The organism is Planococcus sp. ANT_H30, from assembly GCF_008369335.1.
Classification (GTDB): domain Bacteria; phylum Bacillota; class Bacilli; order Bacillales_A; family Planococcaceae; genus Planococcus; species Planococcus kocurii.
Map to the genome: position 1 here is coordinate 115344 of NZ_VOBJ01000002.1, position 56158 is coordinate 171501.

Annotated in this window: 74 protein-coding genes and 1 riboswitch (2 of these 75 only partly in view); of the genes, 7 read left to right on the forward strand and 67 right to left on the reverse strand. The window is 36.3% G+C overall.

Going from position 1 to position 56158, the window contains the following annotated elements; genetic code table 11:
* Together FQ085_RS06410 and FQ085_RS06415 are read left to right on the forward strand one after the other, a co-directional pair.
* On the forward strand, positions 1-242 hold the 3' portion of the coding sequence (locus FQ085_RS06410; RefSeq protein ID WP_058385509.1) for a rhodanese-like domain-containing protein. 142 nt of this gene lie to the left of the window's left edge; 242 of the gene's 384 nt are visible here — the last part of the coding sequence; its start codon lies off the left edge, out of view; the stop codon is at positions 240-242.
* Positions 243-446: 204 nt separating this feature from the next.
* Positions 447-629, forward strand: coding sequence for a hypothetical protein (locus tag FQ085_RS06415; RefSeq protein ID WP_262499763.1), 183 nt, complete (start codon positions 447-449; stop codon positions 627-629).
* A gap of 251 nt (positions 630-880) precedes the next feature.
* Here FQ085_RS06415 and gcvPB read toward each other — a convergent pair whose 3' ends face one another.
* The 53 genes from gcvPB to comGA all read right to left on the reverse strand — a co-directional run bounded on the left by gcvPB (position 881) and on the right by comGA (position 39399).
* Positions 881-2344: an aminomethyl-transferring glycine dehydrogenase subunit GcvPB gene (gene gcvPB / locus FQ085_RS06420; protein WP_149456210.1), complete on the reverse strand. Its 1464-nt coding sequence runs from the start codon at positions 2342-2344 to the stop codon at positions 881-883.
* Positions 2337-3704: an aminomethyl-transferring glycine dehydrogenase subunit GcvPA gene (gcvPA, locus tag FQ085_RS06425; RefSeq protein ID WP_058385511.1), complete on the reverse strand. Its 1368-nt coding sequence runs from the start codon at positions 3702-3704 to the stop codon at positions 2337-2339. Before gcvPA ends, gcvPB begins: the two co-directional genes overlap by 8 nt.
* A 28-nt stretch (positions 3705-3732) precedes the next feature.
* Positions 3733-4833, reverse strand: a complete 1101-nt coding sequence (gene gcvT / locus FQ085_RS06430; RefSeq protein WP_149456211.1) for a glycine cleavage system aminomethyltransferase GcvT — start codon at positions 4831-4833, stop codon at positions 3733-3735.
* 170 nt (positions 4834-5003) lie between these two features.
* Positions 5004-5095: riboswitch (glycine riboswitch) on the reverse strand.
* Between the two features lie 142 nt (positions 5096-5237).
* The gene (locus FQ085_RS06435) at positions 5238-5750 is read right to left on the reverse strand and encodes a shikimate kinase (RefSeq protein ID WP_058385513.1); all 513 of its coding nucleotides are present in this window, start codon (positions 5748-5750) and stop codon (positions 5238-5240) included.
* 22 nt (positions 5751-5772) lie between these two features.
* Positions 5773-5976 (reverse strand): hypothetical protein, encoded by a 204-nt coding sequence (locus tag FQ085_RS06440; protein WP_058385514.1) that lies wholly within the window; start codon positions 5974-5976, stop codon positions 5773-5775.
* On the reverse strand, positions 5951-6394 hold the full coding sequence (gene comGF / locus FQ085_RS06445; RefSeq protein ID WP_149456212.1) for a competence type IV pilus minor pilin ComGF: 444 nt from the start codon (positions 6392-6394) through the stop codon (positions 5951-5953). The genes FQ085_RS06440 and comGF overlap by 26 nt, the downstream gene beginning before the upstream one ends.
* A complete protein-coding gene (locus FQ085_RS06450; protein ID WP_149456380.1) occupies positions 6382-6642 on the reverse strand; it encodes a hypothetical protein in 261 nt (86 codons plus the stop codon). The genes comGF and FQ085_RS06450 overlap by 13 nt, the downstream gene beginning before the upstream one ends.
* Before the next feature lie 25 nt (positions 6643-6667).
* On the reverse strand, positions 6668-7105 hold the full coding sequence (gene comGD / locus FQ085_RS06455) for a competence type IV pilus minor pilin ComGD (protein WP_262499777.1): 438 nt from the start codon (positions 7103-7105) through the stop codon (positions 6668-6670).
* Positions 7092-7226, reverse strand: coding sequence for a hypothetical protein (locus FQ085_RS18265; protein ID WP_262499764.1), 135 nt, complete (start codon positions 7224-7226; stop codon positions 7092-7094). Before FQ085_RS18265 ends, comGD begins: the two co-directional genes overlap by 14 nt.
* Before the next feature lie 107 nt (positions 7227-7333).
* Positions 7334-9010 (reverse strand): recombinase family protein, encoded by a 1677-nt coding sequence (locus FQ085_RS06465; protein WP_149456213.1) that lies wholly within the window; start codon positions 9008-9010, stop codon positions 7334-7336.
* An 85-nt stretch (positions 9011-9095) separates the two neighbouring features.
* On the reverse strand, positions 9096-9305 hold the full coding sequence (locus FQ085_RS06470; RefSeq protein WP_149456214.1) for a hypothetical protein: 210 nt from the start codon (positions 9303-9305) through the stop codon (positions 9096-9098).
* A 179-nt stretch (positions 9306-9484) separates the two neighbouring features.
* Positions 9485-10249, reverse strand: a complete 765-nt coding sequence (locus FQ085_RS06475) for a distal tail protein Dit (protein ID WP_149456215.1) — start codon at positions 10247-10249, stop codon at positions 9485-9487.
* Positions 10249-12825 (reverse strand): phage tail protein, encoded by a 2577-nt coding sequence (locus FQ085_RS06480; protein WP_149456216.1) that lies wholly within the window; start codon positions 12823-12825, stop codon positions 10249-10251. The genes FQ085_RS06475 and FQ085_RS06480 overlap by 1 nt, the downstream gene beginning before the upstream one ends.
* Positions 12826-12888: 63 nt before the next feature.
* Positions 12889-13161 carry a hypothetical protein gene (locus FQ085_RS06485; RefSeq protein ID WP_149456217.1) on the reverse strand — a complete coding sequence of 91 codons (273 nt, stop codon included), beginning with the start codon at positions 13159-13161 and terminating at the stop codon, positions 12889-12891.
* Between the two features lie 52 nt (positions 13162-13213).
* The gene (locus FQ085_RS06490; protein WP_149456218.1) at positions 13214-13522 is read right to left on the reverse strand and encodes a hypothetical protein; all 309 of its coding nucleotides are present in this window, start codon (positions 13520-13522) and stop codon (positions 13214-13216) included.
* Between the two features lie 97 nt (positions 13523-13619).
* On the reverse strand, positions 13620-14051 hold the full coding sequence (locus tag FQ085_RS06495; RefSeq protein WP_149456219.1) for a phage major tail protein, TP901-1 family: 432 nt from the start codon (positions 14049-14051) through the stop codon (positions 13620-13622).
* A 32-nt stretch (positions 14052-14083) separates the two neighbouring features.
* Entirely contained in the window at positions 14084-14476 is a 393-nt protein-coding gene (locus FQ085_RS06500) for a DUF3168 domain-containing protein (protein ID WP_188074723.1), read from the reverse strand.
* Positions 14473-14820 carry an HK97-gp10 family putative phage morphogenesis protein gene (locus tag FQ085_RS06505; RefSeq protein WP_149456221.1) on the reverse strand — a complete coding sequence of 116 codons (348 nt, stop codon included), beginning with the start codon at positions 14818-14820 and terminating at the stop codon, positions 14473-14475. The genes FQ085_RS06500 and FQ085_RS06505 overlap by 4 nt, the downstream gene beginning before the upstream one ends.
* Before the next feature lies 1 nt (position 14821).
* Positions 14822-15130 (reverse strand): hypothetical protein, encoded by a 309-nt coding sequence (locus FQ085_RS06510; protein ID WP_149456222.1) that lies wholly within the window; start codon positions 15128-15130, stop codon positions 14822-14824.
* Positions 15127-15462 (reverse strand): phage head-tail connector protein, encoded by a 336-nt coding sequence (locus tag FQ085_RS06515; RefSeq protein ID WP_149456223.1) that lies wholly within the window; start codon positions 15460-15462, stop codon positions 15127-15129. Before FQ085_RS06515 ends, FQ085_RS06510 begins: the two co-directional genes overlap by 4 nt.
* Before the next feature lie 12 nt (positions 15463-15474).
* Positions 15475-15633 (reverse strand): hypothetical protein, encoded by a 159-nt coding sequence (locus FQ085_RS18010; RefSeq protein WP_188074724.1) that lies wholly within the window; start codon positions 15631-15633, stop codon positions 15475-15477.
* A 99-nt stretch (positions 15634-15732) separates the two neighbouring features.
* Positions 15733-16485 (reverse strand): phage major capsid protein, encoded by a 753-nt coding sequence (locus tag FQ085_RS06520; RefSeq protein WP_149456224.1) that lies wholly within the window; start codon positions 16483-16485, stop codon positions 15733-15735.
* A gap of 52 nt (positions 16486-16537) precedes the next feature.
* Entirely contained in the window at positions 16538-17176 is a 639-nt protein-coding gene (locus FQ085_RS06525; RefSeq protein ID WP_149456225.1) for a DUF4355 domain-containing protein, read from the reverse strand.
* A 155-nt stretch (positions 17177-17331) separates the two neighbouring features.
* Positions 17332-18264 carry a minor capsid protein gene (locus FQ085_RS06530; RefSeq protein ID WP_149456226.1) on the reverse strand — a complete coding sequence of 311 codons (933 nt, stop codon included), beginning with the start codon at positions 18262-18264 and terminating at the stop codon, positions 17332-17334.
* A 172-nt stretch (positions 18265-18436) separates the two neighbouring features.
* Positions 18437-19735, reverse strand: a complete 1299-nt coding sequence (locus FQ085_RS06535) for a phage portal protein (protein ID WP_188074725.1) — start codon at positions 19733-19735, stop codon at positions 18437-18439.
* A 90-nt stretch (positions 19736-19825) separates the two neighbouring features.
* Positions 19826-20545 (reverse strand): hypothetical protein, encoded by a 720-nt coding sequence (locus FQ085_RS06540; protein WP_149456228.1) that lies wholly within the window; start codon positions 20543-20545, stop codon positions 19826-19828.
* Positions 20538-21074: a hypothetical protein gene (locus tag FQ085_RS06545; RefSeq protein ID WP_149456229.1), complete on the reverse strand. Its 537-nt coding sequence runs from the start codon at positions 21072-21074 to the stop codon at positions 20538-20540. Before FQ085_RS06545 ends, FQ085_RS06540 begins: the two co-directional genes overlap by 8 nt.
* Before the next feature lie 78 nt (positions 21075-21152).
* Complete coding sequence (locus tag FQ085_RS06550) at positions 21153-22397, reverse strand: PBSX family phage terminase large subunit (RefSeq protein ID WP_149456230.1); 1245 nt, start codon at positions 22395-22397, stop codon at positions 21153-21155.
* A gap of 86 nt (positions 22398-22483) precedes the next feature.
* Positions 22484-22870 (reverse strand): PH domain-containing protein, encoded by a 387-nt coding sequence (locus tag FQ085_RS06555; protein ID WP_149456231.1) that lies wholly within the window; start codon positions 22868-22870, stop codon positions 22484-22486.
* Positions 22871-22894: 24 nt separating this feature from the next.
* On the reverse strand, positions 22895-23122 hold the full coding sequence (locus tag FQ085_RS06560; RefSeq protein ID WP_149456232.1) for a hypothetical protein: 228 nt from the start codon (positions 23120-23122) through the stop codon (positions 22895-22897).
* Positions 23123-23293: 171 nt separating this feature from the next.
* Positions 23294-24238, reverse strand: coding sequence for a helix-turn-helix domain-containing protein (locus FQ085_RS06565; protein ID WP_188074726.1), 945 nt, complete (start codon positions 24236-24238; stop codon positions 23294-23296).
* 91 nt (positions 24239-24329) lie between these two features.
* Positions 24330-24920 carry a GIY-YIG nuclease family protein gene (locus tag FQ085_RS06570; protein ID WP_188074727.1) on the reverse strand — a complete coding sequence of 197 codons (591 nt, stop codon included), beginning with the start codon at positions 24918-24920 and terminating at the stop codon, positions 24330-24332.
* 97 nt (positions 24921-25017) lie between these two features.
* The gene (locus tag FQ085_RS06575; protein ID WP_149456235.1) at positions 25018-25605 is read right to left on the reverse strand and encodes a recombinase family protein; all 588 of its coding nucleotides are present in this window, start codon (positions 25603-25605) and stop codon (positions 25018-25020) included.
* 104 nt (positions 25606-25709) lie between these two features.
* On the reverse strand, positions 25710-26252 hold the full coding sequence (locus FQ085_RS06580) for a terminase small subunit (RefSeq protein ID WP_149456236.1): 543 nt from the start codon (positions 26250-26252) through the stop codon (positions 25710-25712).
* A gap of 101 nt (positions 26253-26353) precedes the next feature.
* Positions 26354-26743, reverse strand: a complete 390-nt coding sequence (locus FQ085_RS06585; RefSeq protein WP_149456237.1) for a hypothetical protein — start codon at positions 26741-26743, stop codon at positions 26354-26356.
* A gap of 110 nt (positions 26744-26853) precedes the next feature.
* Positions 26854-27126 (reverse strand): hypothetical protein, encoded by a 273-nt coding sequence (locus tag FQ085_RS06590; protein ID WP_149456238.1) that lies wholly within the window; start codon positions 27124-27126, stop codon positions 26854-26856.
* 125 nt (positions 27127-27251) lie between these two features.
* Positions 27252-27491: a hypothetical protein gene (locus tag FQ085_RS06595; protein ID WP_149456239.1), complete on the reverse strand. Its 240-nt coding sequence runs from the start codon at positions 27489-27491 to the stop codon at positions 27252-27254.
* A gap of 76 nt (positions 27492-27567) precedes the next feature.
* Positions 27568-27768, reverse strand: coding sequence for a transmembrane Fragile-X-F protein (locus tag FQ085_RS06600; RefSeq protein ID WP_149456240.1), 201 nt, complete (start codon positions 27766-27768; stop codon positions 27568-27570).
* Positions 27768-27905, reverse strand: a complete 138-nt coding sequence (locus tag FQ085_RS18015) for a hypothetical protein (RefSeq protein ID WP_188074728.1) — start codon at positions 27903-27905, stop codon at positions 27768-27770. Before FQ085_RS18015 ends, FQ085_RS06600 begins: the two co-directional genes overlap by 1 nt.
* Positions 27906-27936: 31 nt before the next feature.
* Positions 27937-28407, reverse strand: a complete 471-nt coding sequence (locus tag FQ085_RS06605) for a hypothetical protein (protein WP_149456241.1) — start codon at positions 28405-28407, stop codon at positions 27937-27939.
* A 109-nt stretch (positions 28408-28516) separates the two neighbouring features.
* Positions 28517-29221 (reverse strand): hypothetical protein, encoded by a 705-nt coding sequence (locus FQ085_RS06610; protein ID WP_149456242.1) that lies wholly within the window; start codon positions 29219-29221, stop codon positions 28517-28519.
* Positions 29208-29360, reverse strand: coding sequence for a hypothetical protein (locus tag FQ085_RS18020; protein ID WP_188074729.1), 153 nt, complete (start codon positions 29358-29360; stop codon positions 29208-29210). The genes FQ085_RS06610 and FQ085_RS18020 overlap by 14 nt, the downstream gene beginning before the upstream one ends.
* 126 nt (positions 29361-29486) lie before the next feature.
* Complete coding sequence (locus FQ085_RS06615; protein ID WP_149456243.1) at positions 29487-30908, reverse strand: hypothetical protein; 1422 nt, start codon at positions 30906-30908, stop codon at positions 29487-29489.
* Positions 30909-30956: 48 nt separating this feature from the next.
* On the reverse strand, positions 30957-31148 hold the full coding sequence (locus tag FQ085_RS06620; RefSeq protein WP_149456244.1) for a hypothetical protein: 192 nt from the start codon (positions 31146-31148) through the stop codon (positions 30957-30959).
* A 546-nt stretch (positions 31149-31694) separates the two neighbouring features.
* Positions 31695-33173, reverse strand: a complete 1479-nt coding sequence (locus tag FQ085_RS06625) for a DEAD/DEAH box helicase family protein (RefSeq protein WP_149456245.1) — start codon at positions 33171-33173, stop codon at positions 31695-31697.
* An 862-nt stretch (positions 33174-34035) separates the two neighbouring features.
* On the reverse strand, positions 34036-34923 hold the full coding sequence (locus tag FQ085_RS06630) for a hypothetical protein (protein ID WP_149456246.1): 888 nt from the start codon (positions 34921-34923) through the stop codon (positions 34036-34038).
* Between the two features lie 276 nt (positions 34924-35199).
* Positions 35200-35616: a hypothetical protein gene (locus tag FQ085_RS06635; RefSeq protein ID WP_149456247.1), complete on the reverse strand. Its 417-nt coding sequence runs from the start codon at positions 35614-35616 to the stop codon at positions 35200-35202.
* Positions 35617-35649: 33 nt separating this feature from the next.
* A complete protein-coding gene (locus tag FQ085_RS06640) occupies positions 35650-35853 on the reverse strand; it encodes a hypothetical protein (RefSeq protein WP_149456248.1) in 204 nt (67 codons plus the stop codon).
* Positions 35854-35872: 19 nt separating this feature from the next.
* On the reverse strand, positions 35873-36130 hold the full coding sequence (locus FQ085_RS06645) for a hypothetical protein (RefSeq protein WP_149456249.1): 258 nt from the start codon (positions 36128-36130) through the stop codon (positions 35873-35875).
* 84 nt (positions 36131-36214) lie between these two features.
* Positions 36215-36394 carry a hypothetical protein gene (locus FQ085_RS06650; protein WP_149456250.1) on the reverse strand — a complete coding sequence of 60 codons (180 nt, stop codon included), beginning with the start codon at positions 36392-36394 and terminating at the stop codon, positions 36215-36217.
* 332 nt (positions 36395-36726) lie between these two features.
* On the reverse strand, positions 36727-37347 hold the full coding sequence (locus tag FQ085_RS18270; protein ID WP_262499765.1) for a prepilin-type N-terminal cleavage/methylation domain-containing protein: 621 nt from the start codon (positions 37345-37347) through the stop codon (positions 36727-36729).
* 11 nt (positions 37348-37358) lie between these two features.
* Positions 37359-38402: a competence type IV pilus assembly protein ComGB gene (comGB, locus tag FQ085_RS06660; protein ID WP_058385519.1), complete on the reverse strand. Its 1044-nt coding sequence runs from the start codon at positions 38400-38402 to the stop codon at positions 37359-37361.
* Positions 38356-39399: a competence type IV pilus ATPase ComGA gene (gene comGA, locus FQ085_RS06665; RefSeq protein WP_058385520.1), complete on the reverse strand. Its 1044-nt coding sequence runs from the start codon at positions 39397-39399 to the stop codon at positions 38356-38358. Before comGA ends, comGB begins: the two co-directional genes overlap by 47 nt.
* 311 nt (positions 39400-39710) lie before the next feature.
* Here comGA and FQ085_RS06670 point away from each other — a divergent pair, with 311 nt between their 5' ends.
* Positions 39711-39953, forward strand: coding sequence for a DUF2626 domain-containing protein (locus FQ085_RS06670; RefSeq protein ID WP_058385521.1), 243 nt, complete (start codon positions 39711-39713; stop codon positions 39951-39953).
* An 86-nt stretch (positions 39954-40039) separates the two neighbouring features.
* Here FQ085_RS06670 and FQ085_RS06675 read toward each other — a convergent pair whose 3' ends face one another.
* Entirely contained in the window at positions 40040-40678 is a 639-nt protein-coding gene (locus FQ085_RS06675) for an MBL fold metallo-hydrolase (RefSeq protein ID WP_149456251.1), read from the reverse strand.
* Positions 40679-40828: 150 nt separating this feature from the next.
* Here FQ085_RS06675 and FQ085_RS06680 point away from each other — a divergent pair, with 150 nt between their 5' ends.
* Positions 40829-41011 carry a DUF2759 domain-containing protein gene (locus tag FQ085_RS06680; RefSeq protein WP_058385523.1) on the forward strand — a complete coding sequence of 61 codons (183 nt, stop codon included), beginning with the start codon at positions 40829-40831 and terminating at the stop codon, positions 41009-41011.
* 83 nt (positions 41012-41094) lie between these two features.
* Here FQ085_RS06680 and FQ085_RS06685 read toward each other — a convergent pair whose 3' ends face one another.
* The 13 genes from FQ085_RS06685 to FQ085_RS06745 all read right to left on the reverse strand — a co-directional run bounded on the left by FQ085_RS06685 (position 41095) and on the right by FQ085_RS06745 (position 54130).
* Positions 41095-42999, reverse strand: coding sequence for an LTA synthase family protein (locus tag FQ085_RS06685; RefSeq protein WP_058385524.1), 1905 nt, complete (start codon positions 42997-42999; stop codon positions 41095-41097).
* Between the two features lie 136 nt (positions 43000-43135).
* Positions 43136-43333 (reverse strand): YqgQ family protein, encoded by a 198-nt coding sequence (locus FQ085_RS06690; RefSeq protein ID WP_058385525.1) that lies wholly within the window; start codon positions 43331-43333, stop codon positions 43136-43138.
* Positions 43330-43905, reverse strand: a complete 576-nt coding sequence (locus FQ085_RS06695) for a 5-formyltetrahydrofolate cyclo-ligase (protein WP_058385526.1) — start codon at positions 43903-43905, stop codon at positions 43330-43332. Before FQ085_RS06695 ends, FQ085_RS06690 begins: the two co-directional genes overlap by 4 nt.
* Positions 43906-43970: 65 nt before the next feature.
* Positions 43971-44120 carry a 50S ribosomal protein L33 gene (gene rpmG / locus FQ085_RS06700; RefSeq protein WP_006830468.1) on the reverse strand — a complete coding sequence of 50 codons (150 nt, stop codon included), beginning with the start codon at positions 44118-44120 and terminating at the stop codon, positions 43971-43973.
* Between the two features lie 188 nt (positions 44121-44308).
* Positions 44309-44968: a phosphate signaling complex protein PhoU gene (gene phoU, locus FQ085_RS06705; protein WP_058385527.1), complete on the reverse strand. Its 660-nt coding sequence runs from the start codon at positions 44966-44968 to the stop codon at positions 44309-44311.
* Positions 44969-44985: 17 nt separating this feature from the next.
* Positions 44986-45798 (reverse strand): phosphate ABC transporter ATP-binding protein PstB, encoded by an 813-nt coding sequence (gene pstB, locus FQ085_RS06710; protein ID WP_058385528.1) that lies wholly within the window; start codon positions 45796-45798, stop codon positions 44986-44988.
* Between the two features lie 27 nt (positions 45799-45825).
* Positions 45826-46704, reverse strand: coding sequence for a phosphate ABC transporter permease PstA (pstA, locus tag FQ085_RS06715; protein WP_149456252.1), 879 nt, complete (start codon positions 46702-46704; stop codon positions 45826-45828).
* 1 nt (position 46705) lies between these two features.
* Positions 46706-47632, reverse strand: a complete 927-nt coding sequence (pstC, locus tag FQ085_RS06720) for a phosphate ABC transporter permease subunit PstC (protein WP_058385530.1) — start codon at positions 47630-47632, stop codon at positions 46706-46708.
* A gap of 111 nt (positions 47633-47743) precedes the next feature.
* Positions 47744-48703: a PstS family phosphate ABC transporter substrate-binding protein gene (locus FQ085_RS06725; protein ID WP_149456253.1), complete on the reverse strand. Its 960-nt coding sequence runs from the start codon at positions 48701-48703 to the stop codon at positions 47744-47746.
* A 170-nt stretch (positions 48704-48873) separates the two neighbouring features.
* Positions 48874-51051, reverse strand: coding sequence for a peptidoglycan D,D-transpeptidase FtsI family protein (locus FQ085_RS06730; RefSeq protein WP_058385532.1), 2178 nt, complete (start codon positions 51049-51051; stop codon positions 48874-48876).
* 110 nt (positions 51052-51161) lie between these two features.
* Positions 51162-51770, reverse strand: coding sequence for a superoxide dismutase (locus FQ085_RS06735; RefSeq protein ID WP_058385533.1), 609 nt, complete (start codon positions 51768-51770; stop codon positions 51162-51164).
* A gap of 128 nt (positions 51771-51898) precedes the next feature.
* Positions 51899-52378, reverse strand: coding sequence for a DUF456 domain-containing protein (locus FQ085_RS06740; RefSeq protein ID WP_058385534.1), 480 nt, complete (start codon positions 52376-52378; stop codon positions 51899-51901).
* 120 nt (positions 52379-52498) lie between these two features.
* Positions 52499-54130 (reverse strand): Na/Pi cotransporter family protein, encoded by a 1632-nt coding sequence (locus FQ085_RS06745; protein ID WP_058385535.1) that lies wholly within the window; start codon positions 54128-54130, stop codon positions 52499-52501.
* A gap of 167 nt (positions 54131-54297) precedes the next feature.
* On the opposite strand from FQ085_RS06745, the gene FQ085_RS06750 reads away from it, so the two are divergent.
* The 3 genes from FQ085_RS06750 to FQ085_RS06760 all read left to right on the forward strand — a co-directional run.
* The gene (locus FQ085_RS06750) at positions 54298-54822 is read left to right on the forward strand and encodes a DUF1189 family protein (RefSeq protein ID WP_149456254.1); all 525 of its coding nucleotides are present in this window, start codon (positions 54298-54300) and stop codon (positions 54820-54822) included.
* 175 nt (positions 54823-54997) lie between these two features.
* Positions 54998-56125, forward strand: a complete 1128-nt coding sequence (gene ispG / locus FQ085_RS06755) for a flavodoxin-dependent (E)-4-hydroxy-3-methylbut-2-enyl-diphosphate synthase (protein ID WP_058385537.1) — start codon at positions 54998-55000, stop codon at positions 56123-56125.
* Between the two features lie 12 nt (positions 56126-56137).
* A protein-coding gene (locus tag FQ085_RS06760) for a hypothetical protein (RefSeq protein WP_058385538.1) crosses the window boundary here: on the forward strand, positions 56138-56158 show its start. Its footprint extends 570 nt past the window's final position; 21 of the gene's 591 nt are visible here — the first part of the coding sequence; its start codon is at positions 56138-56140; its stop codon lies off the right edge, out of view.

Here is a 56158-nt window from a genome sequence, read left to right on the forward strand (position 1 = left end):
ACGTGCGCGAGCCAAAAGATTTTGCAGCAGGTCATATCCTTGGAGCTCGCAATATTCCGCAATCACAATTGCGCCAGCGTTATAAGGAAATTCGCGAAGACAAGCCGGTCTACTTATACGACCAGAACGGAGCTCGCAGCGGACGGGTCGCCATTTTCCTAAAGAAAAAAGGCTATAACCAATTGTTCCAATTGCAAGGCGGATTCAAACAATGGACTGGCAAAATAAAAGCCAAAGTCTAATCATTAAAAAGGCCTTCCACGTCGCTGGAAGGCCTTTTTATATTTATTACAGGTATTGACGAGGATATGCTGTGAAAGCAGCTCACCCATCGGCCAGGCAATTATTTAAGGGATTGTACCTTATATAGTCAGAAGCAAAGAAAGGGATGACTCCTAAGTCTCTGCCGGTTTTTAAAATCACCTTCGGATATGATGAGTATTACGGTGCTAATTGCGACCGCTATTCCAAACGTTACGAAACAATCATCAGCAGTAGATGAAAAAGGGTGCGAAGCATTTGTGCAGATGGTTCAAGGGCAAGTTGAATCCTATCAACTGGACTTAAAGGTGATTTCGACTTTGCTGGATTTTTTAGATGAGATCTCCAGAATTGACGATTGCTTTTGATAGGACCGAAGGCACTTTCTACGTTGATTTTACATTTGTCATCAATCTATCTGAAAGTGCTACTTTTTCTTCCATTTTATAGAAATGAACGCTTTTTTTCTTTTTAGAGTCAACATGGCTAATGACAATGCAAACGGTTCGACTGGGTGAGACAACAAACGGCTGACACACTGTTCTTCAGCAGGAAAAAGGGGGTGTACTCAAAAAGTCGTTTTTCATGACCTTTTAAGACACCCCCTTCTTTTTAAAATTTACTCGACTTTCGTGTAGCGAAGCACAGGATGACGTGCTGCTTTTGTCTCGTCCAAACGATTGATCACCGTCGTATGTGGTGCATTTTGAACGATTTCTGGATTTTCTTCTACTTCTTTCGCAATTTGAATCATCGCGTCTATAAAAGCATCCAATGTTTCTTTCGATTCTGTTTCGGTTGGTTCGATCATCATGCCTTCTTCAACATTTAACGGGAAGTAGATTGTTGGTGGGTGATAGCCAAAGTCAAGTAAGCGTTTCGCCATATCCAATGTGCGAACACCCAGTTTCTTTTGACGACGACCACTTAAAACAAATTCATGCTTGCAATGACGGTCGTATGGCAAATCAAAATGCGGCTGCAATCTGCGCATCATGTAGTTGGCATTTAATACCGCGTATTCTGTTACAGCCTTCAGGCCGTCTGGTCCCATAGAACGAATATACGTATAAGCACGCACATTGATTCCGAAATTTCCGTAGAACGGCTTAACACGGCCGATTGAATCTGGACGGTCATAATCGAACGTATAAGCGTCGTCTTTTTTCACTAATACTGGTTTTGGTAAGTATGGCAACAAGTCATTTTTCACACCAACTGGGCCAGATCCAGGTCCACCACCACCGTGGGGTCCTGTGAAGGTTTTGTGTAAATTCAAGTGAACCACGTCAAAGCCCATGTCTCCTGGACGTGCTTTTGACATAACTGCATTCAAGTTAGCGCCGTCATAATAAAGCTTACCGCCGACTTCGTGAATAATAGCTGCCATTTCCAAAATCTGTTCTTCAAACAAGCCAAGCGTATTCGGATTTGTCAGCATCAATGCCGCTGTGTCATCTCCAACAACGCGCTTCAAGTCTTCCAAATCTACGAGACCTTTATCACTAGATTTTACCGTTACGGTTTCGAATCCGGCAACAGTTGCTGACGCCGGGTTTGTGCCGTGCGCTGAATCTGGAACAATAACTTTTGTGCGTTTAAAATCCCCACGTGCTTCGTGATAAGCCCGAATCATCATTAATCCTGTCCACTCACCATGCGCACCTGCAGCAGGCTGCAAAGTAACTTCATCCATACCCGTAATTTCTTTTAGATGCTCTTGAAGATCAAACATCAACGCAAGAGCACCTTGAACAGTTTTCTCATCTTGTAATGGATGAATATTAGCAAATCCTGGGTAACGAGCGACAGTTTCGTTGATTTTCGGATTGTATTTCATTGTGCAAGATCCTAGTGGATAAAATCCAGAATCCACCCCGTGGTTACGGTTCGATAGCGCTGTATAGTGACGCATAATATCCAGTTCTGACACTTCCGGTAGTTCTGCTGCTTGTGTCCGAATTAAATCGTTCGGTAATAATTCGCTCAAGTCAATTTCAGGTACATCAAGTGTTGGCAAGCTATAACCAACGCGGCCTTCTTTAGTCAGTTCAAAAATTAACGCCTGGTTATCTTTATGCATGAGTAGCCCCCGCTTCCTTCACTTTTGCAGCAATTTCCTGTACGAATGCATCAATCTCTTCTTTAGTTCGTTGTTCCGTAACCGCAACTAGCATATGATCTTGAAATTCATCAAAGCTGAGCCCAAGGTCATAGCCTCCGATCATGCCTTTTTCAAATAAGCGGTCATTTAACTGCTTAACAGGTTCTTCAGTTTTAACAACGACTTCGTTAAAGTGTGCGCCTTCAAATGCAATTTCAAGACCTGCTTTTTTCAATTGTTGTTTCATATAATGTGTCTTTGTGATATTTTGTTTTGCAATTTCTTGCGTCCCCACTTTGCCAAGTGCGGTCATAGCAACAGAAGCCGCTAATGCGTTTAACGCTTGGTTTGAACAAATATTTGATGTCGCTTTATCACGACGAATATGCTGTTCACGTGCCTGCAATGTTAAAACAAAGCCACGACGACCTTCTTCGTCTGTTGTTTCACCGACCAAACGGCCTGGAACTTTACGCATTAATTTTTTTGTTACAGCAAAATAGCCACAATGAGGTCCACCGTATGCTTCAGGAATACCAAAAGGCTGTGCGTCTCCTACTGTGATATCTGCCCCAAGTTGACCTGGTGAAGTTAATGCACCAAGCGCTAATGGATTTGAAGAAACCGCTAGTAATGCGCCTGATGCGTGAACAATCGGCTCAATTTCTTTCAAGTTTTCAACCTGTCCGAAAAAGTTCGGGTATTGAATCATCACTGTTGCAACGTTTTCATCCATCATTTCTTGTAATGCGTCTAAATCTGTATGACCATCTTTTAATGGAATCTCAATAACTTCAATCGACTGACCAAGAGCATACGTACGGACAACGTCACGTGATTCCGGATGAACTGCACGTGACACAAGGATTTTCTTGCGCTTTGTGTGTCCTGCAGCAAGCATACCCGCTTCGGCAAGCGCTGTACCGCCGTCATACATAGACGAATTAGCAATATCCATGCCCGTCAATTCACTAATCATTGTTTGGAACTCAAAAATAGCTTGTAATTCCCCTTGTGAGATTTCTGGCTGATACGGTGTATATGCTGTATAAAACTCAGAGCGCGAAATGACGTGATCCACAATAATTGGCTTGTAATGGTCATATACGCCTGCACCTAAAAACGACGCATAGCGGTTCGTATCAGCATTTTGAGCAGCAAGCTGTGCCAATTCTTTCGTTAACGAAGATTCTGATTTGGCGGCCTTAATGTTGTATTCACCTTTAAAGCGCACGTTTTCCGGAATGTCCGAGAATAATTCATCGATTGAGTTGATGCCGATCGTTTCCAGCATTTCTTTTTCGTCTTGAGCCGTCATTGGTAAATAGCGATGTTTCATTGAGCGCTGTCCCCTTTTCAAGTTAAATTTAGTTGGATCGTTTATAAAATGGCGTTTGTACTGTTGTTGCTTTTAGTCGTTTGCCGCGAATTTCAACTTCTAATTCAATTCCGAGTTCAGCATAGTCACTTGAAACTAGCGCTAACCCGATATTCTTCTTAAGTGTTGGCGATTGAGTACCAGTTGTCACTTCGCCAATTTTTTGATCTCCTGCATATACCGTATAGCCATGACGCGGAATGCCTTTGTCAATCATTTCAATACCTACTAATTTACGTGGCACTCCTGCTTCTTTTTGAACAGTCAATGCTTTTTTACCAATAAAATCTTGCTCTTTTTTCAATTTCACAACAAAATTAATACCGGCTTCTAGTGGCGTTATGTCTTTAGTCAATTCTTGGCCGTATAAAGCAAGGCAGGCTTCAAAGCGCAATGTATCACGTGCACCAAGACCTACAGGCACAATACCTTCTGGTTCACCTTCAGACAAAATTTCATCCCAAAGAACAAGTAGAGATTCGGGAGCTGCGTATAGTTCAAAACCATTTTCGCCCGTGTAACCAGTGCGCGACAAAATCACTTGTTGTCCCGCAACTTCAATATCTTGTTTAAAGCGGAAAGGTTTAATGGCTGAAAGATCTTCTTCTGTTAAACGCTGAAGTACCTTTTCAGCTAAAGGACCTTGCAGAGCCAATAAACCATAGCTTTCAGAGGCATTATCCAATATAACGTCACCCGTTTTCACTTTTTCCATCCATTCAAAATCCTTCTCTATATTAGAGGCATTCACAACCAATAAATAATGTTGATCTGCTAACTTATAAATTAGCAAGTCATCTACTGTGCCACCGTCTTCGTAACACATTGCTGTATATTGCGCTTGCCCATCTTGAATTTTAGAGACATCATTTGTGACAAGGTGTTGAAGATAGTCTAAACTATCTGCTCCTGTGACAAAAATTTCACCCATATGTGACACATCAAAAAGACCTGCTTTTGTTCTAACTGCTTCATGTTCTTCTTTAATGCTCGAAAATTGCACGGGCAGTTCCCAACCGCCAAAATCAATTGTTTTGCCACCATATTTCGAATACGTTTCAAACAGAGGTGTACGCTTTAACTGTGCCAATGATTTTCCTCCTTATTTCTCAACTTCCTATCGGCCAGTTCCAAGAGACATCTGGGCACGAAAAAAGGACAGAGATTTCCCTCTAGAGGGAAATCTCTGTCCTGGAACCTGAAAGTTTACCGTAATGGCTTTCCTCGTTGGTAGCTGACATGCAGCATTCTCCAGAGATGCGTCCTGTCCGAGTCTTTTTGCCTGAGAGATTCATAACTTCTGTTATTTGCTCCTTCGGCGACGCTTCCGCGTTCTCTCCTCGTACAATCATCCGCCCAAATCAAAATTGATTGGTCCAAACCGTTATACAGAATAGTATAACTTTGAATATATCCTAACATTGATCGTCAGAAAGCGCAATCTTTTTTCTTTAATAGGACAAAAGGCGAATGATTTGATTTTAATTAATCAAATCATTCGCCTTTTAAACGTTTTACTTGAAAAGCAGCATATTGTGTAATTTGTCGTAACGTTCGAAATTCGGTACGAATCGTGATATGCGCCGTCTGCTTATAATCACGATAGCGGGCTTTATGCAATTCCTCAATTTCTTCGCGAGTCGATTGGCGGACAATCGGACGGTTCGGATCCCTATGAATACGCCGCCAAATTTCCCGAAACGGGGCATCTAAAAACAACACCAAGCCTGTGTTTCTCATGATTTTTTGATTAGCTTTTCGCATGGTGACGCCACCACCTGTAGAGATGATGCAATGATCATTTTTAAAATTTTGCAAAAATTTCGTTTCTAGTTCCCGAAAATATTCTTCGCCATGCTCTTCAAAGATTTCCGGAATCGTTTTGCCTGTCTGACGAACAATTTCCTTGTCCATGTCATAGAAGGGCAGTTTTAACAGAAAGCTTAGCCTTCTGCCGACCGCGCTTTTTCCGCAGCCCATAAATCCAATCATATATATTCTGTTCATCCTACCCACCCGATACTTACCTCTACTCAGGTATTTTATTTTGCTCAAATTCCTTTAGTAGTTGTATCGTAGCATGTCTATGCGCATTTTCCAAACCATCATACGTTTTATATTGGATGGAATAGAGCGCTAAGGTATGAGATAACAGCAGCAAAGCAAACATGAAAAAGACGATTGCAATTGGATAAACAGCCCCTTTTTCATTTTTTAGGCTGCGTAAAAACATATTCGGCCTCTTCCGTGTTTCCGCTCAAGAATTCGGTCTGAACCTTCAGCTTGTTACCGACCAGCGAAAAATGACTCTGACGAACACGAGTTAACATCACCTCATGACCTTTTCTATTTTTTTGTTTGCGAATCATATCCGTGTAGAGTTCAATGTCAAATTCCTCCCCCATTTGGGCAATACGAATCCCACTGCCTCCATTGATAATTTCAATCGTGTCACTATGATTTAAATAACTTTGTAAATCAATCGCGAAAAGCTGCCATTCTGCTCTATGAGGATCCAAGTCTTTCGCAAAACCAATAGCGAAGCCGAAAAACAACACAATTAGCGGCAGCATCAACAGCAATACCAGCAAATCAAAAATAGCTGTCAAAAATGAAAATCCTTTTTCATCTAGCCGAACTACTCGATGCATAGTTGTTCACGTTCTCCTTTATAATCTGCATAATCAACACATAACTGATCGGTCATTTGCCAACTATAGACAATGCCATTAACGACGCGCTGCCCTTGAATTGCACCCGTCGAAATTTCTCTTGCTGCTTCATGTAAGGTTTCATAAGCGCTAACGCGTTCTTTTTTTACTTGGAGACTTTGCTGAACTCCTATCATCACTGGAAGTAAACTACCGAAAATGATGAATACGATGGATAGGCTAACCATAGTTTCTGCCCAAGAAACTCCTCTATCATTCAGAAAACACCACTCTCCCTCTTCCAAGATGAACCACCAATGCCTTTTCTCCGCGACTCGTCGCAAAACGGAACGTTCCAGACTGAACGACTGAGCCATTTGAATTGAAATAAATTTCAGTAAGGTTACTCGTTTTCTTCAAAGACACCGACACTGGCATCTTTCTGGACACAACGACCATTTGAAGATCTGTAAATATTTCGTACGTCCCTTTCTCTTCCCTAAAAATAATTTTTGCCGTTTTCCCTAAAGAATAGCTTTGACTTTGGGCAAAATAGATATCTTGTTGAAGAATATTAAAAAATTGTTGTTCTTCTTTTTGAGTAGTGAAAGCTTGGTAGCTTGGAATCAGAATAGAAACAATCGTCATTAAGACAGTAAGCACCAGCAACATTTCGAGTAAAGTAAACCCGCATTCTTTAAGGTTTGGCAGACGTCACCACCCCATCAACTGCAATACTTATCACGTCGCCATTTGGACAATCGGTTTCTCCAGTTTTTAAATAACCTGCTGATACAAGCTGCGGCAAAGTCGGAATTACCTTTAAGTCCATTCGATAGGATTCAACTTGGCCTTGAACCATCTGTAAAAAAGAAGGCAATTGCAAGTATTAAGCAAAAAAAGAATTTTCCTAATGTAATGGAAGTCCTAACAACGGTATTACTTTAATTCTTCATATGCTGTTTCCCAGTGTTCTCTAGCAGCCTTATGATCTCTTCTGAAGCTTTCTGTAAACGGTCTAAAAGGAATGGCTAAATTAATTGGATTTATTGGAAAAAGCTTATTATATAAATCTACTTCTTCCTCAAATGAAGGAATTGCAAATTGAAAACTTAATTCATAGTCACCGATTTCAATTCTATGAAGCAACTTTAATTTATCTTCCACTATTAGAGACTTTGAAACTGAAAGAAAATCAATCATGCTTTTTTTATCTTCCACTTTGTCTAAAATATATTCTATGGATTCTATGTTGAGTTTTTCAAATTGCTGATTAAGTTCAGTAATTTGATTTTCTCTATCGTCAACCTTCTTAACTAGCCTTGCTTTCATTTTGTCTGTTTCATTAAGGAAAGCAAACTGATCTGATATTTTATCAATTTCTTCCTCTAATGAGTCTATTTGCTTCTGTATGTCTAGCTTAGTTTGAGCCAATTGCAATTTCTGTTTAGCTAAAAGATTGAGTAATTCTTTATAATAGAATGAATCTCCCATGGCATTAGATAAATACTTTAATTCTACCTCTGCTAAACTTCTATTAAGATTCTGGATTGATATTCCTCTAACCCCACAACCCAACCGCTTCCGTCGTTTCTGACACATGTAATTTATTTTGCCGCCATTTCCTGTATGCCTAATAAACCGAGAACCGCATGAACAAAACAGCTTTTCGTTATATATGTCATTTCTAGCTGGCTTTCTACCAATTTTCTTATTCTTGTTTATCCGCTTTTCTCTAGTTAAATTGGCTTCTTCATACTGCTCAATAGTTACAATTGGCTTTACAGCATTAGGAATTTCAATATATTGATCTATATTATTTTTGCTTCTCTGTGTATCCGTTACATTCTTTTTATAGCTTTTCCCTACTATGGCTGTCCCAGTGTAGATCCGGTTATGAATTACACGGGTTACTTTGTCATTTGTCCAGCGTTTACCTGTCTGACTTAATACACCTTTTTCATTTAATTCTTGAGAGATGAGAGAGCCACCTGCTTCTTTATAACGCTCAAAGATGTGTTTTACTATTTCTGCTTGTTCCTCATGAATAACAATTTCATTGTTTTCATTTCTAGTATATCCATAGGCAATTCTTGCGGGGCTATATTTTCCTTTACTGGCATTGTGCTGCTTTGCGAATTTAATCCGTTTACTCATATTTGCTGATTCATTTTGAGCAATTTGAAAAAGAATACCTAAGTTAAATTCATATCCTTCGTCAAATGTAGACATTCCTGAGTTTTCAAAGATAATATCTACCCCTTTGTCTTTTAGGAGTTTAACAACCATCTGACCTTGTACTGAGCCACGCATGAAGCGGCTAACATCCTTACAAACTATTACATCAAATTTAGGTTTTGTATTTTTAGCAGGAGTAAAAAAATCATAGCCTAAATCATTTCTGGTATAACTTAACCCTGCATCTAAAAGCATCTCTTTGAATTTTACTCGTCTAACATTTGTCCCTGTTAGTCCTTCATCAGCATAGATTTCAGCTAATTCGTACCCCATAGTTTTACAATACTCAGTATATCTTTCTTCTTGATTAACTAGGCTCTTCTGCTGTTCCAGCTTATTAGTTGAAATCCTCGTATACAAAACCGCTTTTTTCTTCAAGTGTCTTCCTCCTTATTTACCACTTAAAACGCTTTACATCTAATGTAGACAAAAAAGAAGCAACCATTTTTGATTGCTCCTCTTTCTACTTATCTTCTAATTCATCTAATAAATTCTTTACAGCTCTATTAAAAAACAAGCTTTTAAACCCTCTTTTACCGTCTGCTAGTTTATTTAATCTATCTGCCAATTCTCTATCTAATAGGAAAGTAGTTCTTGCATGAGAATCTTCAATGTTTACTTTAGGCTTTGAAAGCATTTCTTTCAGTTCATCGACTTCTTTTTCTTTTGCCATGTTAAACGCCCCTTTCATAACACTTACTTATATGTAGTCTAAGTATAGATGAGGACATATATAAAGTAAACATAGAATATGTTTAACTGTATGCTAATAGTTGTACTTATTCAAAAGTAGACAAAAAAAGGGCTGCTTCATGGCAAGAGGATTAGCCACAAAACAGCCCTTAAGCAAAACTAGTCTGCTAAGTAAATACTTTGATATTCAATTGTAATTTTAAAATCACCCTGCGTAAGAAGCGTATTCTCATCTACTGAAAAAGTTAGCCATTCACCATTATGATTTGAATAACGATAAACTCCTAAATTTTCGAGATTAGAAATAAGCTCTTCGTGTTCATTATCTACAAACACTTCTTCATTGAGAGCTAAATTTGATAGCGTAAAAGTTTGATCTGACTCTACCATTGTAAGAGAAATATCTCCCTGTGATACAGTTTTTGTAATCCACATCTTAGGTTTTATTTCCATATCTCCACTATTGAGAACACTAAAAGATGAGTTGCCTGATTCAATATCTTCTATAATAAGCGGATGGGAATAACTATAAGGTGAATCACATCTTATAGTTAATTTTACATACCCTTCTTTTCTTCCATTATGAAGTAAAGAGGAATTACCGTGAACAATAGCGTAGAAAATTCTATCAGGATTAGATTCAAAAGTTAATGGCTTATAAAAGTCTTTGAATAGCCACTTTGCCACCTGCCTAATATTATTTCTATCTTCCCATTGTTCAATGAAGAAACTTAATTCAAATTCTAAAGGCTCTGATTCTACCCTTTGAAAGTAAGGCTTGTTTCTATTTGCTGATTTCGTTTCAATAATTGATCTATTAGGAAGAAAGCTTTCTTCAAACAATCCCCCACCTTCATTAACAATATAAACACCCATATCTTCTGAGGCTATATTATCAAAAGAAAAATTAATTGATTCTCTCATTATTTAATCCCCTTATTTCTTCTAAGACTGTTTTGAATTTTTGAAGCAAATGAATCTACTTCAGCATTACTATTTGTATTCATATTTTCAACGTTAAAATTAAAGTTATAAGTTTCTCCACCAGAATCAATCACAGTTGCAGAATTAGACTTAGGGTTTTGCATAGTGGATGCAATACCACGCCCAATACTTCCAAGCACTTGAGCAGTTAAAGGAAGAATTGCTTCACTTCCAGCCTCTCCTACACCTTGCAAACCTTGAGAGCTATTCAAAATAGTAGGCTTGTTGAAAATACCGCCTTTTGCATTCCATGAAATTCCCACTTTAGGAACTGAAGGAGGCATTAAGCTAAATTTACCCGTGAGACTAAACTTAGGCATTTTAGGCATTGAAATTTTAGGGAACGTTAATTTCAATCCGCTAAAGAATCCCTTGATTTTACTTATAGCATTGCCTATAGCTGTTTTAGCTGCTTCTACTGGATTTGTCATAGCTGATTTAATACTGCTGAAAATACTTGAAGCTGAACTCTTAACAGAATTAAACTTAGCAACAATTGAAGATTTTAGAGTTTCAACCGTATTTACAATAGTTGATTTAATACTATTCCATACAGAGCTAGCTGTAGATTTAATAGAGTTAAATACTGACACAATACTACTTTTAACACTGTTCCAGATACTTGTAACAGTAGACTTTATAGAATTCATGATTGTAGTAATAGTTGATTTAATAGCATTCCAAGCACTTGAAGAAACTGATTTAATGGAATTAAACGTAGTAGTTAAAAATGACTTAATTGCATTCCATACACTTGTAACAGTTGATTTAATAGCGTTGAATATAGTTGTTAAAGTTGATTTCAAAGAACTAAACACTGATGAGGCTAATGACTTAATGCCGTTCCATATAGTGCTTAAGAATGATTTAATGCCATTCCAAACCGTCATAATAAGGGTTTTATATACATTAAAAACAGTTGTAAAATACGCTTTTAATGCATTAAATACCGTTGATGCTAATGCCTTAATTCCATTCCACAAACTACTCAAAAACGACTTAATACCATTCCAGACTGAACTTGCTACTGATTTAATGCCATTCCAAACTGAAGAAACTGCATCTCTCAATGCACCAAAGATAGCTACAGCACTTTGCTTTATAGCATTCCATGTTGCGCTAAAGAAGACTTTCAATCCTCCCCAAACGGATGAAGCGACTGATTTAATAGTTTCCCATGCTGTTTTAAGAAAGGCTACCACTGTATCCCAGTTTTTATAAAGCAATATTCCAATAGCTACTAATGCCGCTATCGCTAAAACGACAATAGCAATTGGATTAGCTGCTAATACTAAATTAAAGGCTGTTTGCACTGCCGCTGCTGCTGTTGTTACTGCTGTCCACGCCCCAACAGCAATAGTCCAAGCGGCTTGAGCTGCTGCAATAGCTTTAAACGTTAGCACTCCTGCTGCAATTCCCAAAATCAGAAAATCAAATTTATCAATAAACCAGCCGATTCCTTCAGTAATACTTACAATTACATCTCCAAAACCTTGAATAGCTGTCTTTACAGTATCAAAACCTGAAGTCATTGATCCTGAATCAAACGATAGACTACCAAATAGCTCAGTAAAATTATCCTTTATAGCTGTAATAATTGGTGAAAAGACTGATCCAACATATGAACCAAATGCTTTAAATCCACTCAATACCGCTTGAGGATCAATTTTACCAATCCACTCAGCCAACCCTTTAATACCAGCAATAGCTACCGCTAAAATAGGCTGTCCTAATTGTCCTTTTAAATCTGTCCAAATTTGTTTTAAGTTACCTAACTGATTCTGATAACTTCCTGATTCTCGGCTTGCTTGTCCCATTGCTCCTGCTGATTCTTGCATAGATTCCGCAAAACTTAATCTGACAAGTTGTTTGCCAGCTTCATCGAGACTTTTATAGTCTTGTCCCAATGTATCAGAAGCATATGAAGCCATTTGTGCCTCATTGGCGAAAAGTCCGATTGATTCCCCAGCTTCCCAGTTACCTTTCATAAATGAAGTTAAGGCACTTGAAGCATCTTCCATTGAAACATCATAAAAGGCTGCTGCATCGGCTGAAGCTGTCATAGCTCGGCTTGCACCGTCCATAGCGTCCTCACTGTCTAAGCCTAAGCCTTTGAATAAAGAAGTCATTTGAGTAAATGCTGGCTTAATCCGACTAGAAACCATGCCGAATTCTTGACCCATACCATCAATAGCCTTAGTTGCCTCTCCTTGCAACCCTCCGAAAACTTGCTCAAATTGCGCTGTCATAGCTTGGCTATCTGCTGCTGATTCTACTAAACTAATACCAAAATCCTTAATTTTATCTATCGCAAATGCACCGGCAATAATTCCAGCTACTCCACCTAATGCTGATTTAATACGCCCGACTCCTCCAGATGTAGAGTTTTCTGCTCCACCCATAGAATCGCTAATAGTATCCCCTGCTGCTCTAACTGAATCAGTTATCTGATTCATGGCATTTCTAAACTCCGTAATATCTGCGCTAATTCTTACTGATAAATCTTGCATACTCATTTATATTGCTCACCTCTCTTTTTAAATACAAAAAAAGGGTAAAGCTGCGATAGCCCTACCCTTTTACAATGTATTCGAGAAAGTATTTTTGAAATGTTCTTTATTTCGTTTGATTTCGTCAATTTTAATCTCGTTTAATTGATTGACTTCTTTTGGCTTCTCGAATATCTTGATTAATTTTGCATTTTTAGATTTTGCAGAAGCATAGCCATACATAACCGCAATTTCCATTAGTTCTGTTTGCTCTCTTTGCTCTTCACTATATTGATCTAGCAATAGGAATAAATCATTAAAAGAGTAATGTTCCATGAAATGCTCATAATCATTCAAAGACATTTTTAACTTTCCAACAATCCATTGAAATAGCTTTTCTCCACTTATAAACCCATTACTTTTTACTGGGTACGGCTTTCTTGCCGAAAGTTGCAGTAAATGCTTCCATAACAAGCTCAATAACAGCCGCAAAAGTTTCATAATGTTCAATTGCTGCATCCATTAAATCGCCAATATCATCAAAATTCAGTTTTTTATCTTCCCATTTCAAACCATAAAAAGTAATTTTCATAAGATTTTCCATGCTCATTTCATCTTGCATTTCAGCAATTGACATTCCTAAATCTTTTTCAAGTTTTACTACTGCATTCATACCAAATTTTAAATTACGTTCTTTATCCATTTTGATTTGTACAATTTTCATTAAGTAAACATCCTCTTTGTATAAGTATTTTTATTGATTTTTTTAAAAAACAAACAGCCGAACAATATTTCTATTGCTCAAGCTGTTTTAAGTGTGATTAAACTACTACTGTATCTTCTGTTTTAGTCAATGCTCCAGCACCAGTTAGAGAGATGGAATAAGTAACTACGTCTTCATGTCCTGCTTCAAATTCCAATGAATTTACCAAAGCCATACCTGTATAGCCCCAACCTGAGGGCTTTTTGAATGAAACTTTTACTTTACGTCCTTCAAAGAAAGCTGATTCTAAGTCTTCAAAACCTGCATCATCAATCACTACAATTCCATCTGTAGAAGATTCCCAAGATTTAAAACCGCTGATACTGTCCATCCAGCCTCCAGTATCTTTAGAAGTAATGTCCATGCCCTCGGCTGACATAGAAAGTGTAGCTCCACGCCCACCGCCTACTAATGTGTACACTTCAGGTTCTCCTGGGAATTGTTCTTTCATTGCGTAAATACCGATGTCTAAACCTTTAATTTGTGTCATAAATAATTAATCCTCCATATTTCTAATTTGTTTTATTTTTCTCTGATTGTGATATCAAACTGAATGATTCCATGATGAATTGCTCCATCGGTTTCTTCTTCTTTTGTCGTCATCATCATTGAGAGTTTATTTAAATCAACATAAAAACCACTTAGCTCTAAGTCATTTAATAGCGACTCTTTAACTAAATGGTTCATAGTTTTTGATTCAAGGCTTTTAGTTGATTGGCTAAAAGTATGAATCGTTAAATTGTGAGTAGTCCTCTTGTCGCCCTTAGTCAAATTATCTACAGTGACATCTTCACCAATAAGAATATAAGGAAATTGAGCGTTTGGAGGTCTAAGATCGTAAGTAGTATAATGAGCTGAAAGCTTCTGATATACAGCTTTTTGAAGCTCAACAGTAGGAATAAGATTAGTCGTCAAATGCTCAACCTCCTTAATGCGGCTTTCATATCTTCTATATACTTTGTTTTACTTCGTGCATGTGCTGGAGTCATATAAGGCTTTGCTGCTTGTCTGGAAGTACCAAACTCAACCGCTAAGGCATATTCAACATTAGTTGAAACCATCGCACTCATTCCACCAGATTCAAGAGAAGTAGCAATAGAACGTCTTAAATGACCTGTATCAACAGGAACTAGCCTTTTAGCATCAGATTCTAACTGGAGGGCAGTCTGAGAAACAACTTGCTTTACGCTACTCTCCAAGCTGTCTGAGATGCTTTGCATGGTTCTTATAAAGCGATCTAATCCCTCAATTTCAACCAAATTAGATCACCTCCAGAAGAAAGATAATATAAGGAGTAGAAGCGAATCCTAATGATTCAATGACTCTATATTTTTCATTTGTCTTCACATTTTTAAGCTTGAGAGATTCATTAGGATTGATTACATCCTTTGTAATTAATCTAAGTCCTTTTGTTGTAAGAAAACCCTGTTCTTTTAGAATAGTTTCAGCTTTAACAGGAGTTGAATGAGCTTTAAAAGCTGTTCCCTGAATCTCGGTTAAATCATATCCACCCATTCCATCTGATACTTTTTCATCTTCAATAAAAACAAAATCTTTATTAAACATCATAAGAATCTAATCCGATTTGTTTGATTAATAAGTTTCATATTAGCTTTATAGGCTTCAATGAATTGTCTATTAGAAGAAAAATGATCTTCATTAAATGTATGTGAAACAATATCAACAGATTCAGATTTCAAACCTTCTGAGCCTCTTCTGTTCCATCTTGAAACAACAGCTTCAATCAGAATAAATTCTAACGATGCAGGAATAGTTGATTCATTAATTTCTAAAATCAGAGCATTTGAATACATATCAATGAATTGCTCTAATAAAAAATCATCACTTGAAGTTTCTGCTACAAGAGATAAGCCTAAAATGCGTTTAACTCTATCTAACATTTAAACGCCTCCTTAAACCTTTGATTTTCTACGTGTATTTGTTCTTGGAGTCTTCTTTTCAACAGGCTTTTCATCAGTGGCAACCGATTTAGTAACCTGCTGTTTTTGTTCTTCTTTTTGTTTTGCTTCTTTCTCTTTTCTGAGTTTTTGAAGCGTATGATGAAGTAACAAATTTGCCACCTTCTTTCATTTTCTATCAAAAAAAATAGGCAGCCATCCATTTGAATGAACCGCCCATTTATATTCTGAATACTATTCAGTTAAATATGTTTATGCTAGAGTAATTTTGACAACTTTAGAAGCATCACGTAAATGAGTAGCAAAATGAGCATCAGCTGAAAGAACAGTTGCTTTAGTCAAAATGTTACGATCATCTTCTACGTCTACATCTTTAGACATGTAAAGACCTACAGCACCCGGCTTAACTACATAAGCAGTTCCAGCTGGAACTTTAGCAGATACTACAATATCCAAGTCAAAAATCTTACCGTCTGCATAGTTTTCATCTTTACGAACTGAACCAAAGTTTGAAGGGTTAACTACAAGAGTTTTCTCTCCATCTTGATTTTCACCATAAAGAGCAACTGCATCAATTACTACGTCACCAGTTAAAGCACCAGTAGCTGGATGAGACAAAGTAGCTGTAGCAAGTGCTGCAAACATTTTGTTTTCAATTCCTGCTGTGATTGATGCAGTAAGCTGATCTTCTGCTTCTCCGACTGGATCACCAAATGAACCTTTAGCCGCTTCATCTGTGATTTCAACAGCCTTAGCAACTTTTTCAATTGCCAATGGTACTGAGTTAGCAGTTAGCAAAGTAGGATCAATAGCTACGCCTTCAGCAACTACATCAGCATCACCGATATATTCATATTGAGGAACTGAAATAGAGCCTGATTGCTCGTTTTCAAAGTTTTGTACAAATGCTAGTGGATATAGTTTAAGATTCCCAGGAATTTTCGAAGTTACTGCATCAGCAAAAACCTCTACGTTTACTAAGTTTGCTTTTTTCGTTTGTGTCATAATATTTATTTCTCCATTCTAATTTGAGTTTTATTTTGTACCCTGAAAATTATTAGCCTTTTAATTGGGCATAAAGTTGAGGATCAGTTTCTTTTACATTTAATTTTTGTGAGTAATTCATTTGACGGAATTCATCTTTTGTTACATTAAGTAGACTTGATTGTTTATTGCTACTTTGTGGAGTTTTACCTTGAACACGCTCATTAACAGCTTTTTCAAGAGCTATAGTAAAAGCCTTATCCCATTCAGCTTTAAAAGTTGTAATGTTTTGATGAACCTCTTCAGCTGTTTCACCATTTACAAAATCAGCAAATTCAATTGGCAAATTCTGAGTAGATAGCTCTTTAATCGTTTGATTCTCAAGCTTTTCTTTTAAGAATGATTTTCTTTCATTCTCAAACTCTTCTTTTTGTCGATTTAATTCAGCTTGGAAACGTTCACCCTCAGTCATTTTTGCAAGTTTTTCAGCTTCAGACTTTTCTGATTCAAGTTGAGTTTTAAAATCTTCTTGCCATTTAGATTTAGCAGTTTCCAGTGCTTTAGAAACTTTCCGATCTGTTTCGGCCTGAATCAATTTTTCTACTTCTTCTTCAGAAAAAGTTTTTACTGTTTCTTCTTGCGTTTGCTGAGTTTGTTCATCTTCCTGCTTAATTTCTGTTACCTCTTCTTGCTGTTTGTTCAATTCGTCCATGTTTAACTCTCCTTATGTCCTGCCCGTTGCAGTGCCCCGACCAGTCCAATTTTTTTAGTAGTTGATGCAAAAAAATAGAGACACCTTTTAAAGTGTCTCTTGATGTAGCGATATGAAGCCCTATAGTATAAATGTGATTAAGTTGCAGTTTTCTATTACTTCAAATATTTAGATGCCCATTCTTCATAATTCATATTAGGAACAATGAAAGAATTCCCCTGTACATCCCTAGCTCTACGCTCTCTTAATTCGATATCAGGGAAATATGGAGAAATAGCTGATCTACAATTAGGATGCATAGGAGGACAATTAACGCCTACTTGCTTATCTTTAAGCTTAAAAATTTTGCCATCTAATGACTGACAAGTTTTAGAAGTCTTGCTATCTAATGTGCCTAAGAATACAAATGAATCTAACTCTAGCTTTTCATATCCTTGAGCTGTTGCCTCTGTGACTACGTACGCTGTCTCTGTTCTGATAAGTCTCAGAGAATCCTTATAGCTGCTATCCATGTTACCGCTCAGCTGTCTGCTCATCCTCTGAACGCTTGAGCCTTTGATGAGTCCATTTGTTATAGTCGATTTCATCTCTTTTGTAAGCTTAACTTTGTTATCCCAAATCAAATCGCTAAACATTGCTCCACTCCACGGATATTTAATTGCTAACTCAACCGCTGAATGATCGATTTTAGCAAACGATACGCCAACACCTGTCCCGATTGCCATAGTATAAGCAGTTGAATATAAAGTATTCTCAAATGTTTCACTCAGTATTTCCTCCATTGTTAATTGCTGTGAGTAGCCTAATAGCAATACCTTTGCATCTATTTCAGAAAGTAAAGCATTGAATCTATTCACTGATGCTGATTGATACAGCCGTTGCATTTCAGCGATAACAAAAGGATTGTTAGTAGCTACCGCTCGCCTTTTTAATGTTTCCATTCTTGAGCCATAACTTGCAAAATCAAATGCGTTTAATTGCTTCTGCGCTTCTGCATAAGTCACATTCTTGTCTGTAGCATATTTAGTATAGAAAGCAGATAGCGTTTCCTGAATCTCATCAAATGCTTTTAGATATTCTTTCTGCATAAGCTTTTCAGATACTTTTAACTTCTTAAATGCCTCATCTTGAGTTTCTTTACTTCTCTCAATCCAATAATCCTGATTGTTTAAACCTGCGTATTGTTCACTGGCTATAACTGTTCACCTCTTTCAAATTAAAAAAGAGATAACCAAAATGGCTATCTCGGATTGATAATATTTATTTGCCTAAGCTTTCATATAAAGAACCTTCTTTTTCTTTCTCTCTTAGCTCAATTTCATAGGCTGAATCCTCGATAAAAGGAAGTAGGCTAATCAAAGTTTTATCTGAAAGAATACCGCTAAGTTTCTCAATAATATTGGCAATTGTTTCATTGTTAGATGGCATGTTTCTAGTGAATGACATTGTGATTGAATTAGAATCATATGAGCCGCCTTTAGTATTTAGGAATTTAGTAATTAGCTTAAGCCGCTTTTCTAATCCCTTCTTAAAGAATCGTTCTTTAACTGATACAGCTGATTCAAGACCGAACAATTTAAACTTAAGAGCTTCGCCTGAGCTTGTACCAAAAGATTCATCACTGATATTTGGAACAAAACTGAAAGTATGAATGTCTTGTTTCAATCGTTCTGTATATTCCTTAACTCCGGCAATATCGCCTTTCATCAAGAAATCTGCTGTTCCCTTTTCACCCATTAACATAACTCTATTTTCCTTCATTGCTTCTAAATCTTCGCTTTCTGCTTCAATTCCAGACAGAACTAAATAAGCATCAGCAAAATACTCTAAAGAATTCATCTGATCTGAAGTAGATAAATCATAAGCATCAATAAGCTTCAATACATTTTCAAAGTCTCCGATTGTCTCATCATTATTCAAATACTGGATTACAGGCACTTCTTTATAATAATGTTGCTCTGGTTCATCCACTAATCTAAATTCGTCCTTTTCTTGAATGTAGGAATAGATGAAATCTTTATCATATACTTCTGCATACAGAACGGATTGCTGAGTTTTGTAATTCTCAACTTCATAGAATCGCACAGCTGCCAATGGCTTAGATTGAATGGAATTATCGTGAACCATAAATGTTTCTTGAGGATCAAGATAAGCCATCTTAGTTTCTGAATTCTCATCAGTATAATGAAGCTCATAGCCTACTCCGAAAATTGAAACATCCTTTCCAATTCGAGAGTTCAAAGATTGCTCGTCATTAGAATCAAAGACATATTGAATCTTTTTCATCTGCTCTTCTTCGCTTGAAGCATAGTTAACAGGCTTGCCTAAGAAATAACCGCCAATTGTATCTACAATGTAAGTAGCATAAGGGTTAATAATTTTATTGTTTGGCTTAGTTGGGTCTTTCATTGTGCGATTAATGATAGTTTCATGCTTACCAGTGTAGTAATTCTTCAGCCGTTTTAAACGTGTGACTTCCTTTAATTTATAACGATTGATAAGCTGCAAAATAAGCTCACCATTTAACTCTTCAGCATTTTGGATCTTGTACTTCTCCATTGTTTCACTCCTCAGTGATTGATTTTTGAACATAAGAAAACACCTCAGCAAATCGCTGAGGTGTTTAGGCAGTATTTTCTTAAAACAAAACTATATAAATTCTTCTACTTTTTTCTTTATATATTCTCTATCCTTCAACCTTGTTTCTCTTTTGAGTAAAGCCTTGCTAGTTTTTTGCTCTGCTACAGTAGAGATAGTGGAAATAAGAATCGAACCAGCTATTAAGACTAGTATGAAAATCAGAGTATTGTTATTAACTGTTAAGTCTCTATCTATAAAGATAAGAAAAGTTCTATAGGCTAGCCCGAAAATTAAAGCAGCAAAACCAAAAATCATTCCATAGCTTGAATATTTTAAAACTCTTGAGCTTTTATATATCATCCATAAAATTCTCTGTTTAATTTTATTTTCAAAACTTCCTGTTATAACATTTTCATAATGATGAGTAAGAAAATTAGACCAGTATATAAGTTCTATAATCTTTGCTAGATTATGAAAATCCATTTCATACTGACTATACTTTTCGTGTCTTTCCACTTTTTCTTTTAGTTTTAAAAATTGAGAATGCTCTTGGAGTAAAAGAGTTGTATTTATATTCTTTTTATAAAAAGAATATATTAACTCTTTAATCTTCTCTTCCCATTTATCTTTTGGAGATGAATATATATCTAACATACACAAGTATAAATGCTCCGTTGATTTTTGATATCCTTTAGAACCGTCTCTAAATGAATTAATGGAATTACTGAATGCAATATAAATCAATGAAGTAAACGCAATGATAACTGAAATTAAAGTTAAATTATCCATTAGTCCTCCTCATCTTTTCAATTCTTTTTTTATGAGAATCTCTTGTCTTTTGCTCCTTTTTGATTTCTCTTCTTATTATTTTTAATATATATTTATCAAAAGGCAACCCTAATTCTTTTCTGTAGTAATTAAAACTATAATCCACATGATCCAATAATCGGCTATCTTCATCTAGTTTTATAAATTGATTATGCTTATCCTGAGCTTGATTTTGGCTACTAATAACTATATCTTCACGAATAGACCAAATAATTCTATCCATATCTGGGCTGATAAGCTGATAATTATCTTCTACAATGGTTTCAATAGATTTAAAAGTATCTTGTGTAATTCCTTCATATCCATCGCCAGGATAAACATCTCTCATAATAAGCTTAGTTATAGGTGTGTAAACTTTATGAAGAATATCAACTTTGTAACTGTTCGCCTGCGATCTTGATTCCTGCTTAATTAAAAAATAGTAATTAACTAGATTGGTAAAAATTATTGCTAAAGAAGAACTTATAAGTGCTATTATGACTTCTCTCAAGTTTCCAACTCCACTTTTTCTTTTAATCGTACCATTAAAGGCAATATCTTCAAAATAGATTTTAGGATTTGCAAGAACTTAAATACCAAATACCGACTTACTCATAAATTTAATCTTATTCTTGCTATTAAAACGCTCTAGGCTATATCTGAGAGCATCAATCAAGTGATTATAGTTGTCTACAGGCTGATTTAAATACTGCCCTGTAGCCTTATCCTTCTTAAAGCTGTAGTTCTCTAACTCATCAATTACATGAATACAAGAAGGATGGACAACTATATCAAACTGCTGAATGAATCCAATACCATTCATGATTGAACCAGCACCCTTTTTAGCTGGCTTGATTCTATTGATTCCATAGCCTTTAATTTCTGCAATTGATTTCTGCTCAGCACTATCAGCAATAATGATTTCTTTGCTATAACCCTTTTCATGAATCCTAGCAGCAAGCTCATTATTTAATAAGCCTTTTTCATATAGTTCATCAAAGATGTATATTTTTCTATTCTGCACATCGACCAGAGAAGCAACTAAAGTAGATGGATCTGCTACATATCCAAAATCCATTCCTATAGCTGATTGCAAACTAGGATTATTTTTAAGTAGATATTTATAGTTGAAGTCCTCAATTTTGAAGTTATCAAATACACGCTTTCCACTATGTCCCCATAAACCTAACCCGAATACCCGATACTTTTCAGGGTTTCTTTCCTTCATATCGAGAATATTGTTAATGTAGGCTTGATCTAGGAAGCGATTATCTTTATAAGTTGAATGACATACCGATGTATCAGGCTTAGGATTATCAAAAAACTCAGCTTTAAGCCATGATAAATTGCTGACTGGGTTAAATGTAAGATAAAACTGCTTCTTATGCCCTTTCCCTCTCAGTCTTAACTCCAGCTGATTAAAGATTTCTTTGCTTAATTCTGAAGCTTCTTCAATCCAACATAAATCAAAGCCTGAAATACTCAGCAGTTTAGTTTCCTCATCCGCTCCTTTAAATACAATCTGAGAACCATTTGGAAATTCCATCTTATGAGTCGTCTTAGATACTTTGATTAAATCTAATATCTGCATACCTCTTAACGCTTCAGTAATCTCAGTGAATACAGAATCTTTAATTGATGAGAAAGTTTGCCGAACAACTAACAGCTTTTTCTTATCTTTTAATAAATCAATTATTAGTTTATGAGCGACAAAATGACTTTTCCCCGATCCTGCTGAACCTAAGAAAACATTGTACCTAGCATCTGATACTAAGTAGGGAATGTATTTTTCATTAAAGAATGAACGATCTAAATTTAATTTTACTTTTGCCATCTAATATCTCCCTATTAAAAAAGAACACAAAAAAGCCACTTCAAATTAATGAAGTGACTTGAGTTTCTTCCTATAATGTGTGTAATTTATTGAACGTTTCGCATAGCTAAAATCAGATCATTGTAGAAGAGTTTGCAAACTCCTTTATCTACAAGATTGATGCTATAGCTATTGCGAGAAGTAGAAATTTCAACATCCCCTAATAACATTCCGCTGTCTAAGCTGATCTCCTGAATGTGCTTCAAGAATACTGATGTGATTTTCTTCTTGCCTACTGCTGTATTATTGAAAACTAGCCTCTCATTCGTGATAAAGCAAAATTCAAATGCTAATCCGTAGACATTTTGAAGTTGCTCATCAGGTAAAAATAAATCTTCTACCTTACTTAGATACTTCTCACGTGCCTTATCTGCTGCCTTATGACTTGCTGTTTCTATATCTGCATTATAGCTTGCTGCCATCTTCTTAAACATTTCTATTCCTCCTAATTTCTGATATTAAAACTCATCTTCTACAAACGTTTCTAATTGATTGATGTCATGTCCGAAAATTTCCAGCTCGACTGATTCACCAGTTAAACTCTTCATAGCAATATTCATTTGCTCGGTAATTGTATCACTGAATTTCAAAGCAAATTCTTCTGAAGTCATACCATTTACTGCAAATTGAATGCTCATTGTTCCGTGAGTTGAAACCTCTTTAGTTGTTGTCATAGTTGCTGTCATAATAATCATTTCCCCTATCCAATTTTAGTTTGTATTCTTTTAAATCAATTATAAAACTTATACATTTATAAAACATATAAGAGTATTAAAAGTTATATGCCTTAAATACATATTAGCATAATTATAAAAGAAAGCAAGTTTATTTATGGAAATTATTTTCAGATTATTATTTCATATGACTATATGCTGATATGTCTCACCTTTACGAATTGAATGAATGACAGTCTTAGAAACAGCATATTGCTCAGCTATTTCATTCTGAGACATAGAGCCGGATTGAATTAGCAGTTTAATTTCTCTAGCTTGTTCATCTGATAAAGCTGGATTGGGATTTTTAAATTTGATAGCGTGACCAGCATCTTTAAGCTTCTTAATGAAAGTCTTAAGCTTATGCTCAGATAAGTTTAGTATCTCCTGTAATTCTTTCTTTGTATGCTGACCAGCTTTGATATGATTATTGATATTCTCAATTTGTTCTGGAGTGAAACCTATAGCTCTTCCACTTGCGATTGATTGAGGCTGACTAGTTGAAACAGAAGTATACTCATCTTCAATATAAGAAACTCCCTTATTGATTTTCCCTATTGTAGTTTTAGATACGTTGAATTTATTGGCTATTTTAGCCTGAGATAACACTCTTTCAGATAATAACTTTTTAATTTGCTGTACATTTTCAAATGTAAGTTTAGAATTAACATTTGCCGAACCTCTAGTTTTAGCTGTTGTAAAGTGTCCATCATTCTCAGCGTACTCTATAGGTGTATCATCTATTTCAAATACAGATATATCTGTCACACCTTGAATATTGTTATAGCCATGCTCATATGAATCATAAAGTGTAATGTAATATCTCTGACGTTTACAAAGCTCTCTGATACTCTTACAGCTCTCTAAACGTTCCCATGTAAACTGATTCATGTCATACTCTACGAAAGCCTGAGCAAGCTTAGAAAGGCTATCAATACTATGAACGCTAGAGCTAGCTGTTGATTGTAACAATGATCTAAGTTGATCCTGATGAGTTGCATGATATTGCTTTCTCACATCCAATGGATAGAGACTGATGCCAATATATTTCTTTTGATTCTGCTGATTTGTAATTGAGTAGATAAACATTAGCTTCATTCCTCCTATTAGATGTGATATTCAAAGCATATGTAAACTTAGAGTCTCACATGATTAGCTGAAGTCCTAAGTTTGAATGTGATTAAGCAACATGCTTCCATGTTCTATTAAGCTTGATAGAGTTTACAGTTGATTGAGTTACATTAAAGAAGTTTGCAATGTCTTGCTGTGTTAATTTAGTTTCCTTCAGCAATCTTCTAATCTCTCTGACATCCTTGTCAGTAAGCTTTGCCATACCTGACAACTCTCCAGCATGCTTTCCAATTGCCGACTTACTCATATTTAATTTATGCTGATCTGATTTAGAGACTCCTAACTTCTTTTCTCTCATCATGCTCTTAGCTTCCTCTGAATGCTTCCTACCTGACAATCCTTGTTTGCCATACTTATTACCATTCAAACCTGTGTAGTATGAAAGATGTTGATTGATATAAACACCTTCAAGTAGTAGAGCATCTTCTTTATTATCAGATGTATCAATCACAGTCCATTCAAAGTTTTCTTTGCCATGTTCTGCAATAGATTGATGAAGCTTACCAATAGGATTCTTAACAGCTTTATATTCGTGTGCATACTTTCTGCTATTCAATGTTGAACTTGTACAGCCGATATAGATTTCACTTGTAATTTTGTTTTCTGCTTTATAGATAATGTGTTCCTTTGTTCTCGCCATTATAAATTCCTCCATTTTTTTCTTATAGTTTTATTTGCACAACAAAAAAGAACCACTCCAATTTCTGGAATGATTCTGATTGATTGCTATTAGATTTTTAAATTGATTGCAGTTTTCTAACTGCCCTATAAATTGTAGCTTTACTAATTCCTGTTATCTGTTCAATCTCTTTGACTGTCTTCTTATTGCTATCTCTATTATTGTAAAGTTCTATCGCATGATTTAAACCCTTGTGCTTGTCTGTATAAGTGTTAGGTCTACCTTTATAGACTCCTCTTTCTTTGGCTAATGCTATGCCTTCTATCTGTCTTTCTCTTGTCATATCAGCTTCAAACTCTGCAATACCAGCAAGCATAGTAATCATCAACTTTCCTATTGCTGTAGAAGTATCAACTTTCTGTCCGCCCATGTTCAGGACAATTAAGAATACACCTTTTTCATTTAGTAGCTCAATAGTATTTAAAGCATCCTTTGCACTTCTGGCAAATCTATCAAGCTTAGTAACTATGATTGTATCTCCTGCTACAACTTTATCTAAAAGCTTATTGAATTCTGTACGATCAACTTTCTTTCTACCGCTTACTTTTTCTTCATAAATAACTTCGCAGCCAATTTCTTTTAAAGCGTTTAATTGAACAGTTAAATCCTGTCCTTTACTTGATACCCTAGCATAGCCGTATTTCATATCATTCACCCCTTCAATTATGACACATGTATATGAGACTCTTGTAAGTCAATAATATCAAGGGTTCGATAATGTGTCAATAGACTACACTCAAATGACACAAACTATTCATCTAACTCATCATAGTCAGCTTCATAATAATCATCATGCTTAATAACCTTATTCTTCTGCTCAATGATTTGATTAGTAGATGATTCAATCAATGCTGCTGGATCAAAACCTAAATCTATAACGATGTCATGAGTAATATCAATCTTATCAGCAAACAAGCCTTTATTTTTCCCAAGCAATTCAGCTGATTTAATTCTGTCCATAATCTTATGCTCAGGATTTGTCATAGTTGAAGTAAGGAAGTTTAAAATGTCTTCTTCTGTTGCGATTCTTTTGCTGGAGAAAACTTTTTTTGCCTGCTCAGCTGTATATTTAACAATTTTAGGATGCTTTGCTAATCTACTTCCTGCTGCTGATGTTGAAGCATTATTTTCTTTTTTGTATGCTATAGCATAGGATTTACCGACTTCCCCAGTGGACATATATAATTCAGCAAAATGTCTTTGCCTCGCATTTAATCCATTTTCATCTAATTCCTCGACTTCATTTTCATTAACATAATTACCATCATCATTAACACTTTTTTCAGTTTCCATCTATATTTTCAACTCCTTTCCTATCAATTTCATTTTTATGTAGCATTCATAAATTTAAGCATAAGAAAAAGTCATATCAATTAAGATATGACTACTTGAATCTATACTATAGCTTTATTTAGAAATTCAATTAAATCTTCTTCCCTTAAAACGTTTGATTCTATAAATGGCATAAATTTTTTAAATGTCACAGACAAATGAGTTTCATAGGTTCCATTGCTTTTAAGATATTTAAACACGACATTCAAAGGATCATCTTCATTGCGTTCTACTATTATAGCTTTATTGAGAAAGACATATTTATCCGAAAATTCTGTACAAGTGTGTTTATAATACTTTTCATCAGTTTTAGTCAATGCTGGTGATACTTGATCAATATAAGTCTCTTTAAAGTAATTTTTTAGTTTAATTTGCGAGTTAGTATTCTCTAAAAATTTTTCTATTTTAGCTTTTCTCTTTAATTCTGTTTTTATTTCTTCTAAATTTTTCATTTTTTCACCTCCTAACCTAATACTAGTTTAAAAGGAAATGTTTGTATGTAACAACATTCTGATAAATAAGCTTTTCCCTATATTATTTTCATTATGTAGAAGCCTAGAAATCAATCTAAGCTAATTTTCCTGTGTAGCATATCTACAACATTAGGATTAACGCTTTTTTCTTTATAATAGTTTTCAGCACGTTCGATAGCAAAATCTCTAATCTTATTCAAATCATAGTTACAATATTCTTCATAAACTCCACCAGCAAACTTTAAACTAGCCTCATCCATCTCAGCATATTTAAAATGAACAGTTAAAAACTCTAATTCTCCTGTAGTATCACTATAGCTAAATTCAACTTTCAATAATTTCACTTTTTCCTCAATTGTCATTTATATGTCCTCCTTCGTAAGAAGCAATCTGTTTATTTCTATGCTACCTTCTCAATTGCAATATTTTAGATATTCAAATTTAAAGCATAATAAAAACGCCTTAGCAGATGCTAGACGTTTGTAATTTACAATCCAATAAATGCATCCCAAAACAATAATGCCGCCATGATGAATAGCACGATTCCGACTGCCAATAATGGTAACGAAAGAATGGTACCGCCTAATATCAGTAGAAACTTATTCCCTGTCGGACGCTTGCCTTCTTTCGGCTTGCTAATCTTACCTGTTCGCTCTCGGTGATCAGCCATTACTTTTGCGTTACTTTCTTTGATATCGGTTTTCATTTTCTGCCATGCGTTTGCCAAATTTTTAGCCCCCAATGATTCTTTTATACTAGTGTACAGGAGAAATGACACATCTACAATGGAGACTAAACTTTTCTTATTCCCAAAAACCCTTATCAAATTCTTTCATTACTTTTTTATGTGTACTTCCAGCAATCACAATAACAATCAGTAACCAAACTACATAAATGCCTACAGCAATAATTAATGGTAAGAATACTAACCACCAACTCCACGCAATAACTCCAGTTAGTTGTAATACTACAAATATAATTGTTAAAACTTCTAAGAATCCCATCAATTATTACCTCCCAGTTTTCCAAATCCTACATATTTAAGCCAATATTCAAACGGATCAGCTTCTTTTAATTCCATTTCTTTTTTCTCTACTTCAGTATGTGTAGATTTCTTATCTTCAACATTATTAGTTTTCATCATAAGTCTCTCCACTCCAATTTAAATTTTCTCAGCCTAAGCTATCTAAAATTGTATATTCTCCTGCTATTCTGTCGCTCATCTTCAGAATACCCATTTCATAATTACCTTCTTGCAAATGGCTTGTTTCATCAATGTACTTTTGAATGCTATCCATATATAAATTAGTCTGAATTATCTTATCTAAAATTGAAGCTATATAAGAGCCGTTCATATTTCCCATTTTCAATCGGCTAATAACATTCTCAATGTCACTATATAATTTGTTTAAATACATATCAGCGTAGTTTAAATATGTTTCATGATGTCCATTGTTAGAATAAGTAAAGAATTTCACTTTAAACTCTGGATCACTCGCTTTAACATCATCAATTACATTTAGCAGCACATTTTTAAGCTCTTTCTTTTCGGCCTCATTCATTTCAGACTGAAGCAATCTATTTTTAATATTCTTTAAGTCCTCAATCATATATCCATTCTTTTTTACTGTAGCAATTGCCATTTCAATTTCTCCTGTCTACTTTTCATCTTTTTAAGTCATCTAATATGCAATAAAAACGGATGCAGCAAGACAAATATCCTGCTGCTAGTTTCTTCTTAATATTTTTCATTTACATGAAACCCTTATACTCAATTTTCTCTCCACCGTACAATTCTTCTTTATACTTTCCAATCAGTTCAGTTGCTTTGGATGCTAAAACAGTTTTATTAGAGCTAAATGGGTTGAAAATCATCTTTCCACCTCTATTAACGTTGTTGCTTTCTTCAATTGAGTATTCAATCGTGTAGTCACCACTAGGCTCATAGAAGCTAATTTCTAACTCTACAAAAGATAGGTCACTATCAAAATCATCTTTCTGAAGCTCTAGCCGATCTAATTTTTCATCTAACTTAGCTTGTCTCTCAGTTTCTTCAACTTCCTCATATTTCTGACTGATTGATTCCCACGCTTCTAAAGTTTGATTCTTAATCTTTGTCCAAGCATTTTTAACAGCCTCTTCAGTTTTCTCAAAGCTCTCAATAGATGAATCTAGCTCTTCTTCCATAACGATATATGCCGTTATAAGCTGTTCAATGACATCGCCTTTTTCCGACAACTTATAAATCTCGGCTTTTTTGTCTACAATTTGTGCTTTATTTAAGATGCTGTTTTGTTTCTGAATCAATGTATCAATTAAAATATCCATCTCCGTCATTTCCTCAGTCTCCTTTTTCTCTTCTGGGTTACCCCAGTTCTTTATTAAATTTTCTAGATTAAACATTTCCTTCTTCTGCTCATCAGTAAGATAAGCAGGGGTTAAATTATGCTTGTACATCTACAATCACCCTCACTTTCCGCTGATCTTCATCAAGTCCGGTTTTAATCATTTCTAATGTTTCTTCCATACTCTCAATTGATTCATTTAACTTTTCTATCTGAGCATCAATTTTCATAAGCAATTCTAGTTTTTTCATCAGTTATCTCTCCCATTTCAATTCATTCTTTTTACTTTTCCCAACTTTTATGTTATTGTTATAATGGTTTAATCTATACAAATTTATTTAATATGAAATAAAAAAATAAGACTCTTCTTTATCAATTTAATCTATCTCTCCCATAGCAATAACATCATATGAAGCTCCTGAAGTCGTCAAACGTCTTGCGATGTGTAATTTTTTCTTTCCTAAATCAACTGGCTTTTTCTGAATCAACTTATCTTTCTTCTTATCATAATCATATTTATCAGGATACTTGAAAGCTAAATTCTCTCGTTTCCATGCTTGATGCCTTTTTAGACTCCATCTATTATTTTCTGATTCTTTGCGATAGAATTTAACTACAGATGTATCAAATGCCTCAAGCTTATTTAGTCTTGCCTCAATCAACTCTACAATCTTATACAACGTCTTTCCTTCTATAACTGAATTCTTATTGAACATTGCACCAGTAACATTGAATACGTCCGAATTTGATAAATTATCATAAACTAAATCAGATAGGAATGAATTTGTCATATTGGCAACTATCCAATTTGAGAAAAATTGATTTTGCTTGTCTATCATCTCTTCTTCACAATAAATAATGTCAATAACTCCATTCCAAAATTTAAGTTCACTTTCTTTTCTAAGTTGTAAATTCGTTTGCTTTCCTAATGGATTTTCTTTTTCATAGGCTTTCAATGTTCTTTCTAAAATATTTCTCTTAATTCTGCTAACTCCTGAAGCTGACATTCCTGTTATTTCTTCCTTATCATTCATCGTATAACTATTCTTTGTAGTTCCCTCATGATCCGCTTTTTCCATATCATCAAGGAATTTTAGTTGTTTCTTAGTAAGAATACGTTTCTTAGACTTTTTAAACCATTGCATGAAATGACTTCCCTCAGTATTTCCACCTGCAAAATATAAGCTTGCCTCATCGCCTAAAAGGTTCATTAATGGCTCTTGATTTCCATCTGCACCTTCTACTAATTCATCAGTTGATTGAGCACCTATACTAGTATAAATAGTGGCTTTATAGCTTGATCCGTCTGCTAAATATTGAGTTTCAGTAGTTTCTCTAATTTCATCTTGCAATCTTACATATCTCGCCATTGATTTATCTAAACCAACATTTACATATGCAAACAATATATTTAAGCTACTAAAGTTTTCTGTTAGGATGCCTCTCCAGTTGTAGTTAGCTCTGATACTGATTTCAGGCTTAAAGCTGCTTACAATAGTTTGAGTCGCTATGGCAACTTCTCCAAGCCATTCATCTAAGTGTAAAGGTGCTTGATCGTATGCTTTACGGTTAATCCTAACTTTTTTCCAAGAATTATGAACCCTAGAATTAAACCAATCATTTGAAGACTTCATCTGATGCTTTACATAAGTTCCATCAGGAAATTTATAACCCATTGGAGACTTTTTAATTTCCATTACCCATAACTCCTCTAAAAACTGTTGCTTAATTTCTTCAATTTCTTTATCAGAATATAATTCAGAACCATATGTTTTATTATCAATCTCTACTTTTACCATTTCCCGTTAACCCCATTTTCTTTTTTTCTCTTCTCTATCTCTCTACTCTTACTTTGCTTTTTCTTTAAGGTATTTCTTAATCATGATTAATTTATCTATACGAAAATCAAAATATGAGTTTCTCCACTTAGACAATGAGTTTAAGGGAATTCCGATTTCACTCGCTACAAAACCCATCTTAACTCCGTTATCTTTAAGATAACTTTGAAACTCGTTTCTTACTTCTTCATTATGATTCATATTATTTCACCTCTTTCATTCGCCTTTATTTATAATTCCATTGTTTATCTTATGAATAATTATTTTCCTTATTCTCAAAAAAATTGACTTAATAGCTATAATGGAAGGAATAACTATTAAGCATTTCATGGAGGAATAAATAATGACAAAAATTAACCCATGATTACAATTTCGAAAACTAGGAGAAAAAGGAAAAAGAATGAATTGAAAACTATCACAAGGAAAACTATCTTATAGGCTTATCGCCTACATAAATATAAATGCAGACTTGTTGCACTTTTCGTAGTATGAAATTAAAAATTGATAAATAAATTAACTAATTCACACGACCATATAAGCGCACTTTGCTTATATGGTCTGCGAAATACAAGCGGACTTTGCTTGTATGAGTCTTATATAAAATTTATCCATATCGTTGGCAGGTATGCCAACTCTGTTCGCAAACAAGTTTGCTCTCTAAGAATTCATATTTAATTTTCATTTACTTTTTGGACATTTTTATGGAGTAAGCTTATATATAGCTTTATCCAAATTTTTGTCCTAAATTTAATTTATAATGTTATCTAATACTTCCCAGTAACCTACTTTAATATTCTTACCGTCTTTTAATTCATTTGTTCTTTTTGAGACAATCAAATAATTCATTTTATTTAGCTTGAAGTATTCATTTAATAAGCTAATACCTTTTTGCAATCTTCCTCTTGAATCTTTTAAGCATATTTTCTCAACTAATTCTTTTTGTTCGTTTTTAAAAAGCTTTCGGCCTATAACTCTTTCTAAATAGGTTTTCAATTCATCTTTAGCTTGAATATCTTCGAGAATAGAGTATTTTTTAATATGAAATATTGAAGCAATGTATTTACAATAAGCCTGCTCCCGATTTCCCTTAATAGCTTCTATCTCATTGACATCAATAATAGCTTTAAAAAACATTAAATCATTTCTTCTTTTTTCATATCCACTATCAGTTAACTCATCATAAATAATATGACTTTGATCCAACTCTCGATAGTATTTCTCTATATACTTATCTTGTCCATTTTGAGTAAAGTAAGCAGCCATCTCTACTTTTTTTCTAGTCTGACTTTCTCGACCCCCTAAACTTTGACCACTTATAACTTTAATTCTAAGAGTAATCTTATCTTCCTTATTCTTAAGTCTCTTGCGACCAATACACTGAATAAGTGTTCCTGTATCGCTCACATCAGCTACAATGTGACTTAATTCATCGTCAATAATGTTGACTCCTGCATCCATTACAGTAGTTGTAATTAAAATAGATTCTTCAAAGCGTTCATTCTTGAGCATATTATTAATCTTTTCAGCGTTTACATGTTGATAATAGCCATCAGCGTTATTCTTGCTGCAATTGAATAGAGCAAAATCTTTATATTTCTCATAAAATTCATATGCTTTCTTAGCAGACTGAATGAAAAATATAGTCTTTCTATTTAGTTCTATTGCTTCTTTAGCGTATCTGTCTAATGTTTCATCATTTGCATAAAACTCTAAACTTTGAATAAATGAAAAGTCTATTGGCAACTTATAATCAATTGTCTTAACTTTCTTATGCTTATTAATGTATTTCTGCATGTTTCCACTAGTCGCACTCATGAAGATTCTAATCTTATTAGTTTGCTTTAGAATTGCTTCTAGAGACAAATCAGTATATTTGTTGTAGCTAGCATCGGAAAAAAAATAATGCATTTCATCGGCACAAATTATGTCATACTGATCAAAATTGAATTCTTGCTTATTCTTCATTTTGTATTCAATCGATTGATAAGTCATAATGTCAATTACATCAGTCTTATTGTCTTTCTCGATTTCCATTTGAAACTGATTAACACAATTGGTTCTATGAATTAGCATAAGAATTCTCTTCTTATCTCTCTTGGCAATCGCATATAAATTATTTTTAATAAAATAGCTCTTGCCTGATCCTGTACCTGCTTCAATAGTTACTACATCTCCAATATTCCAGCTTTCAATTTCCTCGATTGTTACTACTTCTGATACTCTCATTTAATTTTCCCGTCCTTTTAGTTTTAATTTTATTTACAGATGATAAGCTGGTTGCTCGCCATCTGTATATTATTCGCTTTTAAAAGTTCCTATTAAATTACTCAGTTTTTCAGATTGGTAAAACGCCCAATAAGTTTTATTAGAATTAAGATTTATTCCTTTTCGTTCCCACCTCAGCCCGTTAAGTCCTAAATGTTTTCTAAGTTTCGGATTGTAGCAATAGAAATATTTTTTCATTCTAAAAGTCCACCTTTATAATTATTTTTTATATTATTTTACATTTGAAGAATTTATTTACATTAAATGAAACAACAAAAGCGCAATAGGCTCATTTCAGCCCATGCGCTTCAATAAAATATCAAATTCTTATTAAATTATCCCTATATTATACATTATACGGTTGAGCCTCGATTTTATCAACCACTATTTTAAATAATTTTTCATACTATTTTACTATATCCTTCTTAATATTCACCATATGTTTTCAGCCGATTCTTAGATATGCTTTTATGTACGCCTCTAAGAATCTCAGTTAATCGTAGAGAAGCCTTAGCTGGATATTAGGGTTAGTAGCTACAAATACATAGGATGCTTTAAATCGTTTCATATGATTAAAAAATCTTTTAATAGTTTTATTTTTAGAAGAAAATAGATCTCTTCACTCTATATTCCTCATTCAAAATCTTATAAATCCCTATTTCCAATACAAAATAAACTCCTGAATGTGTATTGACAAGGTTCATAGATATAATAGTTTCATCTACACATTTAAAACGGCTCTGAGAGCTTCTGAGAGCTGAAGCCACTCCTTATACAAAATGAAAAAGCACCTCATTAGTTTGAGGTACTAATTATTGCAATACTAATCCTGAAAACTAGTCATAATCCCATTTTCAAAATATAGATATTTATAATTCGGATAAACCCATTGTTCTCTAGTAGTAGTAGCAGTTACAGTTCTATTTACTGATTGAGGTTTCCCCCATGTTGATCCTTCTACCTCTTCTGGAGTCATACCGATGGCAGGATTATATTCAGGCTTATTATCTTCAATATTAAAAGCACGAACTTTTTTCCAATCATCTTCTGTAACCCCATTGCTAGATAATAAACCGACTATTTCTCCCCATCTAATTCCTCTATAAGGTGATTCAACATTATCATATAGAGCTACATAAGCGGCATGATCGTCTTGATTCTGTAATAAGTGAGCATAAGCTAATAATGCCTGGACTTCCTGATTATCTGCAAGAAAACCAGTAGTTTCTAAATATCCTAATTCAGTAGTTGGATTGTTACTTTCATCAAAGTTTTCAATATAAGTATCAAGCATTGTTATGGCTTCTAAAGCATATTTTTCTTTTTTATCTTCTATAAGTTTTATATTTTCTTCGTTGATATGCTCCTCAGAAATATAGCTTTCTAAAAATACATATTTTTCTAAATCTGATTGAACAATATTTACTATGGCTTCATTATAAATAGCAAGCAATTCGTCATTTACTTCAATTCCACTAGAGCCATATACAACATCATTTTGGAAATCTTTTATTAAATCACTTTCTTGACCATAATTAAGTTGTTTATTGTATTTTTCTAATAGCACTTGTGATAATGCGGTTGACTGTTCTACCTCTGCTTTTACTTCATTTCCAGAATCGCTACAACCAGTTAATATCACTGCCGCTAACAAAAAATATCCTAAGTTCTTCTTAATTGTAATCACTCCTTTATTTAATTTAGATGGCATATAGATAAAATATTCACACAGTTAATTATACCATTACTATAAGACTACAAGATATACTAAATAAGGAAATAATTAAACTTATTATATAGTATTTTATTTCTAGCATCCATACAACCTTTTACATTCCTTTTTTAACAGCTAATCAATTGCTGAAGGCTTCTACCCGAGATAAGTGAATAAGAATTCACCTTTATAACAAAGTCGTCTTAACAGTCTCACAGGATTAAAAATGAACAAATAAAAAACACTCTCAAGTCAATGAGAATGTTGGAATGGTTATTCTACTTTGTTTACCGTTAGGAAAACATCTAATACTTCAGAAATGATTGATCCACTATCAAAAATATTAATTCTGCTTTTAACATATTTACACTCAAAAATACCCTCTGAGTTCTCTATTATAACTTCATCCGTTTCTTTGATTAGCTTTAGTTGTTCAAGCATATCAGCAGTTTCAAACTCAAGAATCATCTTTCCTGAGTCATTGTCATAATAATAAATATTGTATGCAATACTATTATCTGGCTCTAAAACTACTAAATGATCTCCATTAGGAATAGGAATTATAGAATGAAGCTTATAACCTTCTTCATTTACATTGTAGTTTACATACTCTTTGAGTCCAGCTGCTTGAACGTCTGTAGCTTTATCATCAGTTCTTGTAGATGAGTTTCTTTCAATGATGTATTCCATTTTACACTTCCCATTCCGATTTAGTGATTAAACTTACTTTAAGACTTTAAGTATTACTGGACTTCTACCATTTACTTTTTTAATTTCTATATATCCTTCTTCTACTAGTTTATAGAATGAGTTACCAATTTCATGAGAAGAAAATTGAATATAATCTTTTTTAATATTTTCTAAATTTTCATCTACCAATAGATGTCTAAAATTTAATAGCGTTTCATATGCGCCTGCATAATCCATCTAATCACCTCTAAATATTTTAGAATTTCATTAATAATGCTTCCTTGTTTCTAATACTTTTAATAATGAACTTTCCAGCATAGTGTATTGCAGTTTCATCTTCTCCAAAGAAGGCGATATTATCAATCATAACCCGCTTATTAAGTAGAGAGCCTATTTCATTCGCATATGATTTTGAATCGAATGATATAACAAGCTCAGAACCACTTTTTGTAAAAATTCCTGTAAATTTATATGGCTCTTCATTAATACTCATTGACTTAAAATTTTTCTCCATTTCCTCTCACCTCCCATAAATCAACATACCACTTTCAAACAATTTAGTATAGTTAAATTTTACTATACAATTTCCTTATGTTGCTTAATGACTTGTTTTCTTCTTTTCATTCTCGAGATACCTTATGTAAGATTTTACATTGACTACTTTTTCAATAGATTCTCCATTCAGCAACATTCTCCATAGCTGATCCTTAGCTTGCTTAATCTCTTCTTCCAGTCTAGTTATACTCATTTCCATGTTTTCTTTTGTTCTTTCATCCATGTGTATTCTCCTCCTCAGGGTATATTTCTTTAATCTTTCGTGTCTATGTAGTTGACTTTCAACACTCTTAATTCAGCAGAATAGGAGGAAGCTCTAAGAAATTGGCGTAAATTTTCACCTTTGCTCAGACAAAGGAAAACAAATATTATCTGAGCAAAAGTGAAAATCACATATCATTCAGCGTCATAATCGGATTCTGAAGTTTCTTGTATGTCCCTCTTAAATTTGAAGTTTTCACTTCTTCCATCCTCATTCAATCATTGTCCTGAATGTGCCTCTAAAAGCTATTTAAAGCCTCCTAGAAGCGTGAATAGAATCACCCTAACAAGTAGTTAGCCAATGATCCACCGAACCTTTAAAGGCTGTTCTCGCCTGTTCATCATCAACCATAAGAGGGAATGGCTTAAAGATGATATAGGCGAATTTTCTGCATTGGCTCGCCGTAACCTGTCAAGTTTAGATTTAAGTCGTGTTACTAGGCATTCCACGACCAGCACAACAAAAAGAGGAGTCCCAACCGTCTGAATACGGTTAAAACTCCTCTTGTCTCCCTTGAATAAACCTATCCTATGTTGTAAGATAGATACATCAAGAGATTGCAAAAAGTGTTTTTCATCCGTGTAGTGACGGTTGATAAACGGTTTTCTGAGAGTTGGTAGCTCTAAAGAAAACGTTTTGTAATCTCTTATTTTTTTATGCTTATATGCGATTAAGAAACTCAATTTAATTAACTTATTTTCAACAACCTTTGAAAGCCTTGATATGACTGACTTTTCCAGTTTGTTGTATTCACCTCTTATTATATGCACAAATGCTTTACACCCTTTTTCATCTACTGCTGATGATTGTTTCGTAACGTTTGGAATAGCGATTGCAATTAGCACCGTAATAATTAACATAACAATTAGCATTTCAATTAATGTAAATCCTCTTTGATTTTTTAATAATCGCATGTTTTTCCTCCTCAAATGGTGTGGACTAAGTTATACATCGGCATCAAGATTGCTAAATATGCGCCTACAATACAGACCGCAATCATAATAAAAAAACTCGGCTGGATAATCCGCAATAATTGTTGTGTTTGCAGTTCAATACGCTCCATTAATACTTCGCTGTAAAGAATTAGTTCTTTGCCCAAATAACCGGTCATTTCACCGTGATGAACAAAAGCAGCCATATCCTTCGAGACAAACGAAAAACGATGGAGCGATACAGAAAAAGTTTGTCCCATCATCAATTCTTCATGTGATAACCGAGTCATAAATTGAATAATCTTATGGTAGTTCTGACGCTGCAGCAAATCGAGTGATTCTTGCATGGAAATGCCGCTGTGTAACAAAGTGCCGAGTTCTCGAGCCAATAGGTGTGACCAGTACAACTTCACAAAGCTTCTAATGACTGGAATGGCCAGCAACCAGTTAATTTGACGCTGAACTGGCTGTTTTTTCAGCAATAGCCTGAATACGTATATCGAAAAGGCCGCTATTGCAAAAAACGCAATGAAGAAATCCGGCAGACTAAGCAAATAAGCAGGAATTCCCGTTTCTCCATCTCCTGACTGCAATGATTTCATCATTGCCGTTAAATTCGGCACATAACTGGTCCGAAAAAATAAAAATAGAATTGAAGTAAAAATCAGCAAAGAGACAGGATAAATTAAAATATTTTTCAATTTTTTCTGCACTTGCTCCGTGCGTGCAAAACTCTTTGCAATACTGTCTATCGATTCCGGTAATCGCCCATGATATTCTGCGATTTCCACAGGAAATAATACATGATCCTTAAATCCCAAAAACTTTAGGATTTCAGCAGCATTACCGCCTCCTTTTAAGATACCCGTCATTCCGTTCAAGGTTTCTTCAAATTTCGACGTATGCATCGGCAACAATAACGTCAGCGCAACTGGTAGTAAATAGCCCTCTTTCATTAAAACTGCGAGACGCGTTAGAAATTGCTCACGGTCACGAAGACGAATCTTGTCGGAGCGCATAAGAAGCTTGAATCGCACCAATTTTCACCCCTTCCCGAATCTGCCCACTAAATGACAGAGAATCTGGCAATGCATAGGGTTTTTTCAAACTCGCTGACAGTAGAGCATCTTGTAATCGTTCACCTTCAAGGATTTCATACAGTGCACGGTGACAAGGTTCTGATTGTTTACTATCAGAAAACGTCGGAATTATTTTCTGAGCAGATACCGCCACTAAAGTCTGTGACATGTCTTCAAAAGAGACACCCAAATCATGCAATCGGTGTAGACAGCCAACAGAATGCCTAGCGTGAATAGTGGAAAAAACCAAATGACCTGTTAAAGCTGCGCGTACCGCAATTTGAGCCGTCTCGGCATCACGTATTTCCCCAATCATAATAATGTCAGGATCATGCCTGAGAATCGCTTTTAACCCTGCAGCATAGCTAAGACCTGCTTTTTCATTAACTTGAATTTGCAAAATTGCTTGATTTTTTCGTTCCACAGGATCCTCAAGCGTGATGATGTTACGGTTCAACTTTTCAGCACAATGTTTTAGCAACGCGTATAAAGTGGTTGATTTGCCACACCCAGTTGGGCCGGTTAGTAAAATAAGCCCTTGAGATGCCTCGGCCAATTTCTCTAATAACCGAGCCGAGTCACGAAAAGCAGCCAGCTGATGAATGGATTGAGCATTGTCGTCTGCCATGATTCGTATAACAATGCTTTCTTTCGTTAACACAGAAGGCAAAGTGGAAATTCGAAAATAATGAGATTGTTCGTTAATGGAGAGTTCGAATGAGCCAGTTTGGGGTTTTCTTCTTTCACTCATGTCTAAAAGGGATAAATATTTGAAATAAGCAATCATGCGATCACCCAAATCAAAGGGGAGTTGTGTTACTTGCCGCAGGTTCTGGAACGAGCGATACGACACAGTATAGCAGGATGGTTCGGGTTTAATATGAATGTCCGTAGTATCATTTTTTGCCGCATCGTGCAAAAGGTCTACACAGCGACGTTCGATAATCGATTGCATATCCACCTCCAGTTTCGGTTTGAACAAAGGCTGCCGCTCTGTTCCCCCATAGTATAACTAGCTCTTTTTAAGAAAGAAATAGTTTTTGTCAAAATAAAATTTTGACCTCCGAATTCGGGCTAAATCTCATATTTGAAGGGATTTATTTTTCTGTCGAAGAACAGGTTCGTATATTTTTTTGAAATACTCAAGCGCTCTCACCCGTACACGTGTTTGTCACAAAGAAAGATGAACTCGCTGTTTACACATTCACTCTGTTTCCTATATAATGAATGAGAGATTATTGTGTTGTGGCAAAGGAGGGATTACCCATGAATAATATGTTCAAATTAATGGGATGGTGGACTGGTATATTTGCAGTTCTCTTTTATGTAGGCGATATGGTCGAAGTATCATTATTAATGGTCGCTAACACCGGATTTTTTGTTCTTCTTGGATTTTTAAATATTTCTGAACGCATGTATTTGTATATTTTTGGCGCCTACCTAACAGTATTTTTCGTAGGCTTCACGTACTACTCAACGTTCATCCACATTCCTGGTGCTGGACATTAATCAACCCGAATAAAAAACAAAAGGTGTATCGGATTTTTCCGATACACCTTTTGTTTTTTTGTAAACTCTAGCAAATCTTCGTCTCTTTACAACCCAGTAAGGAATGGATTGCTGTTCATTTCTTGCTCAGGGGTCGTTTCCGGGCCGTGACCAGGATAAAGGATCATCTGTTTAGGAAGTGTCAACAAGGAGTCTTGAATGGATTTCAGAAGCTTTTTCTCAGAACCGTCTATTAAATCCGTACGACCGATACTGCCACGGAAAATGGTATCGCCAACAATTGCAAAGCCTTCGTCGCCAAATGAAAAACTGACGCTGCCTGGAGAATGCCCAGGGGTATGAAAAACATCAATTTCGAAAGAACTAATCTGCAACTTTTTTTCATTTGTCAGCAAAATATCTGCGTCTTTAATTCGGTAATCAGGCACAGCTGGATATTTCCCTGAACCATTTAAATTGGGTCGGCTCAACCACTCTTTCTCCAAGTCGTGCAGATAAACTGGGATTGAATACCTGTCACGGATGTCGTCAACTGCTCCGATATGGTCAAAGTGAGCATGAGTCAGAAGGATAGCAATTGGTTTGAAGTTTTTCTTTTTTACCACTGCTTCAATTTTTGCACTTTCTTCTCCCGGATCAAAAATTAGGCATTCTCTCTGGTCATTCGATATGATATAACAATTGGTTTGAATGGGTCCTAACTCTAATTGATCTATTTTTAACATTTTCTTCACCTCCCTTCAATTATAACATGCTGTTCTCTCCATACTGTCAAGATACGGACACTTTTTATCCTCGACAAAACAGCTGATTATCTTTACAATATAAAGAGAACAAAGCGGCACTGGCTGTTAAAGTTGAAGGGAGTGTCATCGATGAGTTGGATGTTATTAGTTATTTTTGGACTTATTGCAATTCTTGCAGCAATCGGCACTGTACAAACGCTTAAAAACAAAGAAGTCCTTGGTTTTCTTTTTAACTTCGGAACTTTTGTGATTTTTGGCGCATTTACTGTCGCTACACTTATCACACAAGGTTATCCACCAAGCCTTCATTAATCAGAGAAAAGCTACTGCCGTTAAATGCAGTAGCTTTTTTCATGCAATAAAAAAAGAGAGTACGCTCTGCGCACTCTCTCTTTTTATTGTTTTAATTCGACATCTGGAATAGTAGTCAGTTGGCCATCTTCTTCATCGTAAAAACGCAATAAATCTCCGTTAATAATTGACTCCGAATATTCCAGCTCTGTAAATGCCTGTTCGATAAATGGTGCACATAACTCTTGCTCAGTTGGTTCACCCGTTTCTTTATCGTAACAAACATTGCCCGCATATACGACTTCATCAGTTACGAGTCGACCATCACGGAATATCACCAGTTCCTCGTGTTCTTCTGAGAATAAGTCTCCACCGAACTGAATGTCTTTTGATGTATCCATGCCCATCAAATTCATGATCGTTGGACGCATATCGATTTGTCCACCAACTTCATCGTCAACATACCCTTTACCGTAGCCGGGGATGTGTACAAAGAAAGGAACTTTCTGCAATTCAGCAGAAGTGAAATCTGTCACTTCTTCTCCAAGATATTGCGTCATGGCCTCATTGTGGTTTTCGGAAATTCCGTAATGATCCCCATACATAACAATAATGGAGTTTTCGTATAAGCCTTTTTCTTTTAATTCTTCAAAAAGAACTTTTACCGATTCGTCTAAATAACGTGAAGTTTGGAAATAACGATTTAACGTACCTGAATTTGAATCGTATTCATCAATCAATTTATCTTCTTCATCTAAAGTAAATGGATGATGATTTGTCAGCGTCAGCAATCGGCTATAAAAAGGTTGCTGCATTTCAGTCATATGATCAACGGACTGCTCCATAAATGGAATGTCCTTCATGCCCCAATTGACTGCTTGACCTTCTGCAATCTCATAACTTTCAATATCGTAAAACTCATCGATATTTAACGATTCATACATAATATCTCGGTTCCAAAAACTTTTCGTGTTGGCGTGTTGAACATTTGTAGAATAGCCTTCATTGCCAAGACTTTCAGCCATTGAGTTGAATGTATTACCGCTATGTGTAAAGAACACCGCGCCACCACTCAATGGATAAAGAGAATTTTCAAGTAGAAATTCTGAATCTGATGTTTTACCTAACCCTGTTTGGTGATAAAAATTCTCAAAATAAATTGTATCTTGATCTTTTGTTAACGAATTAAGGAACGGTGTTATGGTTTGCCCATTCATTTCTTCATTGATAGCAAAGCTCTGCAAAGATTCCAAAGTCACGACAATCAAATTACGTCCCTCAGCAATTCCTTTCATGTCTTCTGAAGGCTCAATTTGATTGGCACGCACATAGCTATTGGCTTCAACGAGCTCAGAACCGTCTGCTAATGCACGTTGTGCCTGTGATTTCGACTGAATGTAAATATCGTATAAATGATAATTGTACATTCCTAAATTTTTTACTAACATCTCACGATCAAAGCTACGCGTCAGCAATTGAGGACGCTCTGCTTCAGCAAGTCCTAAGTTAAAAAACAAAACAGCAAGCGCCAATACATAATAGGCTTTGCGCTGAACAGAATAAGAGCTTGCTGTACCCGTTTTTACTTTGACAAATTTAATCGCCACTAAAATAATCAGGACATCTGTAAAGTAAAAAAGATCTGTCCAGAATACACTCGCAGCGGCACTTGCTCCTAAATCGCCAAAGTTATCAGTCTGAAACAACACGGGTAACGTGATAAAATCACTAAAAAATCGGTAAAATGCAACGTTTCCATAAAGGACAATCGATGTTACCACAGCGACCGCCACTAAATAACGATTTTTGGCTTTCTCACTTTTAAGAAATAACGAGACCCCATAAATAAACAACAACATACTCAAAGGATTAATAAACAAGATAAATTCTTGCAATAAATTATCGATTGTAATCGAAAAGCTGGTCTTATAAACAATGTATGTTTTTAGCCAAGTGGCGATGATGGCAATTGCCAGAATTGAATGTTTCGGCCATTCTTTTTTCAACATTCCCAGACACCCTCCTATTCTCAGTGATTTTTTCGAACATGCCTTAATAACCCAGTATAGAAGATTAATAAATTTATATGAAGTAATATCCCTTATTTTAGACGACTAGAGCTAAAATAAGTTTCGTTAAACGAATTTATTTTTTATCATATTCGGATTTTTTTTGGCGTAAGATGAGCATTGCCGTTGCGTATTCTTTAGCAGTGATAAATTGCAAGCGATACAATTCTTTTATTTCTTCTTCCATCAACCCAAGGTCGGCACTGTAATCAGCCGTATAAATAATTGTCCCGTAACGTTTTAACAATTGCATCACATCATACAAGCTTTTCATCTATCCACCGCCTTCGGAGTAATAATTTTACTTTCTGTGAAAATCCTTTGAACTGGTAAATCGTGCGGTTCTACAGGTATCGACTCCGCAACCTGGCAATCGAAAGCTAAAGAACATGTAGCGCCAGAAAAACTCGCTAAGAAACGATCGTAATAACCTCCTCCAAAACCGATTCTAAAGCCTTCTTTTGAAAAAACTACACCCGGTACAATTAATAAATCAATGTCTTTAGGTTCTATGTATAGTGTTTTTGAAACGATCGGTTCCTGTAGATTCATATAGACAACTTCCAACTGGTTTTTGTGCTCAATTGCATGGAAGTCTAGTGTGCGGCTCACCCGGTGACATTTCGGCACGACTACTCGTTTACCCCTTCCCCAACATTTTTCAATCAAGTCCCATGTAGCTACTTCTGGGAATGCAGAAATTGTTATACCGATTGTTTGGGCTGCTAAAAACGCAGGGTCTTCCAGTAAACGGTCGACTATAATTGCCGACTTCTGTTTATATTCTGTTGTTGTCATTTCCTGAAGTAAACTTAGCACTTTTTTTCGTTGCGTTCTTTTATCCATAATCGCACCAGCTCCTTTAAAAAGAAAAAAGCCAAAACCCGTATTAGGTTTTGGCAATCAATGAATTACTTCGTTTCACGGTGTACTGTCATTTTCTTTTCACGTGAGCAATATTTTTTCATTTCAAGACGCTCAGGGTTGTTGCGCTTATTTTTAACAGTGCTGTAGTTACGTTCGCTACATTCTGTACAAGCTAAAGTGATGTTAACACGCATCGGTATCCCTCCTAATTCTTTCAAAGATCATTTGTAAATAAGCGTGATCTATACGACTTAATTATTATAGCATATCTCATGGTAAAGTCTACTGTAAAATCCCATTTTTATTGAACCTTTCTAAATAAACAGAAATGCCAGTAGCTTTTTGCTTTTTGCAGTCGCTATTCATAGTCGATTGGTTCTTTTTATTTGTTCAGATCGTAATGTTGTCCGCGCACCAAGTAAAACAATTGTTCAGCGATATTAGTCGCATGGTCGGCTGAGCGTTCCATATAGCGGCTGATAAATGCCAATTGTGTAATTTGGCCAAGCTTGTCTGGGTTTTCGCCACCTGCTTGTATCAATTTACGAATTACATCCCCGTATAATTCATCTACTTGGTCATCTAATTCAGCAATTTCTTTCGCTTTAACGATATCTTCTTCGACAAACGCATCAATCACTTGATGCAACATTGCAACCGCTAACTTCTGCATTTGCTGAATTTGCGCTATTTGAGGCAATAATGGTTGATTGCCAATGCGAATTGTTTCTTTAGCAATATTTACTGCATAATCACCGACACGTTCCATATCTGACGCCACTTTTATCGTAACGATTAACCGCCTTAAATCGGTAGCAACTGGCGATTGCTTTGCAATCAATAAAATGACACGGTCATTAATAAACTCTTCTAACTGGTTGATATCCTTATCGTCTTCAATCACTTCGAGTGCCGCATCCACATCTTGCGTCATAAGTGCATCCATTGATTTATTTAACGCCTTTACCGCCATCGTACTCAACGACACCAATTCTTCTTGCGCGGTATTTAATTCGAATTCGAATTTTTCACGTACTGACAAAAATTCCACCTCCTCTTTTAGCCGAATCGGCCTGAAATGTAATCTTCCGTTCGTTTATCGGAAGGATTTGAAAAAATCGTATCTGTGTGATCATATTCAATCACTTCTCCGTTTAAAAAGAATGCTGTCTTATCTGAAATCCGCGCCGCTTGTTGCATATTATGCGTCACAATAATAATGCTATAGTCTTTTTTCAGTTCTTGAACCAACTCTTCGACTTTTAACGTGGAAATGGGATCTAAAGCTGATGTCGGCTCATCCATTAAAATAACGTCAGGTTCAATCGCCAAAGCACGTGCGATGCAAATTCGTTGCTGTTGTCCACCTGAAATGCTATACGCATTGTCGTTCAAGCGATCTTTTACTTCTTCCCAGATAGCCGCTCCACGTAAACTTTTTTCAACAATTTCATCAAGTATTTTTTTATTTTTAATGCCATGGATACGAGGACCGTAGGCAATATTATCATAAATTGATTTTGGAAATGGATTGGGTTTTTGAAAAACCATGCCCACGCGAGTCCGCAACTCTTCGACGCCGTAATCTTGATCGAAAATATTACGTCCCCTATAAAGAATTTCTCCAGACGTCTTCACTGAAGGCACTAATTCAACCATGCGGTTTAAGGTTTTAAGGTAAGTTGATTTGCCACATCCCGAAGGTCCGATAATAGCAGTAACTTCATTTTCCTTAATTTCTAAATCAATATTTTTTAAGGCATGATTGTTGCCATACCAAAGATTTAGTTGATTGGTTTCATAAACAGCTTTTTTTGCAATCTCAGTTGATCTTGTCTCTGTCACTGTTTTTTTCGTCATAATAGTAGTCATCAGTAGAACCCTCCCACATCATTAACATTAATAGCGTTTATCAAATTTATTGCGGATAATAACTGCGATGGAATTCATAAACAACAGAACTGCCATCAACACCATAATTCCTGCAGCTGCCACAGTTTGAAATTCTTGCTGCGGTCGACTTGACCAATCGTAAATCTGCATAGGCAGCGCTGTAAAAGTATCCATAACACCAGCTGGCAAAAATTGAATAATAACTGGCACACCAATAACAATCAATGGTGCTGTTTCTCCTATGGCACGTGATAATGCTAAAATACTGCCTGTTAAGATGCCGGGGATAGTCGCTGGCAAAATAATTTTGACGATAGTCTGCCATTTTGTAGCGCCCATACCGTACGATGCATCTCTAAGTTCACCTGGAACTGAGCGAATTGCTTCTTGTGAAGCTACGACAATGACTGGCAAAATCAATAGGCTCATCGTAAAGCCTGCCGCTAAAATACTATTTCCTAGTGCCATAGCACGAACAAATATCGTCAGTCCAAGCAAACCAAATACCACTGATGGAACTCCCGCTAAATTGGAAATGTTCATTCGAATAAAACTGGTAATGCGGTTTTGTTTTGCGTATTCTTCAAGGTAGATAGCAGAGCCAACACCTAAAATAATAGAAGTCGGAGCGACGACGACCATTAACCATAACGAGCCGATGAGTGCCGCTTTAATCCCCGCTTTTTCCGGGAACCGCGAAGCGAAGTTAGTTAAAAATTCAATCGATAGATGCCCTGCTCCTTGCGTGACAATCCGGTAAAGCAAAATAACCAATGCCAATAATGCCAGTAAAGTTGCAGCTAAGAAGATGACTTTGAAAATACGGTTAACAAGCAATCTGCCATTCATTCGCTTTATAACTTGCTGGTGTTCAATATATCTCATCTTAATATTCCTCCCTGAAACGTTTTGAGACGTAGCCGGCAAGGACATTCATCATCATTGTAAAGACAAATAATGTAAATCCAACTGCATAGATGGAATAGTAGATAGTTGTGCCATATCCCGCGTCCCCTTTTGATACTTGGACAATGTATGCGGTCATGGTCTGTATGGATCCGGTAAAGTCCCCATCGAATCTGGGTGTTGATCCTGCGGCAAGCGAAACGATCATCGTTTCTCCAATGGCTCTCGATACGGCAAGAACCACAGATGCAATGATCCCTGAAAGAGCAGCCGGCACAGTAATTTTCCAAGCGACTTCAAATTTTGTCGACCCCATTGCCAAAGCGCCTTCTCGTATACTTTTCGGTACAGCAGACATGGCGTCTTCTGACAAGGAAGCGATCATCGGAATAATCATAATACCGACAACAATTCCGGGTGAAATTGCATTAAAAATCTTAATTTCTGGAAATACCGATTGAAGAATAGGTGTTACAAATGTTAGCGCAAAAAATCCATAAACAATCGTTGGAACACCGGCCAATACTTCAAGAATTGGTTTTAAGACACGCCGAACATTTTCGCTAGCGTATTCACTCAAATAAATAGCAGCTGCAATTCCGATTGGCACCGCCACTACAGTTGCGATTAACGTAACTTTCAAGGTTCCAACAATTAAAGGGAGAATCCCAAATTGTGCATCTTTATTTGAAAACGGTAGCCACGTAGTCCCAAAAATAAAGTCAAAAAATGGTACGCGCGTGAAAAATGTTATCGTTTCAACAATTAATGTTAAAACGATTCCAATAGACGTCAAAACGGATACTGACGCAATTAAGAACAGTATAATTGGAATGATTTTTTCAATTATTTTTTTGTTTTTCTTGCCATTTGACCGTGCGATCATTTCTTGTACAGATGGTCGCATATAAAATCCCCTTTCAACCGCGAAAGGTGAGCAGTGGCTGCTCACCCGTAACTTAAACTATATAAATGTATCAACCTGTTGATATTCCTTGCTTATTCAGACAGTTATTACTTATTTTAAAGCTTCTAAATCAGCTAATCCTTTATCGTACGCTTCTTGTGGCAACGCAACATAACCGACTGCTTCTGCCATAGCTCCAGCGTTTTCTAACGTATACTTCATGAAATCATACGCCGCATCGTTATCTGCAAGTGCTGCATTGTTCGCATAGGTGAATAGTGGACGCGATAGCGGCGCATAGTCTCCTGATTCGATTGTTTCGTTAGTTGGTTCAACACCATCAATTGAAACGACTTTCAATGTATCTTGGTTAGCTACGTAATAGGCATAGCCAAAAAATCCGATGGCATTTGGATCCGCTTGAATCCCTTGTACCAATGTGTTGTCATCTTCCGAAAGAGTTGCTGAGCTGACCAAGTCTTCGTCTTCAAGAATGACTTCATTGAAATAATCGTAAGTTCCTGAATCTGTGCCTGGCGCATAGAAGACGACTTCTTCCTCTGGCCATTCTGGGTTGATGTCAGACCATTTTTTCGTTGTGCCATCTTCTACCCAAAGTTTTTTCAAATCTTCTACTGTCAAATCTTCTACCCAGTCATTTTCTTGACTGACAACAACTGATAGCCCATCAAAAGCCAATTGAAATTCTGTATAGTCAATGCCTGCTTCTTGAAGACTTGCTATTTCTTCTTCTTTTATAGGTCGAGAGGCGTTAGAGAAATCTGTTTCGCCTTGAATGAATTTTTCAAATCCGCCACCAGTACCCGATGTACCAACTGTTACTTTGACGTCTGGCTGAGCTCCAGCATATTCTTCCACAATGCCTTCCATAATGGGTGCGACTGTAGAGGATCCGTCACCTGCTACGGTTCCTTCAGCAACTGCCTCATCTCCAGCTGTTTCTGAACTGGTTTCTCCTGTTTCTGTACCGGCATCTGTGCTGCCACAAGCACCAAGAATTAAAGCTGATCCAAGAATTGTTGAAGCCATTGCGAATTTCCAGTTTCTCATTACGTTATGTCCCCCTATGTGTTTGTGTTTGTATTTGTTTACATTCTCTACTATAGAGAAGGATTGTTGAGAACATATAAAGGCTATGTTAAGAAATTGTAAATTGAGCGCATTACAGAAAAAGCCCTAAAGAGCATTCTCTTTTAGAGAAATTTCTTCAGGGCTTTACTTTATTCGCCTTCTACAACAACTGAATCGCTATAAGGCTCTTTTATTACATTAGATGCTGCTTGCGCTTCTTTGTTTTTTAACTCAAAATACTTATCTGCTGCCGCACGGGCAATTTCGTTGTTTGCTTTTGGTACATTGTTTGGGTCTGTTGTAACGTACGGAATCACTACAGCGTAAGCAATTTCCGGATTTTCATAAGGTGCATAGCCAACATGTGCAATATTAATTGCGTATTCGCCATTCATTTCATGATCTTTTTCATGGAAATAAACTTCGGCTGTTCCGGTTTTTCCGGCAGCGCTATACGGTGCATCACTAAATTGAGCACGTGCCGATCCTGAACTTCCAATATACACATTACGCATACCGGTTTGAACCTGTTCTATTTCTTCTTGTGTGTTATTAATGCGGTTCAAGGTTTTGGGTTCGATAATCGTTTCAATCGGCCCCAGCTGTTCACCATCTCTAGAAGCTTCGCGTATTTCCTTAACAACGTGAGGTTCCATCCGGTAACCATCATTCGCAATTGTTGAAATGTACTGCGCTAGCTGTAGCGGTGTGTACGTATCAAACTGACCAATTGCTAAATCGAGCAGTTTGGGACCAGGAGAAGTCCCACCCATATAGCCCGTTGCTTCATTTGGCAGATCGATACCTGTTTTAACACCCAGTCCGAATTGCGCAAACGAATTACGCATTGTGGCGAAACTTTCCGGAGCTATATACAAACCGCGGTTGTATTGATACTCTGCTCCTGCAATTTTCAAGGCAATCTTAAACATGTATACGTTAGAAGAACGCTCGATGGCCATTAAATCACTAATTGGGATACGATTAAATAATCGTGTGTTGAAAATAGAATTTTTTTGAGGCGTGCTGGCAAACTTTAAAGGCTCATCTATTTGAACTTCATTTAATTCGACTGCTCCCTCAGAATAACCCGTCAGCAGTGTTGCCCCTTTTACCGTAGAACCCATTTCATGAGAGGCTGTAAATGTGCCGAAAGCATAGTCATAAACAGCTTGGTTGCCATTTTCATCTTCACCTAAACGTTTCCCGACCATTGATAATACTTCTCCGGTCTGTGGATCCATCATAACTAAATACGCATCTTTGACCAATTTCGAGCTCGGCCCAGCTTTTAATTGCAACAATTTATTTTCAACTATTTTTTCAAGTTCACTTTGCAGCTCGCTGTCAATCGATAAAACCAGGTCTTTTCCAGCTTTCCCTTCATCCACAGGTAAGGTTTCGATAACACTGCCTTGACCATCTGTCACATTTTTGACGACTGATTTCTGACCTTGCAGTACCGCTTCATACTGCTGCTCTAAAAAGCTAGTGCCCACGCGATCATTGCGAGAGTAGTCGCGTGCCAAATAATAATCTAGTTTAGTGGCAGGTATTCCCGTTTCCGGAGTTGTCGTACTTCCCAAAATCGTCAAATCACTTGATTTCACTCGTTTCCAGTCTGTTACGGTATTGACTCCTTTTAACTTAGGGTCAGTTAAACGCTCTGAAACACGTGCAAATTCTTCATCTGTCACACCTTCATTTTTGATCATCTGAGGCGTCAGTGCGTACCCCGAAGTCATTTCACGGTAGATAGCCAATACTTCTAAGTCTTCTGCACTTAAACTGGCTAACTCTTTATCAGTGATCTTCTCTCTAATCAATGCGTCAAGCGCCTGCTGCTTTTCTTTTTCTGGAATGTCTTGTGCTGCAATTGCCTCTTTTTCTTTATCCGTTACTTTTTTTGTCGCACTTTCGGTATTTAACTGTATATAGAAATCCTGCTTGTCCCGTAGCGTCACTTTGTTATCATCTTTTTCGATCAACCTAGCTAATTCCCTTGCCACAATCATCATTTCTTCTCTCTTGGTCGTCTGCATTGCCGTATAGGTAATCGCATTAACCGGTGTATTTCCGACTTGAATCCGTCCTTCGCTATCAAAAATACGTCCTCTTGGAACACTTGTATTGACAGGAACTTCTTCAGTTCTTGCGATTGCACGCGCATAGTCTTCTCCTTTGACAATTTGAAGAAATCCTAAACGCAGAATCAATATGGAAAACAATAAGAAGATGGTGAAGAACAGGACATTCATTCGAAAGGCTGTATTGGACTGCAATTTCACTCTTGCAAGTGAAATCCGTCTTTTTTGAGGCGGTTTCATGAGCTATATGCTCCTTTCGCAAAAATATCCATTTACCAGTATATCATTACATCAAAAAAACACACACTTTTTCAGACGAAAAAGTGTGTGTAAGGTTTCAATTATAATTTTTATTTTGCTGTTTCGTAACGAGTTGAAACTTCTTCCCAGTTTACTACATTCCAGAATGCGTTGATATAATCTGGGCGTTTGTTCTGGTATTTCAAGTAATAAGCATGCTCCCAAACATCAAGTCCAAGCAATGGCGTTTGACCGTCCATTATTGGAGAGTCTTGGTTTGGTGTAGAAACCACTTCTAGTTCTCCGTTTGAAAGAACAAGCCAAGCCCAGCCAGAACCAAAACGAGTTTTACCAGCTGCTGCGAATTTTTCTTTAAATTCGTCAAAGCTACCAAATTTGCTATTGATCGCTTCGCCTAGCGAACCTGTAGGGTTGCCACCACCGTTTGGAGATAACAACTTCCAAAATAATGAGTGGTTCGCGTGTCCACCGCCGTTGTTGCGGACAGCTGTACGGATGGATTCAGGAACTGCATCTAAATCAGCGATTAGTTCTTCCACCGTTTTTGAAGCAAGATCTTCGTGGCCTTCAAGAGCCGCATTTACGTTTGTGATATAAGTATTGTGGTGTTTCGTATGGTGAATATTCATCGTTTCTTTGTCGATGTGTGGTTCAAGTGCGTCATACGCGTAAGGTAATTCTGGTAATTCATATGCCATGATTAAATTCCTCCTTGAGTCTATTGGTCTACCTTCTTAGCGTATCAAAATTTCTAGAGCGTTACAAACATAATGCATGTTTAATCCATTTATTCAGACCTTTGACTGAATCATATTGATTTGCTCAGTTAAATTGTAAAAAAGAAGATGACAATCATGACAATTTGGATAATGCCTTTAGTAAAGACCGACGTAATAAATCCGACTACTGAGCCAACTCCAGACATGAACGACTTTTTCAAAGTTGATTTATTGAATAAGATTTCCGCAATAATTGCTCCAAGAAAAGGCCCAATTAAAATACCCACAATCGGAATAATGAACGGACCAACAATTAAACCAATCGTACTGCCCCAAAGTCCCGCTCTTGAGCCACCGAATTTTTTCACACCAAAGGCATTGGCAATGGCGTCCGCCCCAAATAATAAAATCACAAACAAACTCTGAATCGCCCAAAACCACCAAGGTAAATCGCTGAAACTAAAAAACAAGCCGTACATAACAAAGCCCCCAAAGATAAACAGGACTGCGGGAATAATTGGATAAACTAACCCAATAAAACCAATTACAAAACTTAATAGGATCACAATCCAGCCGATGATTTCCATCCGTATTCCTCCCTATAATAAAAGCTCTCTTCCATCGTGCCCTACATTTTTTAAAATGTAAAGCAAGAGGAAAAGAGCTTCTATTAGTCAGCACTATGTGGGCACTTCCGCTTTTCTTCGTTAAGCGCGGTTGCCTAAAATGGCTTCTGCAATATTAACTGCATGGTCTCCGATTCGTTCAAGGTTGCTGACAATATCGACAAAGACAATTCCGGCTTGTGCTGTACATGTTCCTGCATTCAAACGCAAGATATGCTTCTTCCGGAATTTGCGTTCCATTTTATCGATCAAGTCTTCTTGTTCAGCTACTTCGCGAGCTAATTCATGGCTTGTTGTATTTAACGCCTCAAGCGCTTTTTGAACAGTGGCAATGGTTAACGTAAACATTTCGGTTAAATCTTCCATCGCGCTTTCTGTGATTTTTACTTTGTTGTTTTCCTGATAGTCAACCAATTCGATGATGTTTTCGAAATGATCCCCGATTCGTTCAATATCTCGAACCGTTTCCATCAGCATCGTGTGCCGTGTAGAATCAGCAGCTGAAATAGATTCTGCTGAAATCAACACTAAGTAATCTGTGATTTTAGCATCCAGATTATTAATGGCGTCTTCCAACTGATAACCCATTTCTGCGTTTTTCTTACTTTTCGTCATTAAGTATTTATATGTCTCCTGTAAACCTTGAACCGAATATTCACCCATACGTAAAATTTCTTCTTTTGCTTGTCCTAATGCAATAGAAGGAGATTGCTCGATAAAATGGATATCCAAGTGTTTTGGTTTAAATTCAATCAATACTTCTTCTCCTGGAATCGCTTTTGTAACGAGATAAGCCCAGGCACCTATTAATGGAAATTGAATAATCGTGTTTGCTACGTTAAATGAACCGTGTGCAAAAGCAATCTGCATCTTCGGCTCTAATGCTAGGATGCCAGAGATCCATTCTACATAAGCAGTAAACGGTATTAACAAAATCAAGAAAATGACCGATCCAACAATATTGAACAAAACATGGACTGCTGCTGCACGACGAGCTGCTATTGACGTACCCAGTGCTGCAAGAACAGCCGTAATCGTCGTTCCAATGTTATCACCGAATAGAACTGGTAGTGATGCAGCTAACGATAAAATGTTCTCATCATAAAGTCCTTGAAGAATCGCTACTGTCCCACTTGAACTCTGAACAATCAACGTGAAGACTGTTCCAACCACAACTCCAAGAATCGGGAATTCGCTCAAACTGACTGTTAAATCGATAAAAGCTGGTAATTCTCGTAGTGGCTTCATGCCGCCACTCATTAATTCCATACCGTAGAAAAGACCACCAAAACCGAAAATGACCTGTCCAATGTTCTGAATTTTATTTTTCTTGATGAAGAAAATCATCGCCGCTCCGATTGCCATAATCGGTAAAGCGTACTCTCCAACATCTAGGCCAATAATGAAGGCTGTGACAGTGGTACCAATATTTGCTCCCATAATGACACCAATCGCCTGTCTCAACGTCATAAATCCAGCACTTACTAATCCAACTACAATTACAGTTGTACCAGAACTCGATTGAATCAGGATCGTAACGATAATTCCGACTAGAACACCCATGAATGGATTGGTTGTAAAACGATCCAAAATGTCACGAAGTTTATCGCCAGCTGCTTTTTGCAAAGCATCCCCCATAAACTTAATTGAAAATAAGAAAATTCCTAGTCCACCGAAAAAGGAAAAGAAGATTTCTTGCCAGTTCATTTCCACGATACTTATTCAACTCCTAAATTTCATATTCACACCTAACCTATTATGCGTAGTTTACTAATAATTTGTAAACACCTTTATGTAAAATTTACATTCCCGTAACAAAGCGACCTTTTTTCTTCCTTTCTACATGGTACGATTATTATATAAATGAAAGGAAGATGATTTTGAACCTATACCAATTATTCAAAGCGAGCTTAATGGAACCAAAAAGGCAAGCTGCCGTCCGTATTATGACTATCGGGAAAATTATGCAGTTTATTTTCATCTTTATTGCTTTTTTAACAGTCATTGCTTTTATCGAATTGATTTCCAGTTTAGACGTTGCTACTAGTAACTTAGACGGACTTGTAGAGTTTGTTGAGGAAATTGAATGGCTGCTTTATCCATTTGCTGTCATCTCTTTGTTTGTCTCTACGACCATTTATCATTTCGTTAAAATTAGTTTGTTCGCATTGATTGCTTTAGTAATTTTAAATGCTAGAAAACGGCGCGGTGAATATCGCCATTTATGGCGCACTACAGCTCTTAGTGTCACAGTTCCGACATTACTAGCATTTGCCTTAAGTCTTTTAGACTTAGGATATAGCGTTTCCCTGTTGACCAGCTTATTAACCGTCCTCTATTTGTATTTGGCTATCGGTTACTACCCCAAAAAACCACCTATCCAAAAAGCGCAATCTAAGGCTTGAGTTTTTGTAAAGACCTTAATAACTAACCGTCTTTCTTGTCTTTTAGAGCGCTACACTGCTAAAATGGCTATAGGTAATAGAAGAGAGCCTGCAAATTTCGGTTAATCCATCATTTATAGGACAAAGACATGTGAGCCGCAAGAATAGGCCACCATTAAAAAGGAGAGATTTTTTCATGAGCGAAATGACACACCGTTCAAAAACACGCCCCGTAAAAGTCGGAGATTTAACGATCGGCGGTAGTAATGAATTATTCATACAAAGTATGGCAACGACTAAAACGCATGATGTGGAAGCAACAGTTGCAGAAATTCTGCGACTTGAAGAAGCAGGATGCCAAATCGTCCGCGTGGCATGTCCTGACGAACGTGCGGCTTACGCAATCGGTGCCATTAAAGAGCGCATTAACATTCCTTTAGTAGTAGACATTCATTTTGATTATAAATTGGCTTTGATTGCCATTGAACAAGGTGCAGACAAAATCCGCATCAACCCAGGGAACATCGGACGTCGCGAAAAAGTAGAAGCTGTTGTGAATGCCGCAAAAGCAAAAGGCATTCCAATTCGGATCGGTGTTAACGCAGGATCACTAGAACGTAAAATTCTAGAGAAATATGGCTACCCAACGGCTGAAGGTATGGTCGAAAGTGCACTTCACCACATTAAAATTTTAGAAGACTTGGATTTCCACGATATTATTGTTTCTTTAAAAGCTTCAGATGTCAGCTTAGCTGTTGAAGCATATGAACTTGCTTCAAAAGCGTTTGACTATCCATTGCACTTAGGAATTACAGAATCAGGCACATTATTCTCAGGCACAGTGAAAAGTGCGGCGGGTCTTGGGGCATTATTTGCAAAAGGCATCGGTAACACCCTTCGCGTGTCGCTTAGTGCCGATCCTGTCGAGGAAGTTAAAGTAGCACGTGAAATGCTGAAAATCTTCGGTCTTTCTTCAAATGCTGCGACACTTATTTCTTGTCCGACATGCGGACGCATTGAAATTGACTTGATCTCCATTGCAAACGAAGTGGAAGAATACATCTCTCATATTAAAGCACCCTTAAAAGTAGCTGTGTTGGGCTGTGCAGTTAACGGTCCTGGTGAAGCTCGTGAAGCCGACATTGGGATTGCTGGCGCTCGCGGAGAAGGCTTACTATTTATGCATGGTAAAACTGTCCGTAAAGTTCCTGAAGCCACGATGGTTGAAGAACTGAAAATCGAAATCGATAAATTAGCGGAAGCTTATTTCGAAAAACAAGCAGCTGAAAAAGCGCAAAAAGAATTAGAACAACAACAAGTATAAGGTTGTGAATAGATGAGATACCGTTTTGGAATA

Bases quoted from the DNA above. Each gene is read 5' to 3' on its own strand.
- gcvPB (WP_149456210.1), bottom strand. From the start codon at position 2,344: ATGCATAAAGATAACCAGGCGTTAATTTTTGAACTGACTAAAGAAGGC.
- gcvPA (WP_058385511.1), bottom strand. From the start codon at position 3,704: ATGAAACATCGCTATTTACCAATGACGGCTCAAGACGAAAAAGAAATG.
- FQ085_RS06435 (WP_058385513.1), bottom strand. From the start codon at position 5,750: ATGAACAGAATATATATGATTGGATTTATGGGCTGCGGAAAAAGCGCG.
- FQ085_RS06440 (WP_058385514.1), bottom strand. From the start codon at position 5,976: ATGTTTTTACGCAGCCTAAAAAATGAAAAAGGGGCTGTTTATCCAATT.
- comGF (WP_149456212.1), bottom strand. From the start codon at position 6,394: ATGCATCGAGTAGTTCGGCTAGATGAAAAAGGATTTTCATTTTTGACA.
- FQ085_RS06450 (WP_149456380.1), bottom strand. From the start codon at position 6,642: ATGGTTAGCCTATCCATCGTATTCATCATTTTCGGTAGTTTACTTCCA.
- FQ085_RS18265 (WP_262499764.1), bottom strand. From the start codon at position 7,226: ATGGACTTAAAGGTAATTCCGACTTTGCCGCAGCTTGTATCAGCAGGT.
- FQ085_RS06470 (WP_149456214.1), bottom strand. From the start codon at position 9,305: ATGGCAAAAGAAAAAGAAGTCGATGAACTGAAAGAAATGCTTTCAAAG.
- FQ085_RS06475 (WP_149456215.1), bottom strand. From the start codon at position 10,249: ATGAGAGAATCAATTAATTTTTCTTTTGATAATATAGCCTCAGAAGAT.
- FQ085_RS06480 (WP_149456216.1), bottom strand. From the start codon at position 12,825: ATGAGTATGCAAGATTTATCAGTAAGAATTAGCGCAGATATTACGGAG.
- FQ085_RS06485 (WP_149456217.1), bottom strand. From the start codon at position 13,161: ATGTCTTTGAATGATTATGAGCATTTCATGGAACATTACTCTTTTAAT.
- FQ085_RS06490 (WP_149456218.1), bottom strand. From the start codon at position 13,522: ATGAAAATTGTACAAATCAAAATGGATAAAGAACGTAATTTAAAATTT.
- FQ085_RS06495 (WP_149456219.1), bottom strand. From the start codon at position 14,051: ATGACACAAATTAAAGGTTTAGACATCGGTATTTACGCAATGAAAGAA.
- FQ085_RS06510 (WP_149456222.1), bottom strand. From the start codon at position 15,130: ATGATGTTTAATAAAGATTTTGTTTTTATTGAAGATGAAAAAGTATCA.
- FQ085_RS06515 (WP_149456223.1), bottom strand. From the start codon at position 15,462: ATGTTAGATAGAGTTAAACGCATTTTAGGCTTATCTCTTGTAGCAGAA.
- FQ085_RS06520 (WP_149456224.1), bottom strand. From the start codon at position 16,485: ATGACACAAACGAAAAAAGCAAACTTAGTAAACGTAGAGGTTTTTGCT.
- FQ085_RS06525 (WP_149456225.1), bottom strand. From the start codon at position 17,176: ATGGACGAATTGAACAAACAGCAAGAAGAGGTAACAGAAATTAAGCAG.
- FQ085_RS06530 (WP_149456226.1), bottom strand. From the start codon at position 18,264: ATGCAGAAAGAATATCTAAAAGCATTTGATGAGATTCAGGAAACGCTA.
- FQ085_RS06535 (WP_188074725.1), bottom strand. From the start codon at position 19,735: ATGGAGAAGTACAAGATCCAAAATGCTGAAGAGTTAAATGGTGAGCTT.
- FQ085_RS06540 (WP_149456228.1), bottom strand. From the start codon at position 20,545: ATGGATAATTTAACTTTAATTTCAGTTATCATTGCGTTTACTTCATTG.
- FQ085_RS06550 (WP_149456230.1), bottom strand. From the start codon at position 22,397: ATGGCAAAAGTAAAATTAAATTTAGATCGTTCATTCTTTAATGAAAAA.
- FQ085_RS06555 (WP_149456231.1), bottom strand. From the start codon at position 22,870: ATGTTTAAGAAGATGGCAGCAAGCTATAATGCAGATATAGAAACAGCA.
- FQ085_RS06560 (WP_149456232.1), bottom strand. From the start codon at position 23,122: ATGACAGCAACTATGACAACAACTAAAGAGGTTTCAACTCACGGAACA.
- FQ085_RS06565 (WP_188074726.1), bottom strand. From the start codon at position 24,238: ATGTTTATCTACTCAATTACAAATCAGCAGAATCAAAAGAAATATATT.
- FQ085_RS06570 (WP_188074727.1), bottom strand. From the start codon at position 24,920: ATGGCGAGAACAAAGGAACACATTATCTATAAAGCAGAAAACAAAATT.
- FQ085_RS06575 (WP_149456235.1), bottom strand. From the start codon at position 25,605: ATGAAATACGGCTATGCTAGGGTATCAAGTAAAGGACAGGATTTAACT.
- FQ085_RS06580 (WP_149456236.1), bottom strand. From the start codon at position 26,252: ATGGAAACTGAAAAAAGTGTTAATGATGATGGTAATTATGTTAATGAA.
- FQ085_RS06585 (WP_149456237.1), bottom strand. From the start codon at position 26,743: ATGAAAAATTTAGAAGAAATAAAAACAGAATTAAAGAGAAAAGCTAAA.
- FQ085_RS06590 (WP_149456238.1), bottom strand. From the start codon at position 27,126: ATGACAATTGAGGAAAAAGTGAAATTATTGAAAGTTGAATTTAGCTAT.
- FQ085_RS06600 (WP_149456240.1), bottom strand. From the start codon at position 27,768: ATGGGATTCTTAGAAGTTTTAACAATTATATTTGTAGTATTACAACTA.
- FQ085_RS18015 (WP_188074728.1), bottom strand. From the start codon at position 27,905: ATGAAAACTAATAATGTTGAAGATAAGAAATCTACACATACTGAAGTA.
- FQ085_RS06605 (WP_149456241.1), bottom strand. From the start codon at position 28,407: ATGGCAATTGCTACAGTAAAAAAGAATGGATATATGATTGAGGACTTA.
- FQ085_RS06610 (WP_149456242.1), bottom strand. From the start codon at position 29,221: ATGTACAAGCATAATTTAACCCCTGCTTATCTTACTGATGAGCAGAAG.
- FQ085_RS18020 (WP_188074729.1), bottom strand. From the start codon at position 29,360: ATGAAAAAACTAGAATTGCTTATGAAAATTGATGCTCAGATAGAAAAG.
- FQ085_RS06615 (WP_149456243.1), bottom strand. From the start codon at position 30,908: ATGGTAAAAGTAGAGATTGATAATAAAACATATGGTTCTGAATTATAT.
- FQ085_RS06620 (WP_149456244.1), bottom strand. From the start codon at position 31,148: ATGAATCATAATGAAGAAGTAAGAAACGAGTTTCAAAGTTATCTTAAA.
- FQ085_RS06625 (WP_149456245.1), bottom strand. From the start codon at position 33,173: ATGAGAGTATCAGAAGTAGTAACAATCGAGGAAATTGAAAGCTGGAAT.
- FQ085_RS06630 (WP_149456246.1), bottom strand. From the start codon at position 34,923: ATGCCATCTAAATTAAATAAAGGAGTGATTACAATTAAGAAGAACTTA.
- FQ085_RS06635 (WP_149456247.1), bottom strand. From the start codon at position 35,616: ATGGAATACATCATTGAAAGAAACTCATCTACAAGAACTGATGATAAA.
- FQ085_RS06640 (WP_149456248.1), bottom strand. From the start codon at position 35,853: ATGGATTATGCAGGCGCATATGAAACGCTATTAAATTTTAGACATCTA.
- FQ085_RS06645 (WP_149456249.1), bottom strand. From the start codon at position 36,130: ATGGAGAAAAATTTTAAGTCAATGAGTATTAATGAAGAGCCATATAAA.
- FQ085_RS06650 (WP_149456250.1), bottom strand. From the start codon at position 36,394: ATGGATGAAAGAACAAAAGAAAACATGGAAATGAGTATAACTAGACTG.
- FQ085_RS18270 (WP_262499765.1), bottom strand. From the start codon at position 37,347: ATGCGATTATTAAAAAATCAAAGAGGATTTACATTAATTGAAATGCTA.
- comGA (WP_058385520.1), bottom strand. From the start codon at position 39,399: ATGCAATCGATTATCGAACGTCGCTGTGTAGACCTTTTGCACGATGCG.
- FQ085_RS06670 (WP_058385521.1), top strand. From the start codon at position 39,711: ATGAATAATATGTTCAAATTAATGGGATGGTGGACTGGTATATTTGCA.
- FQ085_RS06675 (WP_149456251.1), bottom strand. From the start codon at position 40,678: ATGTTAAAAATAGATCAATTAGAGTTAGGACCCATTCAAACCAATTGT.
- FQ085_RS06680 (WP_058385523.1), top strand. From the start codon at position 40,829: ATGAGTTGGATGTTATTAGTTATTTTTGGACTTATTGCAATTCTTGCA.
- FQ085_RS06685 (WP_058385524.1), bottom strand. From the start codon at position 42,999: ATGTTGAAAAAAGAATGGCCGAAACATTCAATTCTGGCAATTGCCATC.
- FQ085_RS06690 (WP_058385525.1), bottom strand. From the start codon at position 43,333: ATGAAAAGCTTGTATGATGTGATGCAATTGTTAAAACGTTACGGGACA.
- FQ085_RS06695 (WP_058385526.1), bottom strand. From the start codon at position 43,905: ATGGATAAAAGAACGCAACGAAAAAAAGTGCTAAGTTTACTTCAGGAA.
- rpmG (WP_006830468.1), bottom strand. From the start codon at position 44,120: ATGCGTGTTAACATCACTTTAGCTTGTACAGAATGTAGCGAACGTAAC.
- pstB (WP_058385528.1), bottom strand. From the start codon at position 45,798: ATGACTACTATTATGACGAAAAAAACAGTGACAGAGACAAGATCAACT.
- pstA (WP_149456252.1), bottom strand. From the start codon at position 46,704: ATGAGATATATTGAACACCAGCAAGTTATAAAGCGAATGAATGGCAGA.
- pstC (WP_058385530.1), bottom strand. From the start codon at position 47,632: ATGCGACCATCTGTACAAGAAATGATCGCACGGTCAAATGGCAAGAAA.
- FQ085_RS06725 (WP_149456253.1), bottom strand. From the start codon at position 48,703: ATGAGAAACTGGAAATTCGCAATGGCTTCAACAATTCTTGGATCAGCT.
- FQ085_RS06730 (WP_058385532.1), bottom strand. From the start codon at position 51,051: ATGAAACCGCCTCAAAAAAGACGGATTTCACTTGCAAGAGTGAAATTG.
- FQ085_RS06735 (WP_058385533.1), bottom strand. From the start codon at position 51,770: ATGGCATATGAATTACCAGAATTACCTTACGCGTATGACGCACTTGAA.
- FQ085_RS06740 (WP_058385534.1), bottom strand. From the start codon at position 52,378: ATGGAAATCATCGGCTGGATTGTGATCCTATTAAGTTTTGTAATTGGT.
- ispG (WP_058385537.1), top strand. From the start codon at position 54,998: ATGAGCGAAATGACACACCGTTCAAAAACACGCCCCGTAAAAGTCGGA.